The following is a 56,719-nucleotide window of genomic DNA, read 5'->3' on the forward strand; positions in this document are numbered from 1 at the left end:
ATGGCCAGGGACTTCCCGGGGCCGTGCACGACGTAGAGCGTGAGCAGTTCGAGCGTGCCGCGTTCGTGTTCGACGAGCAGCGACCGGGCAGGGCAACACTGTTTCTCACTCACGACCGGGCCAGCGGCAACCGCACCGTGAACTCCGTGCGGCCCGGCTCCGAAGAAACCGCGACCGTGCCGCCGTGCGCCGTCACCAGGGACTGGACCACCGACAGCCCCAGCCCGGTGCCGCCGTTGCCGCGGGTGCGGGAGTCGTCGACGCGGAAGAACCGGTCGAAGATCCGCTCCTGATCGGCGACCGCGATCCCCGGTCCCGCGTCGGTCACCCGCACGACGGCTTCGGCATCCGAGGCCGCCACCGAGACGTGCACCGCGGTCCCCGGCGGGGTGTGCACAGCGGCGTTGGCCAGCAGGTTGTCGAGCACCTGCCGCAACCGCACCGGGTCCGCGTGGACGAAAGCCGCATCGAAAGAAGTCGTCAGCGGATGGTCGGGACGCCCGGCGGCGAACGCGTCCGCCGCGTCGCCGGCCAGCTCGGCCAGGTCGACGCGCTCCGGCCGCAACGGCGTCTCGGCGGCCCGCGCGTCGAGCCGGGCCAGCAGGAGAAGATCGTCGACCAGCACGCTCATCCGCGCCGTCTCGGAGCGGATCTTGGCCAGGTGCGCTTCCCGCTCCGCCGGCTCGTTCGCCGCCGCGTAACGGAAAAGGTCGGCGTAGCCCCGGATCGACGTCAACGGCGTCCGCAGCTCGTGCGACGCGTCCGCGACGAACCGGCGCAGCCGCTCGTTCGCCTCCGTCTTCGCCGCCAGTGACGTGTCGATGTGCGCGAGCATCACGTTGAACGCCGTCCGCAGCTCCTCGACTTCGGCGCCGCCGCCGGTCCCCGCCGCGCGCACCGGCAGGGCGGGGTTCGCGGCGAGGTCGTGGGACGCGATGTCGTGCGCGGTGCCTGCCATGTCGGCCAGCGGGCGCAGGCCGCGGCTCAGCACCAGCCGCCCGACAACCACCAGCACGGCCAGCGCGAACGCGAACGCGCCGACCTCGACCCAGATCAGCTGCTGGACCGTGCCGTCGAGGTCCTTCTGCGGCGCGGCGGACAGCAGCACCGACCCGTTGTCGACCGGGCACGCCCGCACCCGGTACGGGCCGTCGTCGTGCAGGTAGATGTTCCGCGTGACGTCGCCGCCGGCCGCGTCGGCGGCGATCTTCGCCAGCTGCTGGGCGTCACCGGGCAGCTGGCCGCCGGGCTGCGGCGTCGCGACGCCGTCGCGCACCTTGTACAGCGCCGAGTACCACGAGTACACCGACTGCGGCGAGCCGTGCGTCTCACGCAGCTGCGGCAGCTGCGTGTTCTGGCTCTTGGACAGCTGCTCGTCGAGCCGCCGGTCGAGGTAGCCGTGCATGATCCCGACCATCGTGACGCCGACGGCCGCGAACACGACCAGCGCGAGCGCGCCGAGGCCGAGCGTGATCCGGGTGCCCAGCCGCGTGCGCTGCCAGGCCTCGTACCACCGGCGGAAGAAGCGCTTCACCGGTTGACCTGGCGCACGACGTACCCGACGCCGCGCACGGTGTGGATCAGCGGTTCGCCGTCGCCCGTGTCGACCTTGCGCCGCAGGTGCGAGATGACGAGTTCGACCACATTGGACCGGCCACCGAAGTCGTACTCCCAGACGTGGTCGAGGATCTGCGCCTTCGTCAGCACCGTCGGCGAACGGCGCATGAGGTAGCGCAGCAGCTCGTACTCGGTCGGGGTCAGCTCGGCGGGCGGCTGCTCGCCACGGCGGACCTCGCGGGTGTCCTCGTCCAGCGTCAGGTCGCCGACGCTCAGTACGGCACCGCGCGCCGCCGCCTGGTGCGCGACGCCGGTGCTGCGCCGCAGCACCGCCCGCAGCCGCGCCATCAGCTCCTCGACGGAAAACGGTTTCACGAGGTAGTCGTCACCCCCGCGGGTGAGCCCGGCGATCCGGTCGGCCGTCGCGTCCTTGGCCGTGAGGAACACCACGGGCACCGTGCTGCCGTTTTCCCGGAGGCGGTCGAGCACGGTGAAGCCGTCGAGATCGGGCAGCATCAGGTCGAGCACGACGATGTCCGGCCCGAACTCCGCGGCCTCGGCGAGCGCGGCCTTGCCGGACCCGGCCGTGACCGCGTGCCAACCCTCGTACCGGGCGACGGTGGCGACGAGGTCGGCGATGTGCGGCTCGTCGTCGACGACGAGCAGGCGCACGGGCTCGGAGGGCTGCACCACCCCATCTTCTCCCGGCGCCCGCGCGACCGGCGACCGGTGGCGCGGGCCGACAGGAATCCGACAGCCCGCACCCAGACTCGCCACAGGCTGCGCGGCGAGGCTGACCTTCGTGAACCGAACCCGAGGGGGATCCGTGTGACCAGCATGACGCAGACCGCCGAGGCCACGCGCCCGGCGATCCGCCCCCGGATCGCCGCGAAATCCGGCCTCTTCCTCTTCCTGGGCGCCAACGTGGCCGCCGTCACGCTGCTCTTCGCCGAAGCCGGCCTGTCCCAGAACGTGCTGATCAGCATCGGCAGGCTCGCCGGGATGTTCGGCGCCCTGGCGATGGCCTGCCAGCTGCTGCTCGTGGCCCGGCTGCCCTGGCTGGACCGGCGGATCGGGATGGACCGGCTCACCACCTGGCACCGCTGGACCGGCTTCACGATCCTCTGGACCCTGCTGGCGCACCTGGTGTTCATCGCGTTCGGGTACGCGGAGGTCTCGAACAAGGGCGTCGTCGACGAACTGGTCGAAATGGCCAACACGCTCGAAGGCATCCTGCGGGCGCTGGTCGCGTTCGCCGTCATCCTCATCGTGGGCGCGGCTTCGGCGAAGTTCGCGCGCAAGCGGCTGGCGTACGAGACGTGGCACTTCATCCACCTCTACACCTACGCCGCGGTCGTGCTGGCGTTCGCCCACCAGATCGCGCTCGGCACGTCGTTCGCCAGCGCCCCGACGGCCAAGGCCTACTGGTGGACGCTCTGGCTGGGCGCCGGCGCCGCCGTGCTCGCCGGGCGCGTCGTGCTCCCGATGTGGCGGAACCTGCGCCACCGGCTGCGCGTCACCGCGGTCGTTTCCGAGGCGCCGGACGTGGTTTCGGTGTACATGACGGGCCGGAACCTCGACAAGATGCCCGCGCGGGCGGGCCAGTTCTTCCTGTGGCGGTTCCTCACGAAGGACCGCTGGTACCAGGCCAACCCGTTCTCGCTGTCCGCCGCGCCCGACGGCCGCACGCTGCGCCTGACCGCGAAGGCACTCGGCGACTCCAGCGCGTCGCTGCGCAGCCTGCGGATCGGGACGCGCGTGTTCGCCGAAGGCCCGTACGGCGCGTTCACGACGATCCACCAGCAGCGGCCCAACGCGCTGCTCGTGGCGGGCGGTGTCGGCATCACGCCGATCCGGGCGCTGCTGGAGGACATCGACGGCCACGTCGTCGTCCTCTACCGGGTGCGCACGCAGGCCGACGCGGTCTTGCTGCCCGAGCTCAACGGGCTCGCGAAGGCCCGCGGCGCGGTGGTGAGCGTCCTCACCGGATCGGACCAGGCGGTCGGCCCGCGCGGGGCGATGCTCGGCCCGGCGAACCTGCACATGATGGTGCCGGACGTGCACGAGCGGGATGTGTTCGTCTGCGGTCCGCCGGGGATGACGTCGGCCGTGCTGCGCAGCCTGCGCGAGCTGCGCGTGCCGAAAGCCCAGGTCCACGCCGAACGCTTCAGCCTCGCGGCCTAAGGGGACGTTGTGAAGAGGACCATTTTCGTCGTCGCGCTTTCGATCGCGGGGTTCATCGCGGTCTGGCGGTTCGAGCCGGGACCGGTGCACAACACCGCCGTCGCCCAGGCGCCGCCGCCGAGCATCGTCGCACCGTCCACATCGGCCGCTCCGCCGGCTTCGCCGTCACCGTCCACCACGTCCACACCGGACAGTACTAACGCGACAGTCACGACCCAGGGGTCCGTGGAGTCCAGCAACTACGGCACCGTGCAGGTCCAGGTGACCTTCACCGGCGCCCGGCTGGCCGCGATCACGCTGCTGCAGGCCCCGGACGGCGGCCGGGCGCTCACCGCGTTGCCACGCCTGCAGGAAGAAGCCATGAAAGCGCAGAGCGCCGACATCGACACGATCACCGGCGCGACCGAGACGAGCGAGTCGTACAAGACGTCGCTGCAGGCGGCCATCGACGCCCGGGGCAACAGATGACCACGCGCGTCGAGCAGGTGATGGGCCTGCCGATCTCCCTCGACCTGAGGGATGAAGGCGATTTCGCCGAGATCGTCGACGAGGTCTTCGCCTGGTTCCGCGACGTCGACGCCCGGTTCAGCCCGTTCAAGGAGGACAGCGAGGTCAGCCGCTACGACCGCGGCGAGCTGACGGCGGCCGAGCTGACCGACGACCTGCTGGAGGTCCTGGAGCTCTGCGCGTACTACGAGCAGCTCTCCGGCGGCGCGTTCCGCGCGCGGCTGCCCGGCCGCGGGCTCGACCCGTGCGCGGTGGTCAAGGGCTGGGCGGTGCAGCGCGCCGCCGACATGCTCAAGGCCGAGGGCGCGACGACGTTCTGCCTCAACGCCGGCGGCGACGTCGTCACCGCGGGCGAGCCGCAACCGGGACGGCCGTGGCGGGTCGGCGTGCGCCACCCCGAGCAGCCGCTCGCCGTCTGCGCGGTGCTGGAGTCGCGCAACGGCGCCATCGCGACGTCGGCGGCCTACGAGCGCGGCTCCCACATCGTCGACGGCCGGTCGGGGACGCCGGCGACCGGGCTGATGAGCGTCACGGTCGTGGCCGGCGACCTGGTCACCGCCGACGCGCTGGCCACCGCGGCCTTCGCGATGGGCTCCGAGGGCATCTCGTGGGCGGCCGACCGGCCGGACTGCGAGATCCTCATCGTCGACGACAGCCGCCGCGTGCACCGGACCGCGGGCCTGGCGCTGGCTTCGTAAATCGGTTCGCCCTCGTCCGGGCGGTCGGCCAGACTCGACGGCACCCGATCCCGAGGAGTGCCATGCCGTCGTCCGTCCTGCACGTGTCCGTCGACTGCGCCGACCCGTACGCGCTCTGCCAGTTTTGGAGCCAGGTCACCGGGAAGCCGGTCCCCGACGAGGACCAGCCCGGGGACGACGAGTGCGGCATCGAACTCGAGGGCGGCATCGACATGCTGTTCCTCCGCGTCCCCGAGCCGAAGACCGTGAAGAACCGCATGCACGTCTGCCTGCGGCCGGACGTCCCGCGCGACGAAGAGGTCGAGCGCATCCTGGGCCTGGGCGCCACGCTGGTGAACGACCTCCGCAAGCCGGACGGCAAGGGCTGGGCCGTGCTCGCCGACCCGGAGGGCAACGAGTTCTGCGTGCTGCGCAGCGCGGCCGAGCGGGCAGCGACGTCGTGACGGACTCGTTCGCCGTCAACAAGGCCAACTGGGACGAACGCGCGGTGCTGCACGCGGCGTCGCCGGACTACAGTTTCGCGGCCCTCGCGGCGGACCCGGCACACCTGAGCGGCGTCGTGCGGTTCGACCGGCCGCGCTTGGGCGACATCGCCGGGCTGCGCGCGGTCCACCTGCAGTGCCACATCGGGACGGACACCGTTTCCCTTTCCCGGCTGGGCGCTTCGATGACCGGCCTCGACTTCTCGGGCCCGGCGCTGACGGCAGCGCGGCGGCTCGCGTCCGCCACGGGCGCCGACATCGACTTCCACAAGGCGAACGTCTACGACGCCGTCGAAGTGCTCGGTGCCGGGCGGTTCGACCTGGTCTACACCGGGATCGGCGCGTTGTGCTGGCTGCCTTCGGTCGCACGCTGGGCGTCGGTGGTCGCCGGCCTGCTGCGGCCCGGTGGCCGGCTGTTCATCCGCGAAGGCCACCCGATGCTGTGGGCGCTCGACGAGACCGCGGACCCGGCGTGGCCGCGCTACTCGTACTTCGAGCACGCCGAACCGCTGGTGTCCGACGAGCCCGAAACGTACGTCGCGGTCGACCGGCCGCTGGAGAACAGCATCAGCCATTCGTGGAACCACTCCCTCGGCGAGACCATCACCGCGCTGCTGGACAACGGCCTGGCGCTGACCGGGTTCACCGAGCACGACAGCGTCCCGTGGAACGCGATCCCCGGGCAGATGACGCAAGACGAGGCCGCGGACGAGTGGCGGATGACGGACACGCCGTCGCGGGTGGCCGCGAGCTACACGCTCCAGGCGGTCAAGGGCGGCTGAATAGGGTGACGGCATGGCACGTCCCCTGATCGCCGTCGCCACGCTGGGCGGCACCATCTCGATGGCCCCCGTTTCCGGCGAGGGCGGCGCCGTCCCCCGGCTCGGCGCTTCGGAACTGCTCGGTGGCCTCGGCGAGCTCCCGATGGACGTGCTGGCCGAGACCCTGGCCGGGATCGGCAGCGCGTCGCTGGACTTCGCGACGCTGCTGCGGTGCCGCGAGTGGGGGGTGCGGCAGGACGCCGACGGGTTCGTCGTCGTGCAGGGCACGGACACCCTTGAGGAGACGGCGTACTTCCTCGAGCTGTGCTGGCCGTCGGAGATCCCGGTGGTGGTCACCGGGGCGATGCGCAACGCGGGCCTGCTCAGTCCGGACGGGCCGGCGAACCTGCGCACCGCGCTGACCGTGGCGGCCGATCCGCGCAGCCGCGGGCGGGGCGTGCTGGTGACGCTGAACGACGACGTCCACGCGGCGCGCTGGGTGCGAAAGGCGCATTCGAGCCACCTGGAAGCGTTTTCGTCGGCGCCCGCGGGTCCGCTCGGCATGGTCGTCGAGCGGGCGGTGCACTGGTTCCACCCGTCGCCGCCACGGCTTCCCACCCTGGCCGGTGGTGATTTCGCCGGGCTGGTGCCGGTGGTCGAAGCCGGTCTGGACGACTCGGGCGCGGTGCTTTCGTACGCGGCTTCGCAGCCGGGAGTGCGCGGCGTGGTGGTGGCAGCGACGGGCGCGGGCCACGTCTCGTCGGGTACGGCCGACGTGGTGGCGCGACTGGTGTCGTCGTTGCCGGTGGTGGTCGCTTCGCGGACCGGCGCGGGCCCGACGCTGCGATCGACGTACGGTTTCCACGGCTCGGAGTCGAGCCTCATCGCGATGGGCGCGACGATGGCCGGTTGGCTGGACGCGCGCAAGTCGCGGATCCTGCTGCACACGCTGCTCGCGGCCGGCGCGGACCGGCAGACGATCGAGCGCGAGTTCCGGGCACGTGGCGACCTGGACTAGGCAGCCCGCGAGCGAGCTGGCAGCAGCGGGCGCCTGGTTCAGTCCAGGACCGGGCCGCCCAGCGGGTCGAGGTGGTACGTACGCATCTCGCGCTCGGCGTCACGGTAGACGTGGATCGAGATCGCCGGGTCCGGACCGTCGTTGCGCACCTCGTGCACGTACCCCGGGCCGAACACCCGCGACTGCCCCGCCGAGAGCGCGTGCAGCTCGGTGACCGCGCGGCCGCCCGGCGCACGGCGGGCCACCGCCTCCGTCAGGTGGCCGCTGACCAGCGTGAACGCGCCGCTGGCGAACGCGTGGTCGTGCAGATCGGTGCGCTGGCCGGGCAGCCAGCTCATCAGCCAGACCTCCTGCTGCTCGTCCTTCTCGACGAGCGCCGCGAAACGCTCGTCGGGGTCGTAGCGCAGCAGGTGCTTCCAGCGGTCGCGGTCGGCGGCGACCTCCAGCGCGACGCGCACGGGGTGGCGCAGCGCGGGGTTCTCGGGACGCAGCAGGGTGTTGTCCGGAACGGCGAACATGAGGGTCCTCACGGAAGAGAAAAGGGAGTGTCGAACTGGGCCGGGGCGGGGTTCACCGACAACAGCGACACGCGCACATGACGGCGCGAAGGCCGTGGCGGCCCCGCAGCTCAGTCATCTCGCACGCGAACATGGCGACCAGAGTTCCGTACGGCCCCGGCCCGGTCAAGCCGCTCCCACCATCCGGGCGGTAGGTCACACCGCGTTTCGTCAGGACCACTCGTGCTTCTGCGAGCGACCCAGCAGTTCGGCGCCGGCCTGCCGCGGGTCGACACCCTCGTGGCACACGCGGTGCATCGCGTCGGTGATCGGCATGTCGACACCGACGCTCGCGGCCAGCGCCCGGATCGACGAGCACGACATCACACCCTCGGCGACCTGCCCGCCACCCGCCGCCTGCGCCTGTTCGAGGGTCTCGCCGCGGCCGAGGCGCTCGCCGAACGTCCGGTTGCGCGAAAGCGGCGACGAGCACGTCGCGACCAGGTCGCCGACGCCGGCGAGCCCGGCGAACGTCAGCGGGTCGGCGCCCAGTTTCGCCCCGAGGCGCGCCATTTCGGCCAGGCCGCGGGTGATGAGCGTCGCCATCGTGTTGGTGCCGAGGCCGAGGCCCGCGGCCATCCCGGTGCTGAGCGCGATGACGTTCTTGCACGCGCCGCCGAGCTCGCAACCGACGACGTCGGTGTTCGTGTACGGGCGGAAGTAAGAGTTGGCGCAGGCGCGCTGGATCGCGACGGCGCGTTCGTGGTCGGCGCAGGCCAGCACCGACGCGGACGGCTGCCCGGCGGCGATCTCCTTGGCCAGGTTCGGCCCGGTCACGACCACGACCTCGCCGGCGTCGATTCCGACGATTTCGCCGATCACCTCGCTCATCCGCTTGAGCGTGCCGAGTTCGACGCCCTTGGCCAGGCTGACGAGGATCGCTTCGGGCGGCAGCAGGGGCCGCCACTCCGAGAGGTTCGCCCGCAGGCTCTGGCTGGGCACGGCCAGCACGACGGCCTGGGCGCCGTCGAGGGCCTTCGCCGGGTCGCTGGTGGCGGTGATGTTCTCCGGCAGTCCGACGCCGGGCAGGTAGGCGCTGTTGACGTGCCGCTCGCGGATGTCGTCGGCGACCTGCTCGCGGCGCGCCCACATGGTGACGTCGCGCCCGGCGTCGCCGAGCACCTTCGCGAAGGCGGTGCCCCACGAGCCGGCCCCGAGCACGGTGACCCGCTGGACGTCGGCGCGCATCAGGCGGGGTCCCCCGGCTTCGCCGACGGCGGTTCCTCATGCCGGATCTCGCCGAGCAGGCGGGTCACCTCGTCCATCATGACCTTGGTGACCTCCCGCAGCTTCGACGCGCTGCGCGTGTTGCCGCCGCGGTAGGCGGAGAGGTCGATCGGGTCGCCCACGCTGTGGGTGATGGTCTTGCGCGGGAAGGGCGTGAACTTCTTGGTGTAGCCGTCGAAGATCTGGTTGGTGCCCCAGCGCGCGATGGGGATGACGGGGACGTCGTTCTGGATCGCGAGCCGCGCGGCGCCGGTGAAGGAGTCCTTCGGCCAGCCGGCCGGGTCCTTGGTGATGGTGCCCTCGGGGTAGATCACGACGATCTTGCCCTCCTGCAGGGCCTGGTGCGCGGCCTTGAGGCTGTCCCCGGCGGCGGCCGACCCGCGCGAGACGGGGATCTGCCCGGAGCCGACGAAGACCTTCCCGAAGACGGGGACGCGAGTCAGGCTTTCCTTGCCGAGAAACCGCGGCACCCGCTTCGCCCGGTGCACGAACACGGCGTCGACGACCGGATCGAGGTGCGAGATGTGGTTCAGCACGAGCAGCGCGGGCCCCTGCCGCGGAACCTTCTCGTCCCCGACGTAGACCCGCCGCGCGATGCCGGTGAGCGGGTAGAACACAGCGGCGGCCAACCCCACCCAGAAGCCGCCCTTCTCACGCCGGGCCACGATCTCCTCCTCCACGTGTCACGTCCGCCCCAGATCCTGCCGCGCCGGGGTGAGGGCAGTCCAGGGAGGGTGCCTTCGACGAGGTCGGGGCACTGATCGGCGGGGTTGTGGCGGGAGTCCGAAGGTCATGAACGAGTCGTTCATAACGTCGGACGCCGGGGTCTCGGCAAAGGTCTTGAATGAGTCATTCAGGACCTCCCAAGACCTGAATGACTCATTCAGGACGCCACCGCGTCCGCCGATGCCGCCGGATGACCGCCGAGCCAGACCCGGCCACCGACTTCGCCGGCCCCCTGACGTCGGACGAGGTGAACGAGTCGTTCACCTCGTCGGCACGGCGGCGTCGACGAGTGGCCGGCGAAACTCGAGCGGCCGCGGGGTCGACCGAGCAGCCCACCCACCCACAGCCCACCCACCCACAGCCCACCCACCCACAGCCCACCCACCCACAGCCCACCCACCCAAAGGGGGCCACCTCCCTGGGGCAACCCCCGTCTCGAACGTATCGCCGCCCACCGACAACACCCGCCCCGAAAGCCCCTCACCCCCGGACTTGTCCACAACACCCGTCGCCTGTGGACAACCTGCCCCTCCCGCCGACACCCACCCGCCGTTTCGGGTAAAGATGGACACGTGGACGTGGACCTGGTCGTGCCGATGAAACACCCCCGCGACGGCAAGTCGCGGCTGCGTGGTGCCGTCGAGGCCGACCTGCACCCCGGTCTCGTCCTCGCGCTCGCCGCCGACACCCTCGCCGCCGTGACCTCCGGCGCCCACGTCCGGCGGGTCCTGCTCGTCGCTGCCGATCCCGCGGCCGTCGCCGAACTCGCCCAGCTCGGCGTGGAGATCGTCGCGGAACCCGCCGAGCGCACCCTCAACGCCGCCTTCCGCCACGGCGCGGAACTCCTCCGGCGAGACGATCCGGGCTCCGTCGTCGGCGCCCTCCAAGCCGACCTCCCCGCCCTGCGCGCCGGCGACCTGGCCGACGCCCTCGCCGAAGCCGCGGGGAACCGGGCCTTCGTCGCCGATCGGCAGGGCACCGGCACCACCCTCCTGCTGTCCGCCCCCGGCGCCGCCCTCGACCCGCACTTCGGCCCGGGCTCGGCGCGCGAACACACCGCCTCCGGAGCGGTTCCGCTCCGAGGAGCCCTCCCGAGCCTGCGCAGCGACGTCGACACCCCGGAAGACCTCGCCCACGTGCGCGCGCTGGGTGTCGGGAAACACACCGCGGAGCTGTTCACCTGACCTTCACCGCGGCCTGCGCAATTCGGCCGGGCTTAGTGAAGAATGGGTGCCGTGAGCACAGACGACGGCGGCACACCCGCACCGCGGAGGCGACGGAACCCGGCGAGCGAATCTTCGGAGCCGGCGAAGAAGACCACCGCCCGGACCCCCGCGGCCAAACCGGCCGCCGGCAAGAAGGTCCCGTCGAAGTCGACCGCACGTGACACCGCCGCCCGTGCCAACGCCGGGAAGCCCAGGCCCCGCAAGACCACCGCCGCCGCGGCCACGCCCCGGCGCCGCGCCAGCGAGCGCCCCGGCGAGGAGTTCCGCGCCGGCCCGTCCGCGCCGCCCGCGGTCACCGCCGCCCCGACCGCCACCGAGACGCTGCCGGACGACCGCTACTTCAACCGCGAGCTTTCGTGGCAGGACTTCAACGCCCGTGTGCTCGCGCTGGCCGAGGACGAGTCGCAGCCGCTGCTCGAACGCACGAAGTTCCTCGCCATCTTCGCGTCCAATCTGGACGAGTTCTACATGGTCCGCGTCGCCGGCCTGAAGCGCCGCGACGAGACCGGCCTGCTGGTGCGCAGCGCGGACGGGCTCACCCCGCGCGAGCAGCTCGACTACATCGCCAAGCGCAACCAGGACCTGGTCGAGCGGCAGACCGGCGCGTTCGAGAAGCACCTGCGCCCGCAGCTGGCCGAGCACGACATCCTGATCGTCGGCTGGGCCGACCTCTCCGGCGCCGACCAGCTCCGGCTGTCCAGCTACTTCTCCGAGCAGATCTTCCCGGTGCTGACGCCGCTGGCCGTCGATCCGGCGCACCCGTTCCCGTACATTTCGGGCCTTTCGCTCAACCTCGCGGTCACGGTCCGCGACCCGGAGGGCGGCACCGAGCGCTTCGCCCGGGTGAAGGTGCCGAGCAACGTGCCGCGCCTGATGCGCGTCGAGCCCGAGCGGACCAGCCGGACGGCGACGTTCCTGCCCCTCGAAGAGCTCATCGCCGCACACCTCGGCGAGCTGTTCACCGGGATGGACGTCACCGAGCACCACGTCTTCCGCGTCACCCGCAACGCCGACTTCGAGGTCGACGAAGACCGCGACGAAGACCTCCTGCAGGCCCTCGAGCGCGAGCTGGCGCAGCGCCGGTTCGGACCGCCGGTGCGCCTCGAGGTCGCGCAGGACATGAGCGAGCACATGCTCGAGCTGCTGCTGCGCGAGCTGGACGTCGACCCGGCCGACGTCGTCGAGGTGCCCGGCCTGCTCGACCTGACTTGTCTGCACCAGCTGTCCGGAGTGGACCACAAGGAGCTGAAGGACCGGCCGTTCGTGCCGGCGACGCACCCCGCGTTCGGCGAGCGCGAGACGCCGAAGAGCGTCTTCGCGACCCTTCGCGAGGGTGACGTCCTCGTGCACCACCCGTACGACTCGTTCTCCACGAGCGTGCAGCGGTTCATCGAGCAGGCGGCGGCGGACTCGAAGGTCCTCGCGATCAAGCAGACGCTGTACCGGACGTCGGGCGACTCCCCGATCGTCGACGCGCTGATCGACGCCGCGGAGGCGGGCAAGCAGGTCGTCGCGCTGGTCGAGATCAAGGCGCGGTTCGACGAGCAGGCGAACATCACCTGGGCGCGGACGCTGGAGCGCGCGGGCGTGCACGTCGTGTACGGCCTGGTCGGGCTGAAGACGCACTGCAAGGTGTCGATGATCGTGCGCCAGGAGGGCTCGACCATCCGCCGCTACTGCCACATCGGCACCGGCAACTACAACCCGAAGACCGCGCGGCTCTACGAGGACATCGGCCTGTTCACCGCCGACCCGAGCATCGGCGCGGACGTCACCGACCTGTTCAACGTGCTCACCGGCTACTCCCGCCAGGACACCTACCGGACGATCCTCACGTCGCCACACGGCATCCGCCGCGGCATCGTGCGCGCGATCGGCGAGGAGATCGAGCTGGCGCGGGCCGGGCAGCACGCCGGCATCCGGATCAAGTGCAACTCGCTGGTCGACGAGCAGATCATCGACGCGCTCTACCACGCGTCGCAGGCCGGGGTGCCGGTCGAGATCGTGGTGCGCGGGATCTGCACGCTGAAGCCGGGCGTCGAAGGGCTTTCCGAAAACATCCACGTCCGGTCGATCCTGGGCCGGTTCCTGGAGCACTCGCGGGTCTTCCACTTCCGCGCCGGCGGCACGCACTGGATCGGCAGCGCGGACATGATGCACCGGAACCTGGACCGGCGGATCGAAGCGCTGGTGCGCGTCAAGGACCCGAAGCTGACCGCGCAGCTCGACAACATCTTCGACTCGGCGCTCGACCCGGCGACGCGGTGCTGGGTGCTGACCGCGAGCGGCGAGTGGTCGCCGTTCCCGGCCGACGGTTCGCGGGTGCGCGATCACCAGCTGGAGCTGGCGAAGCTGCACGGGGCCGCCGGATGACCCAGGAGGTACGGGCGGCCGGCGCGGTGCTGTGGCGCGGCGCCGGCAAGGCGACCGAAGTCGCCCTGGTCCACCGCCCGCGGTACGACGACTGGTCGTTGCCGAAGGGAAAGCTCGACCCCGGCGAGACGATCGCCGAAGCCGCCGTGCGGGAAGTGAAGGAAGAGACGGGGTTCGACGCGGTCCTGGGCCGCTACTTGGCCAGGACGGCGTACCCGGTGCCCGCGCGCACCGGCTCCGGCACGGTCCCGAAGACGGTCGACTACTTCAGCGCCGAAGCCGTTTCCGGTGAGTTCGCCGCGAACGACGAGGTCGACGAGCTGCGCTGGCTCGGCCCGACGGCGGCGGAGAAACTGCTGACGCGCCCGGAGGACGTGCGGGTGCTGCGCGCTTTCTGCGAGGTGCCGGTCGGCCTGACGACGCTGGTGCTGGTGCGGCACGCGAAAGCGGGCAAGCGCGACGAGTGGACCGGCGACGACGACCTCCGGCCGTTGTCGGAGGCGGGACAGCGCCAGGCGTCGGCGTTGCGGCGGGTGCTGGCGCTGTACGGGCCGGACCGGGTGCTGTCGGCGCCGCGGCTGCGGTGCGTGCAGACGGTGCACGGGGTCGCCGACGACGCCGGGATCGAGGTGCGGCACGAACCCCTGCTGTCGGAAGAGGGGTATTGGCCGGACCCGGTGCTGGGTGTCGCGCGGCTGCTGGCGGTCGCGGGCGACGGCGGGACGCCGGTGGTGTGCAGCCAGGGCGGGGTGATCCCGGACCTGGTCAGCGCGTTGGCCGACCGCGACGGCGTGGAGCTTCCGGCCGCGCGCGGAGGCGTGGTGCCGAGCAAGAAGGGCTCGTTCTGGGTCCTGTCGTTCCGCGCGCCCACGGCGGCGGAAGGCCCGGTCCTGCTGGCGGCCGACTACCACCCGAGCGCCTTGCCGACGCCCTCCCCCAGCCACCGCTGAGCCGGTTGTCCACACGCAGGCCATGATGTGGACAACGAAGCTCCGGCCGCGGTCTCTCCCGGCTTTCCGTCGGACACCCCCGATACGCTGGACAAGGGCACGCCCCCCAGGGAGGGCGGGGGCTGCCCTGGGGAGTGTGGGGCGGCTCCAGAGCGGGGCCCGGCGCAGGCGGAGTGGCGCGGCCGGGCTCGCAAGGTTGGCGACAGCAACGTCTTGAAAGCCTCATTCACGTCGTCGGACGACAGGGTCCCGGCAAAGTCGGGTGGCCAGGCCGGATCGGCGGTCGCTCCGGGGAGGCGGCGTGTCTTGAATGAGTCATTCAGGACCTCCGAAGACCTGAATGACTCATTCAAGACGTTTGGTGGGCCGGCGGCGAGCGTGCGACTGGACTTTGCCGGAGCCCTGTCGTCGGACAAGGTGAATGAGTCATTCACAACATCTCGGCCGCCCGACCAAGCGCGTCGCCCGGAGACGCGACCGGCTCAGCCCGAACCCCCGAAAGCGCCCGTCGAGGCCGGGAGCGGCGAGGCACGCCGTCGCCACAAGACAGCGCCGTGACAGTCGATCTTGGTGTACTGGATCCGGGTCCCGCTGGGCTGCGCCGGGCTAGGGGTACGGCGCATCCCGGGACGGGGGCCCGACTGTCGGCACCGTCGCCAGCAGTGCCCGGATCTGCGGGATGCGGGGGTCGCCGAGGCGCTGGCAGACGGTCAGCGCCTCGGCCCAATGCTCCCGCGCCTCCTCGCCCCGGCCGGTGCGGAGCTTGAGGCGGCCGAGGGTGATCCGGACGTCGATGGTGCCGTAGTCGGCGTTCAGCTCCTTCAGCTCGGCGAGCGCTTCCAGGCCTGCCTTCTCCGCTTCGTCCTGCCGCCCGGCGCCTTCGAGTGCTTCGGCGACGTTTCCCAGCGCCAGCGCCGCGTGGTAGCGGTCGCCCAGGTCGGCGAAGGCCTGGTGCGCGGCCTGCGCGGCTTCGGCGGCGTTGTCGTAGTTGCGCAAGCCGATGCGGCTGGCGCTGACGTTGAGGAGGGCGTGCGGCACGAACGTCCGCTGGCCGTGGTCGCGCGCGAGACGAACCGCCTGGAGGGCGTAGCGCTCGGCTTCGGCGTACTCGGCACGGACGTAGTACGCGCCGGAGAGGTTGGACAGGATCGCCACCGCCAGCGCGGTTCCGTCGCCGGCCTCGGACGCCGCGCGCGCTTCCTCCAGGGCTTCGAGGGCCTTGTCGGGCTGGAGGGTGCGCAGGTAGGCCGAGCCGAGGTTGTTGGCGCTGTACTGCAGGCCGGTGTTGTCGCCCGCGCCGCGGGTGGCGTCGACGGCCGTCCGGGCGGTCGTGATCCAGTCGTCGCGGTCGTGGCGTTCGGCGAAGAACCCGCGCAGCAGCCACGCGAGCTTCCAGGCGTGGGCGGTGAAGCCGTTTTCGGCGGCGACGCCGACGAGCGCGGTGAGGGCCGCGCGTTCGGTCGTGTACCAGGCGATCGTCTGTTCGTGCTGGGTGAACCGGATGGCGGGCACCGGCGCGGGGCCGAGCGTGATGTCGTCGGTGAGCAGGTCGGGGCGGACGAGCTTGGTCGCCTCGGCGACGCTCGCGAGGTACCAGTCGAGAAGCCCGCGCCGCGCGGCCGCGCGTTCGGCCGCCGTCGTCTCGGTTTCGACGAGCTCGGCGGCGTAGACGCGCAGGAGGTCGTGGAACTGGTAGCGGTCGGTGCCGGGCTGGTTGAGCAGGTGCGCGGCGGCGAGCTGGTCGGCGAGTTCGCGGGCCTCGCGCAGGTCCGCCCCGGCCAGCGCGGCGGCCGAGGACAGGCTGAAGCCGTGGCCGGGGTGCAGGCCGAGCAGCCGGAAGAACCGCGCGGCGGCCGGGCGCAACGCCTTGTACGACCACGAGAACGCGGCCCGCAGGTCGGTGCCGGCGTCCTGCGGGTCGCGCAGGGTGTCGAGCCGCAGCCGCTGGTCGCGCAGTTCTTCGACGATCCCCGCGAGCGAGACGCCGGAAAACCGCGACGCGCGTTCCCCGGCCAGCGCCAGCGCGAGCGGAAGCCGGCCGCAGAGCTGGACGAGCTCGGCGACGGCGGCGGGTTCGGCGGCGAGGCGCTGCGGCCCGACGCTGCCGGCGAGCAGCGCGGTGGCGTCCTGGTCGTCGAAGGAGCGCAAGGCGATCCGGCGGGCGCCGTCGCGCGCGACGATGCCGCGCAGCTGGTTGCGGCTGGTCACGACGACGAGGTTGCCGGGGCCGGGCAGCAGCGGACGGACCTGGTCGGCGTCGCGCGCGTTGTCGAGCAGCATGAGCGTGCGGCTGCCGGCCAGCCGGCTGCGCAGGAGCGCCGAGCGTTCCTCCACTGTGGAAGGCAGCGTCTCGGGCGGCTCGCCGAGGGCGCGGAGGAAGCCGGCCAGCGCGGCGTCCGGGGTGACGGGCGTGCCCACGGAGTGGCCGCGCAGGTCCAGGAACAGCTGGCCGCCGGGGAAGCGGTCGCGGACGCGGTGCGACCAGTGCACGGCCAGCGACGTCTTCCCGACGCCCGCGGTCCCTTCGATGACGACGATGCCGGACGCGCCGCCGGGCGGCAGGCGGTCGAGTTCGGCGAGTTCGGGGCCGCGGCCGGTGAACCCGGCGACGTCGAAGGGCAGCTGCCGCGGCACAATGTGCACAGCCGGCCCGGTGTCGGCGGTGAGCAGTTCGGCGTGCAGGCGGCGCAGGTCCTCGCCCGGCTCGACGCCCAGCTCGTCGGCGAGCAACGCGCGCAGCCCGGCGTAACGGGCCAGCGCTTCGGCGCGGCGGCCGGAGCGGGCCAGGACGCGCACCAGCCGTTCCCACAACGATTCCCGCAGCGGGTGCTGCGCGACGAGGTCGGTGAGCTCGGCGACGAGCCGGGCATCGGGGACGAGCCCGGCGTCGAGGTCGATGCGCTGTTCGACGGCGAAGAGGTACCGCTCGGTCAGCAGCGGGCCCCATTCCGCGGCCAGCGCGGGGGAACCGATGCCTTCGAGGGGCGCGCCGCCCCAGGCGGCGAGCGCGGCGGTGAGCAGGCCCCGGCGACGGGCGGGGTCCGTCGCGGCGGCGGCCTGGTCGAGGGTGCGGAGGAAGCGCAGCGCGTCCACCCGGGACGGGTCGACGACCAGCCGGTACCCGTCCGGTTCGGTGACGACGGTTTCTTCGCCGCACAGCCGGCGCAGGCGCATGACGTAGGTCTGCAGGCTGCCCCGGATGTGCGCCGGCGGCTCTTCGCCCCAGACCCCGCGCGCGAGCGCGTCGATCGACACCAGGCGCCCCGCGGACAAGGCCAGTGTCGCGAGCAGCGCGCGCTGCCGGGAACTGGTCAGCACGACCGGCGAGCCGCCGACGAGCGCCTGGAACGGGCCGAGCAGCCGGATGTCGATGGTGGTCGCCCCCAGGGTTCGCGCGCGCCGCCGGGCACCCGCCGGACGCGGACCCCGAGGAGGGCAGCGTGGCATCACTCGGCCGGGCGCTCAAGCAACTTTGCGAAATTGGGCGGAACCGGTCCCGGGGTGGTCGGGTGCTCCGAGCGGGTGGTGCACGGGTCCCGTTCGGACGGCCGATCTTGGCAGTGGGTAACGCAGGTGTACCCGAACGGTCGGCTCACGTTCCGGCACAGTCGGTTCGCGTACCCGGAGGGTCGGCTCGCGTGTATGCCGGTACGCGAGTACGACCCGGCTCTCGAGTGCCGCGGTCCCGGGCGTCCGCGCCGGATCGCTTCTCCCCCACCGGGTCCGGAAACGCGGCAGGACCCCGCGCACATCCGCGCGGGGCCCTGCCGGAAAAGCCACTGGCCCAGCGGAGGTCACCCCCCAGGGGACCCCCGAATTTCACGTTACCGCAGGGGTCCGACAGTTTCGGGCGGTCAGCTCTTCTTCGCCGCCGTGGTCCGCCGGGCAGGTGCTTTGGCGGCCGTGGTCTTCCGGGCTGTCGTGGTCTTCGCGGCCGTTGTGGTCTTCGCGGCCGTCGTCTTCCGAGCCGTCGTCGACTTCGCGGCGGCCGGCTTGGCCGCCGTCGTCTTCGCCGCGGCCGTCTTCGGGGCCGCCGTCGTCTTCGGGGCCGCCTTGGCGCGCGTCGTCGTCTTCGGGGCCGCCTTCGCCGCCGTCGCGCGCGTCGTCGTCGCCGGCTTGGCCGCCGTCGCGCGGGTTCGCGTGGCCGTCGCGCGGGCAGTCGCCGGCTTCGCCGCTGCCGCGCGAGGCGTGGTCGCCCGCGTTGTCGTGGATGCGCGCGTGCCCGCGGTGGCGCGCTTGACCGGCGCCGCCTTGGCCAGCTTCTTCGCGCCGGAAATGACGTCCTTGAAGGTGGTCCCGGCGCGGAAGGCGGGCACGTTGGTCTTCTTGACCCGCACGGCCTCACCGGTGCGCGGGTTCCGAGCCGTGCGCGCCGCGCGAGCGCGCTTCTCGAACACCCCGAAGCCGGTGATGTTGACCTTTTCGCCCTTGTTGACCGTCCGGATGATGATGTCGACCAGACCGTCGACCGCCTCGGAAGCGGCCTTCTTGTCGCCCAGGCGCTCCGTCAGCGCCTCGATCAGCTGGGCCTTGTTGGCCATTCCAGTCCTCCAAGAAGGAAGTACTCGTCCACGGCCGCGTCGGGCCGACTAGCGACACGGTATTACCAAGACAGCACAAATTCCAGACGGGACGCGGAATCCTTCCCTTGCCGGGGGACGGGTTCCGCCTCGCGAAACGACCTCGAAAGGGCCGCCGGAGGTCCGTCTGGTGTCGTGTCGACAGCCGGCCGAAAAGGGCGGAATCCCTTGGAAGACAAGGAATCCCGCCCCGAAGCCGAGCTAGCCCACGGCGACCGGCGTCGTCGTCGGCTTCCAGGACGGGCGGGCCGCCTCGAAGCCGTCGATCTCACCGGCATGGCGCAACGTCAGAGCGATGTCGTCGAGGCCTTCGAGCAGCCGCCAGCGGACGTAGTCGTCGATCTGGAAGGGCGCGGTGAAGTCCTTGGCCCGCACGGTCTTGGTCTCGAGGTCGACCGTGACCTCGGTGCCGGGCTCGTTTTCGAGCAGCTTCCAGAGCAGTTCGACGTCGTGCTGCTCGCACTGCGCGGCCACCAGGCCGCCCTTGCCGGAGTTGCCGCGGAAGATGTCCGCGAACCGGGCGGAGATGACGGCCCGGAAGCCGTAGTCCTTCAGCGCCCAGACGGCGTGCTCGCGGGACGAGCCGGTGCCGAAGTCCGGGCCCGCGACGAGCACGCTGCCGCTCTTGAACGGCTCGGTGTTGAGGATGAAGTCCTGGTCACCGCGCCAGGCGGCGAACAGGCCGTCCTCGAAGCCGGTCCGGGTCACCCGCTTGAGGTAGACCGCCGGGATGATCTGGTCGGTGTCCACGTTGGACCGGCGCAGCGGGACGCCGACGCCGGTGTGCTGGGTGAACGGTTCCATGGCTGTAGCTCCTCGGGTGGGTCAGCGGGCGGCGGTCAGCAGGTCTTCCGGCGACGACAGCGTGCCCCGCACGGCCGTGGCGGCGGCCACGAGCGGCGAGACCAGGTGCGTCCGGCCGCCCTTGCCCTGCCGGCCCTCGAAGTTGCGGTTCGACGTCGACGCGCTGCGCTCGCCCGGCTTCAGCTGGTCCGGGTTCATGCCCAGGCACATCGAGCAGCCGGCCTGGCGCCACTCCGCGCCCGCGGCGGTGAAGACCTCGTCGAGGCCCTCCTCCTCGGCGGCCTTGCGGACGCGCATGGAGCCGGGAACCACCAGCATGCGGACCGAGTCCGCGACCTTCCGGCCGCGCAGCACCTCGGCCGCGGCCCGCAGGTCCTCGATCCGGCCGTTGGTGCAGGAGCCGAGGAAGACGGTGTCGACCGAGATCTCCCGCAGCGGCGTCCCGGGCTTCAGGTCCATATAGGACAGGGCCTTTTCAGCGGCGATGCGGTCGTTCTCGTCCGGGATCTGCTCCGGGTCGGGCACGTCGGCGCCCAGCGGGAGGCCCTGGCCGGGGTTGGTGCCCCAGGTCACGAACGGCGTCAGCTCGCTCGCGTCGAGGTGCACCTCGGCGTCGAACTCGGCGCCGTCGTCGGTGCGCAGCTGCCGCCAGTTTTCGACCGCCGTGTCCCAGTCGGCGCCGCTCGGCGCGTGCGGGCGGCCCTTCAGGTACGCGAAGGTCGTCTCGTCCGGGGCGATCATCCCGGCGCGGGCGCCGGCCTCGATCGACATGTTGCAGACGGTCATCCGGGCTTCCATCGAAAGCGCTTCGATGGCCTTGCCGCGGTACTCGAGGATGTAGCCCTGGCCGCCGCCGGTGCCGATCTTGGCGATCACCGCCAGGATGATGTCCTTCGCCGTGACGCCGGGGCGCAGCTCTCCGTCGACCGTGATCGCCATCGTCTTGAACGGCTGCAGCGGGAGCGTCTGCGTCGCCATGACGTGCTCGACCTCGGACGTGCCGATGCCGAAGGCGATGCCGCCGAACGCGCCGTGCGTCGAGGTGTGACTGTCGCCGCAGACCACGGTCATCCCGGGCTGGGTCAGGCCGAGCTGCGGGCCGATGACGTGCACGATGCCCTGCTCGGCGTCCCCCATCGGGTGCAGCCGGACACCGAACTCCTTGCAGTTGCGGCGAAGGGTGTCGACCTGGGTGCGCGAGACCGGATCGGCGATGGGGAGCTCGATGTCGACGGTCGGGACGTTGTGGTCCTCGGTCGCGATGGTCAGGTCGGGGCGGCGCAGCGGCCGCCCGGCCAGGCGGAGGCCGTCGAAGGCCTGCGGGCTGGTCACTTCGTGCAGGAGGTGGAGATCGATGTAGAGGAGGTCCGGTTCGGCGCCTTCGCCTCGGCGCACGAGGTGGCTTTCCCACACCTTCTCCGCCAGTGTGCGGGCCTTGCCGGTCGGGCTGGTCATCTCCGGCTCCTTCCACGTCTGTTGTGGTGGTGGAACTCGGGCGCACACCTGCGGAACTGGTGCGAGCCGCGAAGGGAGGGCGCAGCTCGAGTTCGGGTTTCCCAGATACTGGACTTCCCAAAGTGCGGGACGCTAGTATCGGGTCGTGGGACAGCATAGCGGTATCGGAGTACTGGACAAAGCAGTGGCCGTTCTGCAGGCGGTCGCGGACGACCCCTGCGGCCTCGCGGAACTGTGCACGCGGACGGGCCTGCCCCGGGCCACCGCGCACCGCCTCGCGGTCGGCCTCGAGGTGCACCGGCTGCTGCGCCGGGGTCCCGACGGCCGCTGGCGTCCCGGTACGGCGCTGGCCGAGCTGGCCGGCGGTTCGACGGACCCGCTGCTCGACGCGGCGGGCGTGGTGCTGCCGAAGCTGCGGGACGTCACCGGGGAAAGCGTGCAGCTCTACCGCCGCGACGGCGTGCAGCGCGTGTGCGTCGCGACGGCGGAGCCGCCGAGCGGCCTGCGCGACACGGTCCCGGTGGGCTCGCGGCTGCCGATGACGGCCGGCTCGGGCGCGAAGGTGCTGGCGGCGTGGGCGGATCCGCACACGCAGCGCACGATCCTGGCGGACGCGGTCTTCGGCGAGCGGACGCTGCTGGAGGTGCGCCGCCGCGGCTGGGCGCAGAGCGTGGCCGAGCGCGAGCCGGGCGTGGCCAGCATTTCGGCGCCGGTCCGCGATTCGGCGGGCACGGTCGTGGCGGCGGTGTCGGTGTCGGGCCCGATCGAGCGCATCGGCCGCAAGCCGGGCGCCCGCTGGGCGGCGGACCTGCTCGCGGCGGCGGACGCGTTGCAGGAACGCCTGTAACTCGCGCCCCATGAGTCACAGGCGTTTCGCGGTGCGGACGGGAAACTCAGGCCTGGCCGGTTTCGAAGCGCGCCACCTTGCCGTCGCGGACGGTGAACCGCCACCGCGTCCGCATGGCGCCCCACGTCGAGTTCGAGTAGTTCGCGACGAACTTCCTCCCTTCGTCCTCCGCGGTCTCCACCTCGAGGTGACCTCGGCTGGAGAAGATCTCCTTCTCGGTCCATTCCGTCAGATCGCGGTCCGTGCCGTCGTCGGACATCGTCGCGTCCGGGGTGAGCGCGGCCTGGAACGCTGTGCGGTCGCCCGCGTTCAGTGCGTCGATGAACGCGCGCACCGCCGGGTCGCCGATCGAATCCGTCATGCGGTCATCGTGCACCGTTCGGGGGAACCTCGCGAAAACCGCGTATTCGGTGACGGCGGTCACGTCTCCTTCAGGACAGCACCACGGAGGGGGAACGACCATGCCGACCATCTTGAACAGAAGGGCAATGGCGATGCTGCGGGCCGTCGGCGCGGGGCGGGCCGAGCTGACCTGCAGCTGCGAGCCGGACCTGCGGGTCGACGGGTTGCCGTGCTGCGACCAGTCGACGGCGCACGAGCTGGCGCGGGCCGGGCTGATCCGGCCGGCGCGGGGACCGGTCGTGGCCGTCGGGCAGTGGACGCGGGCGGAGCTGACCGACGACGGCAGGACGGCGCTCGGCGGGACGCTCGCCGCGGCCTGAGGCAACCGCCGGGCCACCTCGCGCGTGTATCCGCGGAGCGTGAGGGGAAGCCATGAAGATCGCCACGGGACTGCTCGGCGCCTGCCTGCTGCTGACCGCGTGTTCGGAGCCGCGCCAGGCCGCGCCGCCGACCGTGACGGTGACGGCCCCGCCCACGCTCGCCCCGGCCCCGGCCCCGGCCGTCGACCCGGCGACGCTCGGCTGGCTGGACGGCTTCTGCTCCGCCATCCACGACTACCGGAAGCGCACCGGCGAAGAAGCGACACCGGGGACGTCCGAGCCGCGCTCGGTCGCGGATGCGCAGAAGGCGCTGAGCGAGCAACTGGGCGGCATCGCGGAACGCACGGGCGAGGTCGTCGACCGGCTGACGGCACTCCCGCCGGCCCCGGTGCCGCTGGCCGAGAAGGTCCGGAAGGCGTTCGCCGGGAAGTTCACGACGGCCCGCGACCGCGCCCGCGACGCGAAGACGGCGCTGGACCACGCGAAGCCGGGCGACGTGGCCTCGCAGGACCCGGCGGCGAAGGCGCTGACGCAGGCCCAGCAGGACGTCGACGGCATGTACGACCCGATCGCACCGCTGGTGGAATCCCGGGAGCTGGTGGCCGCGGCGGCGGTCGCACCGGGGTGCAAGGCCTGATCGCGTCGCCTCAGCGCCGGGTGAGGGGCGCCTGCAGCGGCAGTGACCGCGACGAGTCGCCCACCTGCACCGTGAACCCGCCCTTCACCGGCCGCCACGCGTGGCCGGCCGTGTCCCACAGCGAAAAGTCGCGCGCGTCCAGCTTGATCGTCACCCGGCGGGCCTGGCCCGGCGCCAGCTCCACCCGCGAGAACCCCTTCAGCTGCCGCGGCGGCTCGCCCGCGGCCGCCGGGAAGCCCAGGTACAGCTGCGCCACCTCGGCGCCCGCCCGCTTGCCCGTGTTCCGGACCGTGAACGTCGCCGTCCCGCCGTCGCCGGTGTTCCGCACCGACAGCCCGGAGAACGCGAACGTCGTGTACGACAGGCCGTGCCCGAACGGGAACAGCGGCGTCTTGCCCTGCGCGTCGAACCACCGGTAGCCGACCTGCAGCCCTTCCGAGTACTCGGCGACGCCACCCACGCCCGGGAACTGCGCCACCGTGTTCGCCGGGGTGTCGGCGTCCGCCGCGGGGAACGTGATCGGCAGCTTCGCCGACGGGTTGACGTCCCCGAACAGCACGCCCGCCACCGCGGCGCCGTCCTGCTGGCCCGGGTACCAGGCCTGCAGGATCGCCGGCACCGACGACGCCCACGGCATGAGCACCGGGCCGCCGCTCTTCACCACGACGACGGTGTGCGGGTTCGCCGCGGCGACCGCCGTCACCAGGGCGTCCTGGTTGCCGTCGAGGGCGAGACTCGGCCGGTCCTTGCCCTCGGCCTCGTTGTCGCCGACCATCACGACGCTCACGTCGGCGGTCCGCGCCAGCTCGGCGGCGCGCGCCGGGTCGCTGCCGTCGTCGAGGGTCACCGCGGCTCCCGGAACCCGCTGCCGCAGCCCGGGCAACGGGTCCACTGTGGACGTCGGGATGACGGCGGAGCTGCCCCCGCCGCCGGTCTTGGCCTTGGTCGCGAACGGCCCGATCAGCGCGATCGACTTCACCGCCCGGTCGTCGAGCGGGAGCTGGGCGTGCTCGTTGCGCAGTAGCACCATGCCGCGTTCGGCGAACTCCTTCGCGGCGGCGTCGTGCTGCGCGGTCGGCAGCGGGGTGAGCACCGGCTGGTGGTCGAACTGCCCGAACGCGAACATCGTGCGGAACCGCGGCAGCAGCAGCTCGCCGACGCGCTGTTCGCTCACCTGCCCGGCGAGGACCGCCTGCTTCATCTTCTCGCCGTACCAGGTGCCGTCGATCATCTCGAGGTTCATGCCCGCGTTCGCCGACCCGACGGTGCTGTGCGCGGCGCCCCAGTCGGACTGGACGAACCCCTTGAACCCCCAGTCGTCGCGCAGCTTGTCCTGCAGCAGCGCCGGGTTCTCGCACGTGAACACGCCGTTGATCTTCGGGTAGGCGCACATCACCGAGCCGGCGTGGCCTTCGGTGACCGCCTGCTCGAAGTGCGGCAGGTAGAGCTCGTTGAGGGTGCGCTCGTCGATGTGCTCGTCGATGCTCTGGCGCTGGGTTTCCTGGTTGTTCGCCGCGTAGTGCTTGACCTCGGCGATGGTGCCGTTCTCCTGGATGCCGCGGATGTCGGCGGCGCCCATGTCGCCGACCAGCACCGGGTCCTCGCCCATCCCCTCGAACGTCCGGCCGTTGCGCGGGACGCGGGCGATGTTGATGTCGGGACCTTCGGACACGTTGTGCGCGAGCGCGCGGGTTTCGTCGCCGATCAGGCGGCCGTAGCGGCGCGCGAGGCCCGTGTCGAAGGTCGACGCAAGCGCCATCGTGGCCGGCAGCGCGGTCGCCGGCTTCTGCGGTTTGTCGTCGGCCGGGCCCATGCCGGCCGGGCCGTTGGCGATCCGGAAGCCGGGCACGCCGAGGCGCGGGATCGGCGGCACGAACCGCTGGTGCTCGGCGTCGGGCTGCAGGTGCAGCTGGGAGATCTTCTCGTCGAGGGTCATCGCGGCGACGAGCTCCGCGGCGCGGCGGTCGGGCGACTGGCGGGCGTCGCGCCAGGGCTGTGCGTCCGCGGTGGCGGTCGCGGGGGCCGTGAGCGACAGTCCCAAAACCGCGGCAAGAACGAGCCGGCCGTTGCGCATCGAGTCTCCCTCGTCACCGAACGGGATCAACGGCGGACAAGCTAACGCATACGTGACCAGTAAACATAGACTCGATAGTCGTTCACGTACTTGAACATTTCCGGGGCTCAACCGTTTTCGCGGCTCAAGCGTGGAAGGGATACGCAGGAGAGGGGGCGGATCATGCTCAAGAAAGCACTGATCGGAGTAATGGCCGCGGGGGCGGCGACACTGACGGTATCGGTCCCGGCGAACGCCGCCGAAGTCGTCTGGGGACTGACCCAGGAGGTCGAGCCGGGCGGCCCGATCCGCGCGGAAACGCCCGCGGCGAGCGGCGGCTGCAATCCGAGTTCGCCGGTGACGTCGAAGGGCTTCGCGGCGCCGCTGGAGTGGACCGAGGGCGGCAATTTCGGCAAACACCGCGGCCGGACCACGGCGATCGAGACGCCGGGCAAGTACACCGCGACGTTCACGTGCTCGGACGGCCGGACGGGGACTAAAACCTTCACGATCCTGGGCACCCCGCCGCCGTCCTCGACGGCCAAGCCGCCGGCCACCAGGCCTTCGACGCCGAAGCCCACCAAGCCGGCGAAACCGCAGGTCGCGGTCAAGCCGGCGGGCGCACCGCAGACGGGGGACGGCTCGCTGAGCTGACCCTCCACAAAGGACACCTCGGGTCGGCCGGTCCCCAGGCCGCCGTCCCGGGGCCGCCCACCCCCAGAGGGCGGATTCCGGCCCGGCGACGCTCGCGCCGCCGGGCCGGTCTATGCGGCGGGCCGGAGCCGAGTTGTCCACACCGTTTGCCAGTTGTGGACGAACGACCCCTCCGAGAGCAACGATCGCCCGGGTCGTCCGTGGGGGCCGATAGACTGGAGCAGGGCACGCCCCCCAGGGAAGGGCGGGGGCCCGGCAAAGTCTTTTGGCCTGGATACAGGGCGAGCACGACCCTCGTTGATCATGTGATTGTCTAGGTCCCATGATCGTGTGAGAGAGCCGTGCCCGCTGCGCAATCGCGCCTGATCCCTGTCGTACGTGATCGCCTGACCCCGGTCATCGACTCCGACACCGATCCATGCTGGGCCGCTGACCTGCGCATACAGCTCGCCGGCAGACCCGACCCCGAGATCGCCGGGGCGTACGACATTCGATCGGGTCGATCCTGGCGCTCGCCGCCGCAGCCGTAGTAGCAGGAGCCCAGTCCTTCACCGCGATCGGCGAATGGGCCGCCGACGCACCACAGTCCGTGCTGGCCGCACTAGGCACCCGTTTCGATCCCCGCCAAGCCCGATATGCAGCACCCGATGAGGCGACCGTGCGACGGATGGCCGGCCGGGTCGACGGCGACATCCTCGACGACGTGATCAGCAGCTGGCTCGCCGAGCACGACACCAGCACCACCGACCGGCCGAGACCGCGCCGGCAGCGATCGCCGTGAACGGCCAAATCCCTGCGCGGCACCTTCGCTCGCACCGGAGGCGCCGGAGTGCACCTGCTCGCCGCGATCACCCACGAAACGGCAACCGTGCTCGCTCAACGCCAAGTCCCGGCCGGAAGCAGCGAAATCAGCTGGTTCCAACCACTGCTGGACACGATCGACCTGACCGGACGGGTGGTCACCGCCGACGCCCTGCACACCACCGCCGAACATGCCCGCTACCTGCACCAACGCGGCGCGGACTACGTGTTCACCGTCAAAGAGAACCAACACCGCCTCCACGGCCTGCTCGACACCCTGCCCTGGCACGAGATCCCCACCCACCACACCAGCGGCAGCGGGCACGGCCGCAGCGAACGCCGCACCATCCAGCTCGCACCCCTGGGCGAGTTCCTCGGCTACCCGACCATCGACTTCCCCCACGCCACGCACGCGTTCCTCATCGAGCGGTACATCACCCACCACAGCAGCCAGAAACGCTCCGCCCACGCCGCGCTCGGGCTGACCAGCCTCACCGGCCGCTACGCCCACCCCGCCCACATCGGAGGCTACGTTCGCGGCCACTGGCACATCGAAACAAGCTCCACTGGGTCCGCGACGTTACCTATCAAGAAGACCAATCCCGGGCCCGTACCGGCACCGCACCCTGCGTCATGGCCAGCCTGCGCAACCTCGCCACCAGCGCACACCGACAAGCCGGGCACACCAACATCGCCCAAGCGCTCCGCCACGCCGCCCGCAACGCCACCCGAGCCCTCACCCTGCTCGGAATACCCACCTGAACAGCACAAAAGACTGTGCCGGAACCCTGCCAGGGAAGGGCGGGGGCCCGGCAAAGTCGGGTGGCCAGGCCGGATCGGGATTGCTCGGGCGTCGACGTGTCTTGAATGAGTCATTCAGGACCTCCGAAGACCTGAATGACTCATTCAAGACGTTGGGTGGGGCCGGCGGCGAGCGTGCGACCGGGACCTTGCCGGAACCCTGCCAGGGAAGGGCGGGGGCCCGTCCGGGCTTCGGCGGGCCGCGGCGGCCATCACCGGCCCAGCACCGGCGAGCCGCAGCGGGTCTCAGCGAGCCGCGGCCAGCCTCAACGCCCGGTAAACGAACTGCTGGTCCCCCAGCCGATGCCGCAGATCACGCTCCAGCCCCGCGATCGGATACAGGTTCTGCGGCGCCCGCGAGTCCTTGTAAGCCACCGAAGCGAACCGCCCCAGCACTGACTGCGTGAGGTTCGCCAGCTCGGCCACCTCCGCACGTCCGAGGTGCGGTGCCGCCTCCACGCGGACCACCCCCGACCACGGCGGGCCCCCGACCGACGGCAAGCGCAGGTACCAGGAATGCCGGACCCACGTCGTGCCCATCAGGAACACCGGCGTGCGCTGGTGCGGGCCCAGCCGGCCGACCATCGCGTTGAGGTCGCCCGGCAGGTAGGTCGTCTGGTGGCTCTTGATGAACCCCACCGCGCGGGGCAGGTGCGTGCGGCCGCTCAACGGCCCGTCCACCACGAGCAGGTCGCTGCCCACGTGACCCGCGATCGCCCGGCGCGCCTCGGCGGACGTGTCCAGCTCGGCCTCGGCCAGCTGCTCCTGCAACGCCGACGACAGCACCACCGCCAGCGGCTTGTCCTCCTTGGCCGTCGCGCGGAACGCCCGGTAGACCCCCGCGGAAGTCGGGATGTCGCCCGCTTCCGAGGCCACCGTGAACACCCCGCGCCGGACGTCGGTCGCGACGACGTGCGCCCGCCCGTCGCAGCAGCACACCACCCCCGCCGCGTACGACGCGCAGAGCCCGATGGACGCCGAGTTCATCCCGGCCTGGTCGTCGATCCAGACGCGGGCGTCGATCCGGCGGACGCCGTCGACGAACAAGATGGCCTCGGGCGGCGACACCGGCGTCGGGTCGATCGGCGCCCATTCTTCCGTCGGCACCTCGACCTCGAGCTCGACCTCGGCCCCGGACCGCGCCAGTTCCTCGGCCTCCATCGAACTGCCGTAGCCCGGGTCCCACGAGTCGATGCTGAAGTTCATCCCGGCCACGGCCGTCATGCGCCCTCCCTGCTGATGTGCGAGCCGGTGCCGTCGCGGGTGACCAGGAACCGCACCGGCACGCGCTCGGCGAGCGCCGGCACGTGCGTGATCACCCCGACCATCCGGGAGCCGGTGGCCGACAGGTTCTCCAAAGTGGACGCCACGACGTCGAGGGTGGCCTCGTCCAGGGTGCCGAAACCCTCGTCGAGGAAGATCGACTCGAGCTTGGTCGCGCCCTCTGCCGCCATCGCGCCCAGCTGCGAAGACAGGGCGAGGGCCAGCGAGAGCGACGCCTGGAACGTCTCCCCGCCGGACAGCGTCTTGACCGGGCGGCGGGCGTCGGCCTCGTTGTGGTCCACCACCAGGAAGTCGCCCTTGTCGTGGGTCAGCTCGAACTGGCCGCCGGACAGCTCCAGCAGCGACGCGGACGCCTCGGCGACGAGCGTGTCGAGCGCCCCGGCGATCAGCCAGCGCGGGAACTTGTCCGAGCGCAGGAGATCCGCGAGCAGCCGCGCGACCTGCGCTTCGGAGTCCGCAGCCGCGATGTCGCCCTGTAGGCCCGCGACGCGCGCCACGCGCCGCTTCATCTCCGTGTGGTCGCCCTCGGCCCGCGCCCGGGCCGCGGCGACGGCCACCGGGACGCGGTCGCGCACCGGTCCCTCCGGCAGGGAAATCCCGAGCGCGGTGACGTCGTCGACGACCGCGCGTTCGGCCACGCGCAACGCTTCGGCGGTTTCGCCCTCGGCGGTCGTGGCGGCGGCCAGCCGGTCGCGGTGCCGGTTCGCCTGCCCGGCCGCCCAGTCCGTGAGCGCGGTCCAGGCGCCGAGGAGGCTCTCGCCGTCGATCGGCGGGGCTCCGAGGCTCACCAGCGGGTCGCGCGCCCGGGACAGCCGCTGCCGTTCGGCGTCGACCTGTTCGGCGATGCGCGCCTGGGCTTCCGCGGCTCGTTTCGCGGCCGCGCGGGCGGTCCGCAGGTCCGCGTCGGCCGTCTTCGCGGCTTTCTCGAGTTCCGCCACTTTCACCAATTGCGAAACGACGACTTCGGCCGACGGCGCGCCGGTGAGCGTCTCGATCAGTTCGCCGTGCCGGCGCCGCGTGCTCGCCCACTCGGTGCTCGCCGACTGTTCGGCGAGCGCCGCCTCCGAAGCCCGCTTCCGCCGCTGTTCGGCGTCCCGCTCGGCGGAGGCGAGGTCGTCCGCCGCGACGACGGCTTCCTTGCCCACGGCTTCGGCGGCCGCTTCGAGCGCGGCCAGCGCCGTCCGCCGGTCTTCGAGCGTGGCCGCCGCCCAGGCGGTCAGCCGCTGCCAGCCCGCCGGGACGTCGTCGCCGTCGATCGCCGGCGCGCCCAGCTCCACCAGCGGATCCCGGGCCGCTCGCAACGCCTCCCGTGCCGCCGCGAACGACTTTTCGACGACGTCGGCGTCGTTCTGCGCCGCCGCGCGTTCGGCGCGAGCCGCGGCCAGTTCCGTGTCCGCGGCGCGCGCCGCCTCGGCAACGCGCGAACGGCCCTCGATCGTCGCCGACAGCCATTCGCCCCGCGCGCGGACAGCGGCGACGAGATCGGCGTAGTCCTGCTCGGAAAAAGAGGCCTCGACCCGGCGCCGCAGTACCGGCGACTCCGGCGGACCGTCGACGTCGGCGAGCACCACGCGCAGTTCTTCCGCCTGCGCGGCCGCGGCGACGGCCGAGTCGGCGTCGCGGTCGACGGCCCGCTCCAGCTGGCGCAGCGCGGACTCGGCGGCGGCGCGGCCGGCTTCGGCGCGCTCGACGCGTTCCCGCGCCTCGGCCAGGTGGGCGTGCCCGCCCGCGTCCGGCAGCGTCGTGACTACCTGCTCGCACACCGGGCACGCGTGCCCGACGGCGAGCCCAGCTCGCAGCACCAGGGCCTGCCCGGTGCGTTCGGCCTCGCTCAGCGCGGTCTTCGCGGCGACGAGTTCTGCGTCGGCGCTCGCGAAGGAAGTACGCGCGGTTTCGAGATCCTTCCGGCGAGCGGCCTGCTCGGGCGCGGCCTTCCGCTGCGCCTCACACACCGCGTAGAGCGTGCGGGCGTCGGACCGGGCCGAAGCCAGTGGAGCGACGTCCGGCTGCGCGCCCAGCGCCTTACGCGCTTCGGCATCCGCTGCCTCGGCCGCACGCAGGCGCGTGTCGGCGTCGGCGGTGCGTTTCGCCACGCGCGCCGAATCCGCCGACAGGTCCCCGAGATCCGCGGGCGGCCGCAGCCCGGCCAGCCGGTCACGGGCCTGCCGGGCCCGCGCGGCTTCGGCGGCGGCGTCCTCGGCGGCGCGCGCCGTGGTGTCCCTGTTCTTCCGGGCCGCGTCGACGACGGACACCGCTTCGGCCACCGCCGCGGTCGCCGCCTCTTTCTCCTGCGACGCCGTCTTCGCGGCCTCCTCCAGACGCGGGAGGGCCTTCTCGGCCTCGGCAAGCTCAGCGCGCGCGACCTGGATCCGTTCCAGCTCACCGCGGGCGGGAGCGGCGGCGAGCGCGGCACGGGCCGCTTCGTCCGCCGTTTCGGCCGTCTCCAGCCCGGTGCTGGCCGTCGTGGCCGCGTCCGCCGCGGTGCGGCGCCGGGTTTCGAGGTCTTCGACGCCGTCCGGGCGTTCCAGCGCGTCGAGAACACCCAGCTCCCGCGTCAGCGACGCGACCAGCTGCCGCGCTTCGTCGTGCGAGCGGGTGGCGTCGGACAAACCCGGCAGGGCCGCACTGACCCGCGCGTCGAGGTCCGCGAGTGCCGCCATCCGCGCGGAAAGCTCTTCGACGGCTTCTTCGGTCGCGTCGGCGTAGCTGCCGAGCTGTTCGGCGAGGACGGCGGCGCGCTGCTTCTGCTGCTCCGCCGTGACACCGGCGCGGCGGCCGATCCGTTCGTAGACCTCCAGGCCCAGCAGCTTGATCAGGATCTTCTGCCGGTCGGCGGCCTTGGCGTGCAGGAACTCCGCGAAGTCGCCCTGGGGCAGCGCCACGCAGGTGCAGAAGTGCTTGAACGTCAACCCGAGCAGGCGTTCGACGGCCGGGGTGACCTCGGAGTCCGCGGCGACCGGGTCGGCGTCGTCCTCGGGACCGCCGAGCGTCGTCGGGTCGGCGAGCCGTTCCAGGCGGACGTTCTTCACGCTGACCGTGGGTTTCTTCCCGCCGCTGCGCCGGACTTCCCGCACGACGTGGTAGCGCGCGCCGCCGGCGTCGAACACCAGCCGCACGGTGGCCCGGTTCGCCGTCGGGGCGAGCGCGGGGGCGACGAGCCCTTCGTGGTCCCAGCGCGCGACAGAGCCGTAGAGGGCGAAGGTGAGCGCGTCGATCACGGTGCTCTTGCCGGCACCGGTCGGCCCGACGAGCGCGAAGTAGTCCGTGTCCTCGAAGCTGACTTCGGTCTTGTCGCGGAACGACGCGAAGCCGGTCATCTCCAGCAGTACAGGCCGCATGTCACACCCCGCTCGTCTCTTCGTCGTGCAGCCGCGAGAAGAGCGACTGGACGCGCTTGTCCTCGACAGTCCGCTCCTCGCAGTACGACGCGAACAGCTCCCCCGGCGAACGGTCCGCGATCGCGCGGTCGCCGCCCGCCGTCGTCACCGGGGCGGCGAACTCCGGGTCGATGCGGATTTCCAGGGCGTTCGGCAGGGCTTCCTGGATCTCCTCGCGCAGCCCGGCCCTGGTCGCCTCGCGGACGTAGACGCGGAGGTAGTCCTCGCCGAACTCCTGCGCGCGGCCGACGAGCTCCGCCACCGTGCCGTGGACGGTCCGCAGCCGTCGTCCCGCCGTCATCGGGATTTCGGTGATCTTCGCGGGCGTCGTCGGCGTCACCTCGACGGCCAGGACCACGCTCTTGTTGTCCTGCTCGCCGAAGTCCACGGCGAACGGCGAGCCGCTGTAGTGCACCGGGCAGGCGGCGGGCAGCGACTGGCGCCGGTGCAGGTGGCCGAGGGCGACGTAGTGCGGATCGGCGCCGAACGCCGTCGCGGGCACGTGGTACTCGAAGATGGACTGCGCCGCGCGCTCGCCGCCGCCCATGGTCCCGCCGGTCACCGTCAGGTGCGCCATGACGAGGTTCACCGCGCCGGCGGAGAACCCGGACTTGAGGTGTTCCAGGATGTCGCGCACGCGCTGGTCGTACTCGCCGATGTTGTCCGCCGGGGTCCCGGCGAGCAGCTCGGCGGCGCGGACCGCGTAGCGCTGGGAAAGGAAGGGCAGCACGGCGACGTTGACGCGCTCGCCGGTCGACCGGGCGTCGAACGACACGACCCCGCCGTCCGCGACCGGCCGCGGGTTCCCGGTGAGGTGGATGCCCGCTTTCCGCAGGAGCGGCCGGTACGCCTCGAACGTCGCCGCGTGGTCGTGGTTCCCGGCGATCGCGATCACCTCGGCGCCGGTGTCGCGCAACGCCATCAGCGCCTGGACCACGAGTTCCTGCGCGGCCGCCGACGGCGCCGACGTCTCGTAGAGGTCGCCCGCGACGAGGATCGCGTCGAAGGCCTCGTCCCGCGCGACCCGGACGATCTCGCCGAGCACGGCCCGCTGCTCGTCCAGGCGGTTGCGGCCCTTGAGCGTCTTGCCGACGTGCCAGTCGGAGGTGTGCAGGAACTTCACGCGGCGTCCTTCCGTTCTTCCGTTCGGACAGGGTCGGTCAGAACGGCGGCGGGTCGTCGCCGAACGGGTCGCCGCTGCCCCCCGGCAGACCGGCGAAAGGATCGGACTTCCTCGACGCCACCGTGGTCGTCGGCACCTTCCCGGCCTCGGAAAGCCGCGTGGCCCAGGCCGGGAACGGGAAGCCGACGGCGATCGGCACCGGGATCTCCGGCTGGCTCACGAACATCGTGCCCGGCGTGGCGAGCGTCGCGCGGACCCGCTGGCTGGCCGGGAGGAAGCCGTACTCGGGGCGCGAGGCCTCCGCGGCGTCGAGGCGCCCGACGATCCGCACCGAGCTGTTGCTGACGATGCGGCGCTCGACTTCGCTGGCCGTCTGCTGCGCGCCGATGAGGATGACGCCGAGGGAACGGCCGCGCTCGGCGATGTCCAGCAGCACCTCCTTGATGGGGCTGCTGCCTTCGCGCGGGGCGTACTTGTTCAGCTCGTCCAGCATCGTGAACAGGAGTCCGCCGGGGCCGGCCGCTTCCTTGCGCGCGGTCTCCGCGGCGAGCGTGACACCGACGACGAACCGCTGCGCGCGCTCGACGAGGTTGTGGATGTCCACGACGGTCACCTGCTGGTTTTCCGTCGACAGCTGACGTGCGGGGTGGTCGGTGAGGTCGCCGCGGATGAGGCCGTTGAGCGCGCGCTGGCTCGAGCGCAGGCGGCGGATGAACGCGTTGACCGTGCCGGCACCGGTGACCGCGCCCGCCCAGCTCGCGCGGGTTTCCTCGTCGGTGACGCGCTCGCAGATGACGTCGACGAGTTCGGCGTAGGTGCGGCAGAGAACGCCGTCGACGTTGGCGGCACCGTCTTTGCCCGCGGGGGCGCTGTCCAGGCGCAACCGGTTCGCGACCTGGTGGATGACCATCGTGTACTGGTTGCGCTCGTCCTCGGCGTCGGCGAAGACGTAGGGCAGCAGGTCCTTGGCGCAGAACTCCGCGATGGTCCACCAGAACGCCCCGACGCCGGACGTGCGCCCGGTGACGTAAGGCTTCCCCGCGGTGTCCGACGGCGTCGGCGGGGCGAAGAAGCCGGTCGACGCGAAGGGCTCCGCGGGCAGGCCGAGCTTGGCGTACTCGGCCTTGAGCTTCTCGTCGAGGTGGATGTTCGGGGTGTCGAGGAACAGCAGGTCCTCGCCCTTGACCGAGAACACCAGGGCCTTGGCGTTGTGGGCGTTGGGCAGGGCGCCGCCGCGGAAGATCGAGTGCAGCAGGAACAACGCGAACGACGTCTTGGTGGCGACGCCGGAGACGCCGCTGATGCTGACGTGCGCGCCGCGGGTGCCGTCGAGGAAGTCCATGTTGAGGTAGACGGGTTCGCCGTCCCGCCCCAGGCCGACCGCCACCTGGCGGGTCATGTTGTCGAAGTACAGCGCCTGCGCGCGATCCTCCCCCACGGCCCGCTGGACGACGGCCCCCGGCCGCGGCGGCACGTAGCACTCGGGCTCGACGCGGGTGGTCGCGATCTCGGCGATCTCCTGCACCTGCGCGGGCAGGACGCCGTCGGAGATCAGGAAGACGTCGCTGCCGAAGCTGGCGCCCTCGTGCCGCGCGCTCACCTGCGTCACGACCCCGAAGGACGTGACTTCGCCCAGGCCGGGGAGTTCCCGCCGGGTGACGACGACGTCGTCGAGCTGCAGGTAGGCCTCGGGATCGATGGCCACGTGGAACTGCAGCGGCGTCGAATCCTCGGTCCCGGCCACCCGGCCGACCACGGTCGTGAGCGTGTCCTGGTCCACGGTTCTCCCTGTCCGCCCGGCGCTTCCTCCGGCCGCAGACTAGCTCGCCGGACCGACAGTCCCGCGCCCAACACGGCGTAGTGGTGGTGGCGTACCGGAGTCGTCACCAGCGGTCGCGGGCTGGGCCGAACGAGTGAGTTCACCCTACGGGGAAGATCCTTTTCGCCTCAGCGTCTTCCCGCGGTCTTCCCGCGCGAGCGCCACCGGTTGCGCCGCAACGGACCTCGCCGCGCCCCGGAGAGGTCGCTCCGGGGCGCCGGGGCGTTACTGCGTTGGCCCCACGGCGAAGCGGCGCCGCCGGCCCCGCCGGACGCCCCGGCATCCCCGGCGGCGGGTCCGCCGGCGGGCCCGGGAACCCCCGCCGCTGTGCGGGATCGGGCCCGGAGTGGCACCGGCCACACGCCGGGAGGCGCTCGCCCGGCGTGTCGCGAAAAAAGTCTTCCGAGGGGGCCCGGGTCCTATATGGACGACCACTGTGGACGGCCCTGCCATAGGGTTTTGCCTGCTCAGGGCCATGGTCGACGTTCGGCTTCCATTCCTGGACGCCTCTCACGAAGGTCCTTCGAGAGGCGGAACCAGCGCCCTCGCAAGGAAATATTTCGACTTCCGGTTGGATTTTGTGCGGTATTGGTAATACCGTGTGCAGTGTCGGCCGAGATGGGCCGTGACTAGTTCCACTATGGAGGACTGGAATGACGAACAAGGCCCAGCTGATCGAGGCGCTGTCGGAGCGTCTGGGCGACAAGAAGGTGGCTTCGCAGGCCGTTGACGGTCTGGTGGACATCATCATCCGGACGGTCAACAAGGGCGAAAAGGTCAACATCACCGGCTTCGGGGTGTTCGAGAAGCGCGCTCGCGCGGCCCGCACCGCCCGGAACCCGCGCACCGGTGAGGCCGTGAAGGTCAAGAAGACCAACGTGCCCGCCTTCCGCGCCGGCACGACGTTCAAGGACGTCATCTCCGGCTCGAAGAAGCTGGCCAAGGCCGCTCCGGTCAAGCGCGCGACCGCCGCCGCCACGACCCGCGCGACGGCCACGAAGGCCGCCGCGGCTCCGGCCAAGGCGACGACGACCCGCACCACCCGCGCAGCGGCGGCCAAGCCGGCCACCACGCGTCCGACGACCACGCGGACCCGCGCCACCGCGGCGAAGCCGGCCGCCAAGGCCACCACCACCCGCGCGGCCGCCACCAAGGCGGCTCCGAAGGCCGCTGCCAAGGCCACCACGGCGAAGGCGACGACCACGCGGGCGAAGGCTGCCGCCAAGCCGGCTGCCACCAAGACCGCCGCGGCGAAGAAGACCACCGCCGCCAAGGCCCCGGCCAAGCGCACGTCGGCTGCCAAGAAGAAGTAACTCCGCTTCATCCGGAAGGGCCCCGCACCAGCTTGGTGCGGGGCCCTTCGGCGTTCCCGGGCCGGCTTGAAAACAGCGTTCAACGGGTTTCGCGCCGGAGTGCCCCGCGGGGCCCGGAGAACGCGGAACCGGTGCCGGCCACACGCTCACCACACCACCGCGGCAGGGCTCCGGCAAAGCCGCGGGTCGCACGCTCGCCGCCGGCTTCATCAAACGCCCGAGCAACCCCGGCTCGGCCTGGCCGCCCGACTCTGCCGGAGACGCTGACACCGCCGCGGGATCAGCGGAAGAATTCACGATCGGCGCCCGCGGGAGAATCGGGCACGGCGCGGACCGGCCGGCGATACAGACCACCGGGCTGGGTGGGCTGAGCCGGAGCCCCAGGAACGCCGTCACGCACTCAAGCCCGCCCGGGTGCGCCTGCGGCGCGGCCGAGGCCCCACGGCCGTCTGTGTCGCCCTCAGACCTCCCCGGAATCGAGCCGCAGGTTTCCGGAATTGCCCACCGCCGAAACGATCAGCGCCCCGACGGTTGCCCTTCCGCCCCGGCGGGTAGCCGCAAGTGAGGAATTGCCCGAAGACCCGGCGAGGAGTTGTGATGGCGGCGAACGAGAAGCAGGAAGACCCCGACGCGGAGCTGGCCCGCTCCCGGCAGCACATCGAGGAGGCCAAGGAGGCCGCCGCGAAAGCTGACCTCGCGGATCCCGCCGAGGGAACACCCGGCGACGCGGTGGAGACGGATCCGCCCTACCACCACGGCGAGCAGGGTGCGCCGTCCGAAACGTAGTCCGGGAAAGGAGAATCGCCGCGCCGGACCTCCACAGTGGAACCGGCGCGGTGCGTCCTATCAGGACTGCGGAATCGCGGGAAGCCCCCGGGAAATTGCCGTACCGATCCCCGGGTGGATACACTCCACCCAAGAACGTCGGTCATTGTGCAACTTGTCACACGTCACGTTCCCCGGACGCACATCCAGCTTGAGGAGCATTCCCGTGGCCCAGAAAGTCCTCGTCGAGATCCTGGACGACATCGACGGCTCCACCGCCGCTCAGACCGTTCAGTTCGGCCTCGACGGAGTCACCTACGAAATCGACCTTTCGGACGCCAACGCCTCCGCCCTGCGCGACGAGCTCGCCCGCTACATCGCGGCCGGCCGGCGCATCGGTGGCCGCAAGGTCCGCGTCGCGACGGGCCAGTCGACCACGACGAGCACGACCGACCGCGAGCGCAACCAGCAGATCCGCGCCTGGGCGAACGCGAACGGCTACGAGGTCTCCGAGCGCGGGCGCCTGTCGTCCGAGGTGATCGCGGCCTTCGAGCAGGCCCAGGTGGCCGAGGCCGAAGCCCCGGCGACGGCGCCGCGCAAGCGCGCCCCGCGCAAGAAGGTCGCCGCCGCCCGGAAGTGACGGCGGTGGCGGGCAGATCACTGGGGAGAGATCGAGGCGCGCGGCCCGTCGGCGGCGAGGACGAACCGTCCTCGCCGCCGATGGAGGCCATTTCCGTCCGGTCAAGCGGGTTTCGGTCCCGCGAACCGTGAATCACCGGGGCGCTGCGCTCCGCCGGGCCGATCCGGTATCGAGCCCCATGACCTCGACGGGTTCCGTCACGCGAAGCCGACCAGCCACTTCTGCGCGTCGGCGGTGTTGCACTGCCACAGCTGCATGGCCGGCCCCGGGACCGCCTGGTTCCCCGGCACGTCGATGCAGAAGTTGCTGTCCCGGAACCCCACTCTCGACATCAGCGTGACGAGGTCGGGCAGCGATATGCGCGAAACCTCGACGTCGCCCCGCCGAGCGCGGTGCGCGAGGCATGCCGTACGCGTCGACCGCTTACCCGACTCTCGCCTTCCGATCGCTCAACCCCGGTGACCACGACGGGGTGCTCGCGAGAACGATGCCCCCGGCACCGACGACCGTGCGGCGCCGCCGAGTTCCCGTGGGAACGCCGAAGGGCCCCGCACCAGCATGGTGCGGGGCCCTTCCGGTCAAGCTGTGGAACTACTTCTTCTTGGCGGCCGACGTGCGCTTGGCCGGGGCCTTGGCAGCGGCCGGCTTCTTCGCCGCGGCGGCCTTGGTGGCGGCCGGCTTGGCGGCGACAGCCTTGGCGCGGGTGGTGGTCGCCTTCGCGGCGGTGGCCTTGGCCGCGGCGGGCTTCGCCGCGGTCTTCGGGGCCGCCTTGGTGGCAGCCGCCCGCGTGGTGGTGGCCTTGGCGGCCGGCTTCGCCGCGGTGGCACGGGTCCGCGTGGTGGTCGCCCGCGTGGTGGCCGGCTTGGCGGCAGCGGCCCGCGTGGTGCGAGTGGTGGCGGCCTTGGCCGGAGCGGCGGCGGCGGCCTTGGTGGCGGTCGCACGGGTCGCGGTGGCAGCGGTGGCGCGCTTGACCGGGGTCGCCTTCGGCAGCTTCTTCGAGCCGGAGATGACGTCCTTGAACGTGGTCCCGGCGCGGAACGCGGGCACGTTGGTCTTCTTGACCTTCACGGCCTCACCGGTGCGCGGGTTCCGGGCGGTGCGCGCGGCACGGGCCCGCTTCTCGAACACCCCGAAGCCGGTGATGTTGACCTTTTCGCCCTTGTTGACCGTACGGATGATGATGTCCACCAAGCCGTCAACGGCCTGCGCAGCCACCTTCTTGTCGTCGCCCAGACGCTCCGACAGCGCCTCGATCAGCTGGGCCTTGTTCGTCATTCCAGTCCTCCATAGTGGAACCAACAGTCAGGCCCATCTCGGCCGACGTCACACAGAGTATTACCAAGAGGCGCGAAAATCCAAACAGGGGTGGCCGAGAACTCCGTTGTGTCGCCGAAGAAGTCTCGTCCCCGCGGACCTGCCCGTGGAGCGCGGACTCCATCGGGTCGGACGCTGACCTGCGAATTCGTCGAAATGCCGCGCCTGATGTCCATATAGGACAAGGGCATCCGAGCCTCCCAGTCGCTCAATTGTTCGACCTGAAATCGTGAGAAACCCAAGCGAGTCAACGAGTAGCCCGCTCCCCACGCCCGGTCTTCCCGTGGCAGCCGGGTTCCGGTGCGGCACTCGATCTCGTGCGGTCCCGGCGTCGCGCAGTCCCGTCGCGTTGGCCGCAGACGGGGGACTTCCCTTCGATCACAACGAGGTAACGGGAGTTGGTCAGGCTTCAAGCTCGCCGGGCTCGATCGGCGGTCAACCGGCTTGCCGTGGGGGCATCAAGCAGAGCCGGCGCGCCCGCACCACCCGGCAGCCGTCCGAAATGGACTTCGTCGACCCGGCCGGTACCGATGCCGACCGCCCGTCGACCGGTCTCGGTGTCCGCATAGGACACTCCGGCGACCGGCCGGATCGGCGCCCGGTTGGCGAATACCGGTTCGAGCGGCGCGCCGGACAATTCTCCGTGGCGACTTCACGGCGGCTTCCCTATTCGATAGCGGCGAGGAGATAACTCCCCAAACCGAGCGGTATGGATATACTCCGCGGAGGAGCACCACATTCGTGCGCTCGGTCACAGCCACTGTTACTGGTATATACCGCTTCAAGGAGCAGGAAATGGCCCAGAAGGTCCTCGTCGAGATGCTCGACGACATCGACGGTACCCCCGCCGCCCACACCGTCCCGTTCTCGCTCGACGGTGTCATGTACGAAATCGACCTCTCCGACGAAAACGCCGCCGCCCTGCGCGATGAGCTCGCCCGGTACATCGCCGCCGCTCGCCGCACCGGCGGCCGCAAGGTCCGCGTCGCGACGGGCCAGTCGACGACGACCAGCACGAGCGACCGCGAGCGCAACCAGCAGATCCGCGCCTGGGCGAACGCGAACGGCTACGAGGTCTCCGAGCGCGGCCGCCTCTCCTCCGAGGTGATCTCCGCTTACGAATCGGCTCAGGCCGCGGAGGCAGCGGCTCCCACGCCGGCTCCGCGCAAGCGCACCCCGCGCAAGAAGGTCGCCGCCGCCAAGAAGTAGCCGTGGCGACGGCAGATCACTGGGGAGAGATCACCGCGGTCATCCCGTCGGCGACGAGGACGCCTCACCTTCGTCGCCGACGGTCACCGCGCTCGAACGCCGGAAGGATCAACGGGCGCACCAAAAAGCCCGCCTGACCTGGGTCAGACGGGCTTGGGTGCTACTGCTGGTACCCCCGATGGGATTCGAACCCACGCTACCGGCGTGAGAGGCCGGCGTCCTAGGCCGCTAGACGACGGGGGCTTAGGATCTTTCCCTGGTTTCCCAGAGGCTTTTCTGTTTTTCTTGCTGGAGAGAACTTACCAGAGGCGATTTCTCGCTCCGCAAGGGGGTGACTCTCCGCAGCTGGGGTACCAGGACTCGAACCTAGACTAACTGGACCAGAACCAGTCGTGCTGCCAATTACACCATACCCCAGTGAGGTACCGTCCCGGCTTGCCGGTTCAGCACCGCACGAGGAGAAATACTAGAGCACGCCGTTCCGGACGGTGAACGCGGGGGTGCCACTCCCCCGCTGGGCGGGGACGCCGATCGTCGCGTACTCCGAAACCAGCAGCTCAGGCAGCTCGGTCAGGGCCGCCACCCGGTGGACGCCCTCGGGCGCGCGCTCGCCGATGTCGTCGCGGTCGAGCCAGACCGCGCCCAGGCCGGCGTCGCGGGCGCCGATCGCGTCGGTGTCCAGTTTGTCGCCGACGTGGACGGCCTGGGCGGGTGCGCAGCCCAGGCCGAGGCAGACCGTGTGGAACATCACCGGATCGGGTTTCGCCACCCCGAGCTCGCCGGCGATGGCGACGTGGTCGAAAAACGGCGCCAACCCCAGGTCGGCGATTTTCTTCCGCTGGTGGACGCCCGAAGCGTTGGTCACGGCGGCCAGCAGCAAACCGGCGGCGCGCAGCCACTCCAGACAGTCGAGGACGTCGCCGAACAACTGCCACGAGTGGTCGAGCAGCTCTCTTCGACGCCGTTCGAACGAACTCACCTGCTCGTCGTCGGCGAGGATGCCGATCTCGGCCAGAAAGCAGTCGGTGCGCCGCTGGTGCATCGTCGTGTAGTCGAGCTCGCCGGCGACGACGAGCGCGACGTGCTCTTCGGTGATCAAGTCCCACAACGGCCACAGGTCGCCCCGGCCGGTCAGGATGTGGAGGCTGCGGCGGATCGCGGCGGTGCAGTCGATCAGGGTGTCATCGATGTCCAAGCACACCAGGCGCAGCTCCGGCGGCGCCCAGGGCTCGGGCGCCGCCGCGGCGGGGGCGGTTCGCGACGGGGTCCGGGGTGCCAAGGCGAAATCCACCCAGTGAGGCTAGGACAACCGCCGCGTTCGCGATGCTGCCAAAGAGGTGATTGCCGATCGCCTGTTCCGGCGCACCGGCTCTACTCCCAGTTGGCGAACCGTCTTCTTTCGGTTATCCGACCAATGCGCGGCGAAGACGTCCCAGTGAGACGTCGCGGCCGAGCAGTTCCATCGACTCGTACAACGGCGGGGAAACGGTCCGTCCGGTCACGGCGACGCGAACCGGCGCGAAAGCCTTGCGGGGCTTGAGACCCAGACCGTCCACAAGGGCGTCCTTGAGCGCCTGCTCGATGGCCTCGGTCTCCCACGACGGCAGCGCTTCGAGCGCGGTGACCGCCGCGGCGAGCACCGGCTGCGCGGCTTCGCCGAGGTTCTTCGCCGCGGCGTCCTCCTCGGGCGCGAAGGCGTCCTCCGCGACAAAGAGGAAACGCACCATCGCGATCGCGTCCGAAAGGACCGTGACGCGTTCCTGCACCAGCGGCGCGATCGCGTTCAACCGGGCCAGCTGTTCCTCGCTCGGCGATTCCGGAAGGACACCCGCGGTGACCAAATAGGGCGTGACGCGCTTCACGAACTCGGCCGCGGGCAGGGCCCGCACGTGGGTGCCGTTGATCGCTTCGGCCTTCTTGAGGTCGAAGCGCGCCGGGTTGGCGCTGACCTTGGTGACGTCGAAGGCGGCGACCATTTCCTCGACGCTGAAGACGTCGCGGTCGTCGGCGATCGACCAGCCGAGCAGGGCCAGGTAGTTGAGCAGGCCCTCGCGGATGAAGCCGCGGTCGCGGTAGTTGAAGAGGTTCGACGAAGGGTCGCGTTTGGACAGTTTCTTGTTGCCCTCGCCCATGACGTACGGCAGGTGGCCGAACCGCGGCGTGAACTCGGCGACGCCGACCCGCTCCAGCGCCGCGTAGAGCGCCAGCTGGCGGGGCGTCGACGGCAGCAGGTCCTCGCCGCGCAGGACGTGCGTGATCTTCATCAGCGCGTCGTCGACCGGGTTGGTCAGCGTGTACAGCGGCTCACCGTTGGCGCGCACCAGCACCGGGTCCGGGATCGTGCCCGCCGGGAAGCTGATGTCGCCGCGGACCAGGTCGGTCCACGCGAGGTCGATCGCGGGCATGCGCAGGCGCAGCACCGGCGCGCGGCCCTCGGCGCGGTACGCCGCACGCTGCTCGTCGGTGAGGTCGCGGTCGAAGTTGTCGTAGCCCAGCTTCGGGTCCAGGCCGGCCGCCTTGCGCCGCGCCTCGACCTCCTCGTTGGTGGAGAACGCCTCGTACAGCTCCCCCGCTTCGAGGAGCTTCGCGGCGACGTCGGCGTAGATCGCGCGTCGCTCGCTCTGGCGGTACGGTCCGTACTCGCCGCCGGCCTCGGGGCCCTCGTCCCAGTCGATGCCGAGCCAGCGCAGCCCGTCGAGCAGCTGCTCGTAGGACTCCTGCGAGTCACGCGCGGCGTCGGTGTCTTCGATCCGGAACACCAGTTGCCCCTGGTTGTGCCGGGCGAAGGCCCAGTTGAACAGCGCCGTGCGGATCAGCCCGACGTGCGGGGTGCCGGTCGGCGAAGGACAGAAGCGCGCGCGTACCACCGATGTGTCACTCATAGCCCGATCAGCGTATCCGTCGCCACATCGCTTGACGCCGGGGACCGGCCGGGTGCATCCTCAGTTTATTCAACAAGCGATGAATAGATGGGGAGATGGTCGAGATGACCGAGCGCACGGGCTGCGTCGTCATCGGTGGCGGGCCGGCCGGGATGGTCACGGGACTCCTGCTGGCACGGGCCGGCGTCGAGGTCACGGTGCTGGAGAAGCACGCGGACTTCCTGCGCGACTTCCGCGGGGACACGGTCCACCCGTCGACGCTCACGCTGCTCGACGAGCTGGGCCTCGGCGAGAAGTTCCACGCGCTGCCGCACAGCGAGCTGACCGCGGCGGGATTCCCCCAGGACAACGGCGAGATGATGAAGCTGGCCGACTTCACCCGGTTGAAGGTCGCCCACCCGTACATCGCGATGGTGCCGCAGTGGGACTTCCTGGACCTGCTCGCCGAAAGCGCCCGCAAAGAACCGACGTTCGTCCAGCGGATGGAGACCGAGTGCACCGGCCTGGTCCGGGAGCACGGCCGGGTCGCCGGCGTCACCTACCGCACGACGGCCGGCGAGACCGGTGAGATCCGCGCCGACCTGGTGATCGCCGCCGACGGCCGCTGGTCGCTGGCCCGCCGCGAAGCCGGCCTGGTACCGCGGGAGTACGACTGCCCGTTCGACGTCTGGTGGTTCCGGCTCTCGCGGCAGGAAGGGGACGCGGACGGCATGCTCATGCCGAGGATGCGCGACCGCCGCTTCGCGGTGCCGCTCCCCCGGCCCGACTTCTTCCAAGTCGCCTACCTCGGCCCGAAGGGCGACGACCTCCGCAAGCAGGGCATCGAGGCGTTCCGCCACAACGTCGCGCAGATCTGCCCGGAGTTCACCGGCCGGGTGCACGAACTCGAGACGATGGACGACGTCAAGTTCCTCGACGTGCGGCTCAACATGCTGCGCAAGTGGCACGTCGACGGGCTGCTCTGCATCGGCGACGCGGCGCACGCGATGTCGCCCATCGGCGGGGTCGGGATCAACCTCGCGGTGCAGGACGCGGTCGCGACGGCGACGCTGCTGGCCGAGCCGCTGCGCCGGGGCCGCCCGTCGCGGGCGGACCTGGCGAAGGTGCGCACACGGCGGCTGGCGCCGACGCTGCTGGTGCAGGGTCTGCAGCGGCTGCTGCACCGGACCGTGATGCGCGCGGTGATGGCGGGCAAGCGCAATGGCCCGCCGGCGCCGATGATCAAGCTGTTCGCCCGGTTCCCGCGGCTGTCGTACGTCCCGGCCCGGCTGCTGGGCCTGGGCCTGCGGCCGGAGCACGCCCCGGCGTTCGCCCGCCGCCCCATGGAGCCGGTCCAGCGCTGAAAGCCGTGAAGGCCACCTTCAGGAACTACAAGTTCCTCAAGGTGGCCTTCACGAACTCGGGGTCAGACGTTTTCGACCGGGTTGGTCAGGGTGCCGATGCCTTCGATGGTGATCGAGACGCTCTGGCCGCCCTCGATCGGGCCGACGCCCTCGGGCGTGCCGGTCAGGATGACATCGCCGGGCAGGAGCGTCATGACGCCGGAGACGAACTCGACCAGCTCGGGGATCTTGTGGACGAGGTCGGACGTGCGGCCGTCCTGCTTGAGCTCGCCGTCCACCTCGGCCTTCAGCGCCAGGTCGGACGCGTCCAGCGACGTCTCGATCCACGGCCCGAGCGGGCAGAAGGTGTCGAAGCCCTTGGCGCGGCCCCACTGGCCGTCGGACTTCTGGAGGTCGCGGGCGCTGACGTCGTTCGCGACCGTGTAGCCGAGGATCGCGCTCGCGGCGCGGGCGGCGGGCACGTTCTTGACCGGCTGCCCGATGACGATGGCCAGCTCACCCTCGAAGTCGACGCGGCCGACGCCGGACGGGCGGCGGATGGCCGCGTTCGGCCCGACGACGGTGGTGGACGGCTTGAGGAACAGCATGGGGGCGCTGGGCACCTCGTTGCCGAACTCGGCCGCGTGCTTGGCGTAGTTGCGGCCGACGGCGATCACCTTGGACGGCAGGATCGGCGCGAGCAGCCGGACGTCGGCCAGCGGCCACCGCTTGCCGGTGAAGTTGGGCTGGCCGAACGGGTGCTCGGCGATCTCCAGGACCTGGGCGTCGTCACCGTCCCCTTCGACCGAAGCGAACGCGACTCCACCGGGATGAGCAATACGGGCTAGGCGCACGCAGCCAGTCTACGTGCGCCCCGCCGGTTACTCAGGCCACGGTGGTGCTCTTGTGCACGAGCGCGTCGCACAGGGCCAGCCAGCTGGCCTCGACGATGTTCCCGTGCACCCCGACCGTGGTCCACTCGCGCTCGCCGTCGGTGCTCTCGACCAGCACGCGCGTCACCGCGTCGGTGCCCGGGTGGCCCTGGAGGATGCGGACCTTGTAGTCGGCGAGATCCACACTGTCCAACCAGGACAGGTGCGGCGACAGCGCCTTCCGCAGCGCGGCGTCGAGCGCGTGCACCGGCCCGATGCCCTCGGCGGTGGCGATGACGCGCTGGCCGCCGACGTGCACCTTGACCGTCGCCTCGGAGACGACCTCGGCGTCGGCCCGGTGGTCGAGGACCACGCGGTAGGACTCGAGCTCGAACGGCGCCTCGGCGGGGACGTCGGCCTCCTGGCGGAGCAGCAGCTCCAAGGAAGCGTCGGCCGCTTCGAACGACCAGCCTTCCGCTTCGAGCCGCTTGACCTTCGTGATGGCGCTCGTCAGCGCTTCGGGCCGGCCGGCAAGGTCGACCCCGAGCTCACGTCCCTTGAGCTCGAGGCTGGCCCTGCCGGCCATCTCGGTGACCAGTACCCGCATGTCGTTGCCGACAGAAGCTGGATCGATGTGGTTGTACAACAACGGATCCACCTTGATCGCGCTCGCGTGCAGTCCCGCCTTGTGGGCGAAAGCCGACGCCCCTACGTAAGCCTGGTGGGTGTAGGGGGCGAGGTTGGCGATTTCGGCAAGGGCATGGGAGACCCGGGTGAGCTCGGCGGCACCTCCGGTCGGGAGGACCTCCATCCCGAGCTTGGTCACCAGGTTTCCCGTCACGGCGAAGAGGTCGGCGTTGCCGGCCCGCTCCCCGTAACCGTTGGCGGTGCACTGGACGTGCGTCGCGCCGGCCTGCACCGCGGCGACGGAGTTCGCCACGGCGCAGGAAGTGTCGTCCTGACAGTGGATCCCGAGGCGGAATCCCGTCTTTTCCTTGATGGTCTTGACGGTCTCGGCGAGGCCGAGCGGCAGCTGGCCGCCGTTGGTGTCGCAAAGCACGAGGACGTCGGCGCCCGCGTGCGCGGCGGCGTCGAGGACCCGGAGCGAAGTCTCGGGCGAATACGCGTAGCCGTCGAAGAAGTGCTCGGCGTCGAGGAAGACCCTTCGCCCTTCTTTCGTCAGGAAAGCGACGGTGTCGCGGACCATGGCGCAGGCTTCGTCGACGTCGACGCGCAGGGCGCGTTCGATGTGCCGCAGATCGGACTTCGCGACGAGGGTGATGACCGGGGCTTCGCTGTCGAGCAACGCGCGGACCTGCGGATCGACGTCGGCGGTGGTGCCGGCCTTGCGAGTCGCCCCGAAGGCGACGAGCGCCGCGTGCCCGAGCTTCAGTTCGCCTTTCGCGGCACGGGCGAAGAACTCCGTGTCCTTGGGGAGCGCGCCCGGCCAGCCACCTTCGATGAACCCGACCCCGAGCTCGTCCAGCAGCCGCGCGACGGCCAGCTTGTCCTGGACGGAGTAGGAGATGCCCTCGCGCTGCGCACCGTCGCGCAGGGTCGTGTCGTAGAGGTGGAAGGCGTCGCCGAGGGGGGTATCGGCGGGCTCCTGGCGGGTCACGGTGGTCTCCTAGCGTTTCGAGGCAACAAAAAAACCTCCCGCATGGGTGCGAGAGGTTGCGCGCCGGGGGCTCTTGTGGAGCTATCGTCCGGCGCGCTCGATGATAATGATCGCGAAGCTGGTCACGGTCGCATCATGCCACAGGGTTTCGGCGGAAGTCCACAACCTGGGTCAAGCTCCCACCATCCGGGAACACTCCGACATTCGCCGAAAGCCGTGAAGGCCCCCTTGCCGGCTCAAGATGCCGGTAAGGGGGCCTTCACGGAGTACGGGAAAGCGTGTCAGCTGCGCACGTTGGACGACACGAGCGCGGCCAGCCTGTCGCCGACCGCCGTCGTCGCGCCCGGCGAAGCCTGGTCCCGCGTGGCCAGATCGAAAGCGACCGACGCCTCGATGCGCCGCGCCGCTTCCTTCTGGCCCAGGTGGTCCAGCAGCAGCGCCACCGACAGCACCGCGGCCGTCGGGTCGGCCAGGCCCTGGCCCGCGATGTCCGGCGCCGAACCGTGGACCGGCTCGAACATGCTCGGGTTGCGACGGGTCATGTCCAGGTTGCCGCTGGCCGCGAGGCCGATGCCGCCGGTGACCGCCGCCGCGAGGTCGGTGAGGATGTCGCCGAACAGGTTGTCCGTCACGATCACGTCGAACCGGGACGGGTCGGTCACCAGGTGGATGGTCGCCGCGTCCACGTGCGAATACGCGACAGTCACCTCCGGGTGCTCCAGCGAGACCTCTTCGACGATCCGCGACCACAGCGAGCCGGCGAACGACAGCACGTTGGTCTTGTGCACCAGCGTCAGGTGCTTGCGCGGACGGGCCTCGGCACGGCTGAACGCGTCCGCGACCACGCGCCGGACGCCGTACGCCGTGTTGGTGCTGACCTCCGTCGCGATCTCGTGCTCGGTGTCCTTGCGGATCAGGCCGCCCGTGCCCGCGTACGGGCCTTCGGTCCCTTCGCGCACGACGACCATGTCGACGTCGCCCGCGTCGGCCAGCGGTCCCCGGACACCCGGGTACAGCCGCGCCGGGCGCAGGTTGACGTGGTGGTCCATTTCGAACCGCAGGCGCAACAGCAGGCCGCGCTCGAGGATGCCGCTCGGCACCGACGGGTCGCCGACCGCGCCCAGCAGGATCGCGTCGTGCTGACGGAGTTCGCCCAGCACCGACTCCGGGAGCAGCTCACCGGTCGAGTGCCACCGGGCGGCGCCGAGGTCGTAGTTCGTGATCTCCGCCGTCGGTGCTACTTCGCCGAGCACCTTCAACGCCTCGGAGACCACCTCGGGCCCGATCCCGTCTCCTGGGATCACCGCGAGCCGCATCCACACACCTCCGTCGACCGGGCCACCAGCGCACCGATGGCCCACCGCAACAAAACGCCAGCAGCCGGAAGGTTACCGGCCGTAGACAAACGGCCGTAGCCGCACCACCCTTATGCCGCATCCTCCCGCAGGGTGAGACACCCGATCGGGTGAACAAGGACGGGGCGCCCCCGGCGGAAACCCGCCGGGAACGCCCCGGTTCCTGCACCTATCGATCTTGACCGGGCCTAACGGTGACCAGCCCCGATCGGCTGACGGTCATTGCCCGGCCGGGCGCCCTGTGCGGCGTCCACCTTGACCACGTTCGCGCGGTTGCCCGCGGCGTTGTGGTGCTCGATGGCGAGCAGCCCGAGCGCCTTGTCGGCCGCGGCCGACGCCGCGTTCCGGTTCACGACCAGCGCCGTTCCCGGCTTCGCCACGTAGCCCAGCGCGGCGTCGCCGCCGCCCTGCACCGAGTAGCCCGGGGCGAGCGCGTCGAACGAAAGCGGCGTGCCGACGTAGTCGATCAGCCCGTTCGTCGTGCCCGGCGCGACGTAGAAACCGCTCACACCCACCGTGTAGGAGATGCGGTGGCTGTCGGCGTTCGCGTCGATGCCCAGCGCCGCCAGCGAAACCGGCAGCGTCAGCACGTTCGTGTCGAACACGTTCGTGTCGACGTCGCCGAGCTGGCCGTTGACGGCCTGGACGTCGACCTGCGGGAAGCCCGCGGTCAGCGCGACCGTGACGGCCAGCAGCACGTCCGTGGACGTCGCCTTGGTCACGTAGGTCTCGAAGTCCGGCGTCCCGTCCCCGGTGGTGTCGATATCGACGAACGGCGAGGTGTTGCTGCCGATGTTCGCCCAGTCGCCCCACGTGGACAGGCCGAACGCGAGGATCGCGTTCTCCGGCTCACCCTGTTCCTTCGCCAGCGGCGCGGTGGAAGCCGCCCCGATGTAGCGGAGGTCGCCGCCCTTGGCCGTCTTGTTCACCGTGCAGTCGGTGACCACGTCCGCGTCGCACTCGGGCAGCTGCGGGGACTCCGCCTGCAGCTCGAGCACGCTGATCAGCGAGCGGTACCGCTGCGCGCCGGAGCCCTGGTCGACACCCTTGCCGCCGAGGTTCAGCACGGCCTGGGTGGCGTCCGGGGCGAACTTCACCGACTGCGGCGTCGAAATGGTCGAAACCGGCTTGGGCGCCGCGTAGACCGAAACCCGCAGCGGCACCTTGGCCCCGCTGACCGGGGTGAAGGCGACGCGGCCGGAGGCGTCGGCGACGAACTGCCGCGCCAGGCCGGCCTGGGTGGCCTGCATGGTCGGGTCCATGACCTTGCGCAGCGCCTTCGGGTCGGTGATCTTCAGCGTCACCTTGACCTTGGCGGTGCCGCGCGGGGTCAGCTTCACCGACTGCTTGTCCACTGTGTACTCGACACCCGGCAGCGCGTTGACCGCCTGGTAGCCCACGGTGTACTCGGCGGCCGTGACGCCCTTGTTGACCAGCTTGATCGTCTTCGACAGCGTCACCGGCCCGGGAGCCTCGACCGTGCCGAAGCTGACGCTCACCGCGCCCGGGTCGTCCTGGACGTAGGCGAGCACCTGGTTGTCCAGCGCCGCCTTGGCGTCGATCCGGCCGCTGCCGACGCGCTGCGGCGCGTAGGTGTGGCCGGCGCCGTCGCCGACGTCGTGGCCGGCGGTGTCGATGACCGAGGCCTTGACCTCCTCGACCGACCAGTCCGGGTGGGACTGGCGGACCAGCGCGGTGATGCCGGCGGTGTGCGGGGCCGCCATCGACGTGCCCGAGAGCACGGTCCGGCCGTTGCCGCTGCCGCGGAACGCCGAGGTGATCGTGTCACCCGGCGCGGCGACGTCCGGCTTGAGCGCCGGGCCGCGGGTGCCGCGCGAGGTGAACGAGCTCGGGGTGTCCACGATGGTCTTGTCGTAGGTCTGGATCGAGGCGCGCCCGGCGCCGTAGAGCCGGATCTGCAGCGTGCCCGCCGTCAGCGCCGCGCGCAGCGTCTTCGTCGCGGAGCCGGTGAACTGGAACATCGGGATCGCCGCGTTGCCCGCGATGCCCGCGCTGAAGTGCTCCAAAGTGGACGAGAGCAGCGCGCCCTTCGCCCCGGCCGCCTGGGCGTTGTTCGCCCGGGCCGCCGAGCCGCAGGCGCGGGTCGAGTCGTTGTCGTCCCACTCCAGCCAGACGAACTTGCCGGCGGCCTTCGCCTTGTCCTCGGCCGAGTACGGGGCACAGCCCGCGTTGTTCGCCGCGGACAACGCGACGACCGGCGCGGTCAGGTTCAGCGTGTCGTAGCCGGTGTAGTTCTGGCTGTACTGCCCGGTCTTCTGGCCCTTGGCCGCGGTCGGCGCGGTCGCCTCGGCGGCGTCGCGCAGGATGCCCGCGTCCCGTGTGCTGGCCACGGTCAGCGCCTCCGGGGTGTTGCCCGGGGAGCCGGCGATGTCGTTGATGTCGCCGCCGTTGCCCGCGGAGATCACCGGCAGCACGTTGTTCGCGGCGAGCTTGCGCACGAACAGCGAGTCCGGGTCGTCCGGCGCACCGAAGTCGGAGCCCAGCGACAGGTTGACGATGTCGAGGTGGTCGGTGAAGTCGCCGTCGCCGTCCGGGTCGAGCGCCCAGTCCAGCGCCTGCGAGGTGACGTTCGTCGAGCCCGTGCAGCCGAACACCTTGATGGCGTAGAGGAGCGACTTCGGCGCCGTGCCCGGGCCGATCTGCATCTCGTCGACCTTCTTGGCCGTGAGCTTCTTGTAGTCGCCCTTGAAGGTCTTGCCGTCGGCGGTGACGCCGAAGCCGCCGATGGTGCCGGCCACGTGCGTGCCGTGCTCACCGCAGGCGAGGGGGTTCGGGTCCGGGGCCGGGGTCGTCTTGCCCGGCGTCGCGGCGTCGTAGTCGTCACCGACGAGGTCGGTGCCGCCGACGACCTTGGCGCTCGGGAAGAGCGGGGTCGGCTTGCTGCGGTCGACGCCGTTGTACGCGGCCTGCGTGCCGGGGCCGCCGAAGTCGGCGTGGGTGTAGTCGATGCCGTCGTCGATCACGCCGACGCGGACGCCGTCGCCGAACTTGCCGGTCTGCTGCCACGCCGCGAGCGTGTTGGTCAGCTGCTCGGCGCTGGCGTTGGTGCGGGTCTTCGGCACGACCGTGCGCACCGAAACGACGTCCGCGCGCTTGGCGACCTCACGCAGCTTCGCGGCGTCCGCCGTGACGACCACGCCGGGGACGGCGTTGGCGGTCTGGGTGACGACCTGCGGCTTGGCGTCGGCGGACCGCAGCTGGCCGAGGACCGATTCGACCGCGGCCGCGGTGTCGGCCTTGGCGGCTTTGGCGGCTCGCTTGGCCTGCTCCTTGCCCTGCGGCTGCGCGGCGGTGAACGCGTCGACGGCGGGCTTCTTGCCCAGCTCGACGAACGCGGTGACGCGGCCCTGCGCGGCGCCCAGCCGCGGCGAGAGCTTGCCCTGCAGCTTGGCGTCGTCGATCTTCGCCGGCGCCACTCCGTCTGCGAGAGGTGCGTCGGCTGCGCTCGCGACGGGCGCGCCCAGCGCGGCCGCCAGCACGACGGCGAAGAACGCCGTCGTGACGCGAGCGGGTAAGCGGGATCTGCTCATGAGTCGGCCCCTTACTCGAGGTCTGGACCCGAACCTGCCTGCCGCTCCTGACACCCCCGACGGTGAAGCGCGGCACGCGTCGTGCCCTCGACGACGCGTGGTTCGACCTCGCGGAGAGAACCTAATGCCCCAAAACACCTACTTACGTAGGCAAAGGACTCCGTTATCCAGATGTGATTGCGCACAAAGGCCCCCTCACCAGGAACGGCGAGGGGGCCTTTGTGGTGCTTCGCGTCAGTTGAAGTCGACAGCGCGGATCGTGTGCGCTCCGACCGAAGCGCCGATCGGATCGAGCAGGTGAGCGTCGATGTGGCGGTCGACGCGCAGGAGCATCACCGCGTCGGAACCGTCGGTCGTCTGGCTGATCTGCGCGGCCTCGATGTTGATGCCGGCCTCGCCGAGCAGCGTCCCCACGCGGCCCATCACGCCCGGGCGGTCGCCGTACTCGACCAGCAGGACCGTGCCCTCGGCGCGCAGGTCGAAGCCGCGTCCGTTGACCTCGACCAGCTTCTCGACCTCGTCCTTGCCGGTGACCGAACCGGACACGGTCAGCACCGCGCCGTCCGCGTGCACCGCCCGCACCGTGACCAGGCTGCGGAACTTCGGGCTCTCCGACTCGGTCTCCAGCTCGACCTGCACGCCCAGCTTCTCCGCCAGCTGCGGCGCGTTGACGAACGTGACCTGGTCCTCGACCACACCGGTGAACACGCCGCGCAGCGCCGCCAGCTGCAGCACGCCGGTGTCCTCGTTGGAGATCTCGCCCTTGACCTGCACGGTCACCGAAGCCGGCGCCGTCGGGTTCAGGGCGGTGAGCAGCTGGCCGAGCTTCTGCGTCAGCGTCAGGTACGGGCGGACGTGCTCGCCCACCGCGCCGCCGCCGGAGACGTTCACCGCGTCCGGCACGAAGTCGCCGCGCAGCGCCAGCAGCACGGACCTCGCGACGTCGGTGCCCGCGCGGTCCTGCGCCTCGGCCGTCGACGCGCCCAGGTGCGGCGTCACGACGACGTTGTCCAGCTCGAACAGCGGGCTGGCCGTGGTCGGCTCGGTGACGAAGACGTCGATGCCGGCGCCGCCGACGTGACCCGAGCGCAGCGCGTCGGCCAAGTCCTCCTCCACGATCAGCCCGCCGCGGGCGGCGTTCACGATGATGACGCCCGGCTTGGTCTTCTTCAGCGCCTCGGCGTCGATGAGGCCCTTGGTCTCCGGGGTCTTCGGCAGGTGGATGGAGATGGCGTCGGCGCGCGACAGGAGCTCGTCGAGCGTCACGAGCTCGATGCCGAGCTGGCCCGCGCGCGCGGCCGAGACGTAGGGGTCGTAGGCGATGATGTGCGTGTCGAACGCGGCGAGGCGCTGGGCGAACAGCTGGCCGATCTTGCCGAGGCCGACCACGCCGACGGTCTTGCCCTGCAGTTCCACACCCGAGAACGAGCTGCGCTTCCACTCGCCGCCGCGGAGGCTCTGGCTGGCCGCCGGAACCCGGCGCGCGACCGACAGCAGCAGGGCGACGGCGTGCTCGGCGGCGGAGACGATGTTCGACGTCGGCGCGTTGACGACCAGGACACCGCGCTCGGTGGCGGCGGGCACCTCGACGTTGTCCAGGCCGACGCCGGCGCGGGCGACGACCTTCAGCTGCGTCGTGGCGCCGAAGACCTCGGCGTCGACCTTGGTGGCGGAGCGGACCAGCAGCGCGTCGGCGCTCTTCACCGCCTCGAGCAGCGCGGACCGGTCCGTGCCGTCGACGTGCCGGACCTCCACCTCGTCACCGAAAACACTCAGCACGGAGGGGGCGAGCTTCTCCGCGATGAGGACGACGGGTTTATTGGGCTTGCTCACGATGCGGCTCCCACTATCTGGTCATTTCCAGGACGCTCTGTGTCGACAGACGGTCTCAGCACGCCGTTGTGCCCCGGTCGAGCCGGAGTTTAACCCGCTGGGCCACCCCCTGGCTTCCCACGGTGTTAACTCACCCGTAATCCTTCGAAAACAAGAGCCAGGAGGCGGTGCATGCCCCCCGGGCCGGGCAGGTGCCCGCCCGCCCAGGATGCCGCGTGCAGCAACAGAAGGAGCTCGTCGGTGGTGACGTCCTCGCGTAGGGCGCCTTCTTCTTTCGCGCGTTCCACCAGATGGGAACCGGCCACGCGCATCGCGTGGCACGACGCGTACAAACGGGATGATTCGTCGTTGAGCGCGTCGGCGGTGAGCTCGACCAGGCCGCGGAACGTGCCGGTCGCGTCGCCGAGCCCGGCCAGCCACGTCTGCAGCGCGGCCAGCGGCTCGGGATCGGTGATCAGTTCGCGCGCCCGGTCGGCCTGAGCGTCGAACCGGGCGCGCAGCAGCGTCTCGAGCAGAGCCTCCCGGGTCGGGAAGTGCCGGTACAGCGTGCCGATGCCGACCCCGGCGCGGCGCGCGATGTCTTCCAACGACGCCTCGACGCCGTGTTCGGCGAAGGCGCGCTGCGCTTCTTCGAGGAGGCGCTCGTAGTTGCGGCGGGCGTCCGCGCGCATCGGCTTGACTTCGGTCATCGCCCTTCCGACCCTACCGGGTAGCCAATCGGAGGCTACCTCCGTATATTAACCGGAGGCAGCCTCACATTACTGGAGGGAACGAGGATGACCCTGGTCGAAGACACGCGTGCCCGACTCGGTGCCATTGGCGCCTGGTTGCCGAGCGCGCCCCTGCAACCACCCCCGGATGTCGAGCGCGCGGCCACCGGCCGGCTCGCCGAAGCCGGCTACCGCTCGGTGTGGAGCGGCGAAGGACCCGGCACCCGCGAGGTGTTCGCCCACTTCGGCGACCTGCTCGCTTCGGTGCCGGACGTCGTGCTCGGCACCGGCATCGCCAACACCTGGCTGCGGCGCGGGGTGACCACCGAAAAGGGCGGCGCCACCCTCGCCAGGGCCCACCCCGGCCGGTTCGTGCTCGGCATCGGCATCGGGCACGCGTTCCAAGCCGAGAAGCTCGGCGAAGAGTACCGGCCGATCGACCGGATGCGCGCCTACCTGTCCGAAATGGACGCGTCGGCGGCCGAAAACCCCTCCCCCGTCGGGTTTCCGCGCGTGCTGGCCGCCGTCGGGCCTCGGATGCTGGAGCTGTCGCGTGATCACGCGGACGGCGCGCACCCCTTCGCCCAGCCCGTGTTGCACACGCCGTACGCCCGCGAAATCCTGGGGCCGGACAAGCTGCTGATCCCGCAGCAGACCGTGCTGCTCGGCAGCCGGGAGGACGCCCGCGAGAGCGTGCGGCGGCGGGTGGCGCAGTCGCGCGAATACTCCGTCACGGTCTACCTCGCGGGCTGGAAACGGCTCGGCTACACCGATGCCGACATCGCGGGCCCCAGTGACCGGTTCGTCGACGACCTCGTTCTCTGGGGCGACGCCGGAACCATCGCGAAGCGCCTGGACGAACTCCTCGACGCGGGCGCGGACCACGTGCTGCTGACACCGTCCGCGGCAACCTTCGAGTCCACTGTGGACCTGCTGCTGGAGCTGGCACCGGCGGTGGTCCGATGAGCGTCGGGATCTGGCGGTTCTTCGACGGCGACCCGATTTCCGTGGTGCGTGAGACGGCCGCCGAGATCGAGGAGCTGGGCTTCGACGCGATCTGGTTCGGCGAATACGCCGGACGGGAGGCGTTCACGCAGGCGGCCTTGCTCCTCGCGGCGACGTCGAAGCTGACGATCGCCACCGGGGTCGCGCGCTTCGACCAGCGTTCCCCGCTGGCGGCGGAAGGTGCCATCCGCGCGTTGGGCGAGGCTTACCCGGGCCGGTTCATCGCCGGGCTGGGCGGACACCGGCCGGGCGCGCGGCCACTGACGGCGTTGCGCGAATACCTCGACGGGATGGACTCGGCCGACTTGCCGGGATTGCCCCAGCCGGCACCGCGGCCGCGCCGGGTGCTCGCGGCACTGGGCCCGAAGCTGCTGGACCTGGCGGCCGAACGCGCCGACGGTGCCCACCCGTACTTCGTCCCACCCGAACACACCGCGATGGCGCGGGAGCGGCTCGGGCCGGGCAAGTACCTGGCGGTCGAGCAGGCGGTGGTCCTGGACGCGTCGCCTTCGGCCGCCCGGGAGCACGCGGACCTGTACGTCCGGCAGGCCCCGCACCACCAGGCGAACCTGCGCCGGCTCGGCTTCACGGAGGAGGACCTGGCCGACGGCGGCAGCGACCGCCTGGTCGACGCCATCGTCGCGACCGGCGAGCAGGCGGCGGCGGACCGCATCCAGGCCCACCTCGACGCGGGCGCCGACCACGTCTGCGTCCAAGTCCTGGCCCGAACCCCGGCTTCCTACCGCCGGTTGGCCGACGTGCTCCGAGGGGCATCACTCGTGTCCTGACGGGCATCACACTTGATGCCTCTTCGATCACGCGGGGGTAGGGTGACGGGACGTGGTGAGGGCCGCGTCCCGTCCGCGGAAAGGGCCGAGCCCACCCCTGCACCACCGCATCACCAGCTCCGCACCTTCTTTCCTGCCCGGTGCCGGCGGACCACGGGCGACGAGGGAAGGAGGCACCATGGGCACGCTGCCCGCGAAACCCAGCCTGGACCAGCTCCGCAAGCGCGCGAAGGATCTCGCACGCGCCGAAGGCGTCAAACTCTCCGAAGCGCAGTTCCGGATCGCCCGCGACCACGGCTTCCCGAGCTGGCCGAAACTC

At 71.2% G+C, this 56,719-nt stretch carries 46 protein-coding genes, 2 tRNA genes and 1 pseudogene (1 of these 49 cut by a window edge); 22 read left to right on the forward strand and 27 right to left on the reverse strand.

The window, feature by feature from the left end; genetic code table 11:
- Positions 1 to 109: 109 nt before the first annotated feature.
- Both AB0M59_RS13515 and AB0M59_RS13520 read right to left on the reverse strand, forming a co-directional pair.
- Positions 110 to 1,534, reverse strand: coding sequence for a HAMP domain-containing sensor histidine kinase (locus AB0M59_RS13515; RefSeq protein ID WP_364613589.1), 1,425 nt, complete (start codon positions 1,532 to 1,534; stop codon positions 110 to 112).
- A complete protein-coding gene (locus AB0M59_RS13520; RefSeq protein WP_364614202.1) occupies positions 1,531 to 2,247 on the reverse strand; it encodes a response regulator transcription factor in 717 nt (238 codons plus the stop codon). The genes AB0M59_RS13515 and AB0M59_RS13520 overlap by 4 nt, the downstream gene beginning before the upstream one ends.
- A 147-nt stretch (positions 2,248 to 2,394) precedes the next feature.
- Here AB0M59_RS13520 and AB0M59_RS13525 point away from each other — a divergent pair, with 147 nt between their 5' ends.
- From AB0M59_RS13525 to AB0M59_RS13550, 6 genes are all read left to right on the forward strand, one after another.
- Positions 2,395 to 3,741, forward strand: a complete 1,347-nt coding sequence (locus tag AB0M59_RS13525; protein WP_364614205.1) for a ferredoxin reductase family protein — start codon at positions 2,395 to 2,397, stop codon at positions 3,739 to 3,741.
- 9 nt (positions 3,742 to 3,750) lie between these two features.
- Positions 3,751 to 4,209, forward strand: a complete 459-nt coding sequence (locus AB0M59_RS13530) for an FMN-binding protein (RefSeq protein ID WP_364613591.1) — start codon at positions 3,751 to 3,753, stop codon at positions 4,207 to 4,209.
- On the forward strand, positions 4,206 to 4,946 hold the full coding sequence (locus AB0M59_RS13535) for an FAD:protein FMN transferase (RefSeq protein WP_364613594.1): 741 nt from the start codon (positions 4,206 to 4,208) through the stop codon (positions 4,944 to 4,946). The genes AB0M59_RS13530 and AB0M59_RS13535 overlap by 4 nt, the downstream gene beginning before the upstream one ends.
- 62 nt (positions 4,947 to 5,008) lie before the next feature.
- Positions 5,009 to 5,389, forward strand: a complete 381-nt coding sequence (locus AB0M59_RS13540; RefSeq protein ID WP_364613597.1) for a VOC family protein — start codon at positions 5,009 to 5,011, stop codon at positions 5,387 to 5,389.
- On the forward strand, positions 5,386 to 6,210 hold the full coding sequence (locus AB0M59_RS13545) for a class I SAM-dependent methyltransferase (RefSeq protein ID WP_364613600.1): 825 nt from the start codon (positions 5,386 to 5,388) through the stop codon (positions 6,208 to 6,210). Before AB0M59_RS13540 ends, AB0M59_RS13545 begins: the two co-directional genes overlap by 4 nt.
- Positions 6,211 to 6,223: 13 nt before the next feature.
- Positions 6,224 to 7,207: an asparaginase gene (locus AB0M59_RS13550; RefSeq protein WP_364613603.1), complete on the forward strand. Its 984-nt coding sequence runs from the start codon at positions 6,224 to 6,226 to the stop codon at positions 7,205 to 7,207.
- 38 nt (positions 7,208 to 7,245) lie between these two features.
- Here the strand turns inward: AB0M59_RS13550 and AB0M59_RS13555 are convergent, their stop codons facing one another.
- From AB0M59_RS13555 to AB0M59_RS13565, 3 genes are all read right to left on the reverse strand, one after another.
- A complete protein-coding gene (locus tag AB0M59_RS13555) occupies positions 7,246 to 7,725 on the reverse strand; it encodes a cysteine dioxygenase family protein (RefSeq protein WP_364613606.1) in 480 nt (159 codons plus the stop codon).
- Positions 7,726 to 7,935: 210 nt separating this feature from the next.
- The gene (locus AB0M59_RS13560; RefSeq protein ID WP_364613609.1) at positions 7,936 to 8,952 is read right to left on the reverse strand and encodes an NAD(P)H-dependent glycerol-3-phosphate dehydrogenase; all 1,017 of its coding nucleotides are present in this window, start codon (positions 8,950 to 8,952) and stop codon (positions 7,936 to 7,938) included.
- Positions 8,952 to 9,671 carry a lysophospholipid acyltransferase family protein gene (locus AB0M59_RS13565; protein ID WP_364613612.1) on the reverse strand — a complete coding sequence of 240 codons (720 nt, stop codon included), beginning with the start codon at positions 9,669 to 9,671 and terminating at the stop codon, positions 8,952 to 8,954. Before AB0M59_RS13565 ends, AB0M59_RS13560 begins: the two co-directional genes overlap by 1 nt.
- A gap of 618 nt (positions 9,672 to 10,289) precedes the next feature.
- On the opposite strand from AB0M59_RS13565, the gene cofC reads away from it, so the two are divergent.
- Genes cofC through AB0M59_RS13580 form a run of 3 tightly spaced genes read left to right on the forward strand, consistent with a single transcriptional unit; the run spans position 10,290 to position 14,266 of the window.
- Positions 10,290 to 10,901: a 2-phospho-L-lactate guanylyltransferase gene (gene cofC, locus AB0M59_RS13570; protein ID WP_364613615.1), complete on the forward strand. Its 612-nt coding sequence runs from the start codon at positions 10,290 to 10,292 to the stop codon at positions 10,899 to 10,901.
- 42 nt (positions 10,902 to 10,943) lie between these two features.
- The gene (locus AB0M59_RS13575) at positions 10,944 to 13,316 is read left to right on the forward strand and encodes an RNA degradosome polyphosphate kinase (RefSeq protein WP_364613618.1); all 2,373 of its coding nucleotides are present in this window, start codon (positions 10,944 to 10,946) and stop codon (positions 13,314 to 13,316) included.
- On the forward strand, positions 13,313 to 14,266 hold the full coding sequence (locus AB0M59_RS13580; RefSeq protein WP_364613621.1) for an NUDIX hydrolase: 954 nt from the start codon (positions 13,313 to 13,315) through the stop codon (positions 14,264 to 14,266). Before AB0M59_RS13575 ends, AB0M59_RS13580 begins: the two co-directional genes overlap by 4 nt.
- 606 nt (positions 14,267 to 14,872) lie before the next feature.
- Here the strand turns inward: AB0M59_RS13580 and AB0M59_RS13585 are convergent.
- From AB0M59_RS13585 to leuC, 4 genes are all read right to left on the reverse strand, one after another.
- A complete protein-coding gene (locus tag AB0M59_RS13585; RefSeq protein WP_364613624.1) occupies positions 14,873 to 17,713 on the reverse strand; it encodes a BTAD domain-containing putative transcriptional regulator in 2,841 nt (946 codons plus the stop codon).
- A 407-nt stretch (positions 17,714 to 18,120) separates the two neighbouring features.
- Positions 18,121 to 18,807 (reverse strand): HU family DNA-binding protein, encoded by a 687-nt coding sequence (locus tag AB0M59_RS13590; protein ID WP_364613627.1) that lies wholly within the window; start codon positions 18,805 to 18,807, stop codon positions 18,121 to 18,123.
- Between the two features lie 240 nt (positions 18,808 to 19,047).
- Positions 19,048 to 19,650 carry a 3-isopropylmalate dehydratase small subunit gene (gene leuD / locus AB0M59_RS13595; protein WP_364613630.1) on the reverse strand — a complete coding sequence of 201 codons (603 nt, stop codon included), beginning with the start codon at positions 19,648 to 19,650 and terminating at the stop codon, positions 19,048 to 19,050.
- A 21-nt stretch (positions 19,651 to 19,671) separates the two neighbouring features.
- Complete coding sequence (leuC, locus tag AB0M59_RS13600) at positions 19,672 to 21,105, reverse strand: 3-isopropylmalate dehydratase large subunit (protein ID WP_364613633.1); 1,434 nt, start codon at positions 21,103 to 21,105, stop codon at positions 19,672 to 19,674.
- A gap of 145 nt (positions 21,106 to 21,250) precedes the next feature.
- Here leuC and AB0M59_RS13605 point away from each other — a divergent pair, with 145 nt between their 5' ends.
- Positions 21,251 to 21,952: an IclR family transcriptional regulator gene (locus AB0M59_RS13605; RefSeq protein ID WP_051183801.1), complete on the forward strand. Its 702-nt coding sequence runs from the start codon at positions 21,251 to 21,253 to the stop codon at positions 21,950 to 21,952.
- A gap of 46 nt (positions 21,953 to 21,998) precedes the next feature.
- Here AB0M59_RS13605 and AB0M59_RS13610 read toward each other — a convergent pair whose 3' ends face one another.
- On the reverse strand, positions 21,999 to 22,313 hold the full coding sequence (locus AB0M59_RS13610; RefSeq protein ID WP_364613636.1) for a nuclear transport factor 2 family protein: 315 nt from the start codon (positions 22,311 to 22,313) through the stop codon (positions 21,999 to 22,001).
- 100 nt (positions 22,314 to 22,413) lie between these two features.
- On the opposite strand from AB0M59_RS13610, the gene AB0M59_RS13615 reads away from it, so the two are divergent.
- Positions 22,414 to 22,674, forward strand: a complete 261-nt coding sequence (locus AB0M59_RS13615; RefSeq protein ID WP_364613640.1) for a hypothetical protein — start codon at positions 22,414 to 22,416, stop codon at positions 22,672 to 22,674.
- A 52-nt stretch (positions 22,675 to 22,726) separates the two neighbouring features.
- Entirely contained in the window at positions 22,727 to 23,311 is a 585-nt protein-coding gene (locus AB0M59_RS13620) for a hypothetical protein (RefSeq protein WP_364613643.1), read from the forward strand.
- A gap of 10 nt (positions 23,312 to 23,321) precedes the next feature.
- On the opposite strand, the gene AB0M59_RS13625 is transcribed toward AB0M59_RS13620, so the two are convergent.
- Positions 23,322 to 25,385: a glycoside hydrolase family 3 C-terminal domain-containing protein gene (locus AB0M59_RS13625; protein WP_364613646.1), complete on the reverse strand. Its 2,064-nt coding sequence runs from the start codon at positions 25,383 to 25,385 to the stop codon at positions 23,322 to 23,324.
- Between the two features lie 162 nt (positions 25,386 to 25,547).
- Between AB0M59_RS13625 and AB0M59_RS13630 the strand changes: the two genes are divergently transcribed.
- Positions 25,548 to 26,018, forward strand: coding sequence for a hypothetical protein (locus tag AB0M59_RS13630; RefSeq protein WP_364613649.1), 471 nt, complete (start codon positions 25,548 to 25,550; stop codon positions 26,016 to 26,018).
- Positions 26,019 to 26,511: 493 nt separating this feature from the next.
- Positions 26,512 to 27,581, forward strand: a pseudogene (locus tag AB0M59_RS13635) (ISAs1 family transposase).
- 285 nt (positions 27,582 to 27,866) lie between these two features.
- Here AB0M59_RS13635 and AB0M59_RS13640 read toward each other — a convergent pair.
- From AB0M59_RS13640 to AB0M59_RS13655, 4 genes are read right to left on the reverse strand one after another with little or no spacing between them, the layout of a single operon-like run.
- Positions 27,867 to 28,844 (reverse strand): hypothetical protein, encoded by a 978-nt coding sequence (locus AB0M59_RS13640; protein ID WP_364613652.1) that lies wholly within the window; start codon positions 28,842 to 28,844, stop codon positions 27,867 to 27,869.
- Positions 28,841 to 32,242: an SMC family ATPase gene (locus AB0M59_RS13645; protein ID WP_364613655.1), complete on the reverse strand. Its 3,402-nt coding sequence runs from the start codon at positions 32,240 to 32,242 to the stop codon at positions 28,841 to 28,843. The genes AB0M59_RS13640 and AB0M59_RS13645 overlap by 4 nt, the downstream gene beginning before the upstream one ends.
- Before the next feature lies 1 nt (position 32,243).
- On the reverse strand, positions 32,244 to 33,404 hold the full coding sequence (locus tag AB0M59_RS13650) for an exonuclease SbcCD subunit D (protein WP_364613658.1): 1,161 nt from the start codon (positions 33,402 to 33,404) through the stop codon (positions 32,244 to 32,246).
- A 37-nt stretch (positions 33,405 to 33,441) separates the two neighbouring features.
- Complete coding sequence (locus AB0M59_RS13655) at positions 33,442 to 35,184, reverse strand: ATP-binding protein (protein WP_364613661.1); 1,743 nt, start codon at positions 35,182 to 35,184, stop codon at positions 33,442 to 33,444.
- Positions 35,185 to 35,876: 692 nt separating this feature from the next.
- On the opposite strand from AB0M59_RS13655, the gene AB0M59_RS13660 reads away from it, so the two are divergent.
- The 3 genes from AB0M59_RS13660 to AB0M59_RS13670 all read left to right on the forward strand — a co-directional run bounded on the left by AB0M59_RS13660 (position 35,877) and on the right by AB0M59_RS13670 (position 37,941).
- Positions 35,877 to 36,536 carry an HU family DNA-binding protein gene (locus AB0M59_RS13660; RefSeq protein ID WP_364613664.1) on the forward strand — a complete coding sequence of 220 codons (660 nt, stop codon included), beginning with the start codon at positions 35,877 to 35,879 and terminating at the stop codon, positions 36,534 to 36,536.
- A gap of 597 nt (positions 36,537 to 37,133) precedes the next feature.
- On the forward strand, positions 37,134 to 37,322 hold the full coding sequence (locus AB0M59_RS13665; RefSeq protein WP_364613667.1) for a hypothetical protein: 189 nt from the start codon (positions 37,134 to 37,136) through the stop codon (positions 37,320 to 37,322).
- Positions 37,323 to 37,527: 205 nt separating this feature from the next.
- Positions 37,528 to 37,941 (forward strand): Lsr2 family protein, encoded by a 414-nt coding sequence (locus tag AB0M59_RS13670; RefSeq protein WP_364613670.1) that lies wholly within the window; start codon positions 37,528 to 37,530, stop codon positions 37,939 to 37,941.
- Positions 37,942 to 38,138: 197 nt separating this feature from the next.
- Here AB0M59_RS13670 and AB0M59_RS13675 read toward each other — a convergent pair whose 3' ends face one another.
- Positions 38,139 to 38,273 carry an RICIN domain-containing protein gene (locus tag AB0M59_RS13675; protein WP_364613673.1) on the reverse strand — a complete coding sequence of 45 codons (135 nt, stop codon included), beginning with the start codon at positions 38,271 to 38,273 and terminating at the stop codon, positions 38,139 to 38,141.
- A gap of 259 nt (positions 38,274 to 38,532) precedes the next feature.
- The gene (locus tag AB0M59_RS13680) at positions 38,533 to 39,216 is read right to left on the reverse strand and encodes an HU family DNA-binding protein (RefSeq protein ID WP_364613676.1); all 684 of its coding nucleotides are present in this window, start codon (positions 39,214 to 39,216) and stop codon (positions 38,533 to 38,535) included.
- 834 nt (positions 39,217 to 40,050) lie between these two features.
- Between AB0M59_RS13680 and AB0M59_RS13685 the strand changes: the two genes are divergently transcribed.
- Positions 40,051 to 40,464 (forward strand): Lsr2 family protein, encoded by a 414-nt coding sequence (locus AB0M59_RS13685; RefSeq protein ID WP_364613679.1) that lies wholly within the window; start codon positions 40,051 to 40,053, stop codon positions 40,462 to 40,464.
- 167 nt (positions 40,465 to 40,631) lie between these two features.
- Here the strand turns inward: AB0M59_RS13685 and AB0M59_RS13690 are convergent.
- From AB0M59_RS13690 to gltX, 4 genes are all read right to left on the reverse strand, one after another.
- Positions 40,632 to 40,707, reverse strand: a tRNA-Glu gene (locus AB0M59_RS13690).
- Between the two features lie 102 nt (positions 40,708 to 40,809).
- Positions 40,810 to 40,881: transfer RNA gene (locus AB0M59_RS13695), tRNA-Gln, on the reverse strand.
- Positions 40,882 to 40,930: 49 nt separating this feature from the next.
- A complete protein-coding gene (locus AB0M59_RS13700; protein WP_364614208.1) occupies positions 40,931 to 41,665 on the reverse strand; it encodes an HAD family hydrolase in 735 nt (244 codons plus the stop codon).
- A 202-nt stretch (positions 41,666 to 41,867) separates the two neighbouring features.
- Positions 41,868 to 43,346 (reverse strand): glutamate--tRNA ligase, encoded by a 1,479-nt coding sequence (gene gltX, locus AB0M59_RS13705; RefSeq protein ID WP_364613682.1) that lies wholly within the window; start codon positions 43,344 to 43,346, stop codon positions 41,868 to 41,870.
- Positions 43,347 to 43,441: 95 nt separating this feature from the next.
- On the opposite strand from gltX, the gene AB0M59_RS13710 reads away from it, so the two are divergent.
- Positions 43,442 to 44,689, forward strand: a complete 1,248-nt coding sequence (locus AB0M59_RS13710) for an FAD-dependent oxidoreductase (RefSeq protein ID WP_364613685.1) — start codon at positions 43,442 to 43,444, stop codon at positions 44,687 to 44,689.
- Between the two features lie 62 nt (positions 44,690 to 44,751).
- Here AB0M59_RS13710 and AB0M59_RS13715 read toward each other — a convergent pair whose 3' ends face one another.
- From AB0M59_RS13715 to AB0M59_RS13740, 6 genes are all read right to left on the reverse strand, one after another.
- Positions 44,752 to 45,522: a fumarylacetoacetate hydrolase family protein gene (locus AB0M59_RS13715; RefSeq protein ID WP_364613688.1), complete on the reverse strand. Its 771-nt coding sequence runs from the start codon at positions 45,520 to 45,522 to the stop codon at positions 44,752 to 44,754.
- Positions 45,523 to 45,553: 31 nt separating this feature from the next.
- On the reverse strand, positions 45,554 to 47,158 hold the full coding sequence (cimA, locus tag AB0M59_RS13720) for a citramalate synthase (RefSeq protein ID WP_364613691.1): 1,605 nt from the start codon (positions 47,156 to 47,158) through the stop codon (positions 45,554 to 45,556).
- 281 nt (positions 47,159 to 47,439) lie between these two features.
- Entirely contained in the window at positions 47,440 to 48,474 is a 1,035-nt protein-coding gene (locus AB0M59_RS13725; protein ID WP_364613694.1) for a 3-isopropylmalate dehydrogenase, read from the reverse strand.
- Between the two features lie 227 nt (positions 48,475 to 48,701).
- Positions 48,702 to 52,064, reverse strand: a complete 3,363-nt coding sequence (locus AB0M59_RS13730; RefSeq protein WP_364613697.1) for a S8 family serine peptidase — start codon at positions 52,062 to 52,064, stop codon at positions 48,702 to 48,704.
- Positions 52,065 to 52,298: 234 nt separating this feature from the next.
- Complete coding sequence (serA, locus tag AB0M59_RS13735; protein WP_364613699.1) at positions 52,299 to 53,897, reverse strand: phosphoglycerate dehydrogenase; 1,599 nt, start codon at positions 53,895 to 53,897, stop codon at positions 52,299 to 52,301.
- Between the two features lie 125 nt (positions 53,898 to 54,022).
- Positions 54,023 to 54,586, reverse strand: a complete 564-nt coding sequence (locus AB0M59_RS13740; protein ID WP_364613702.1) for a helix-turn-helix domain-containing protein — start codon at positions 54,584 to 54,586, stop codon at positions 54,023 to 54,025.
- A gap of 87 nt (positions 54,587 to 54,673) precedes the next feature.
- On the opposite strand from AB0M59_RS13740, the gene AB0M59_RS13745 reads away from it, so the two are divergent.
- From AB0M59_RS13745 to AB0M59_RS13755, 3 genes are all read left to right on the forward strand, one after another.
- Positions 54,674 to 55,573, forward strand: coding sequence for a TIGR03620 family F420-dependent LLM class oxidoreductase (locus AB0M59_RS13745; RefSeq protein ID WP_364613705.1), 900 nt, complete (start codon positions 54,674 to 54,676; stop codon positions 55,571 to 55,573).
- Positions 55,570 to 56,400 carry a TIGR03620 family F420-dependent LLM class oxidoreductase gene (locus tag AB0M59_RS13750; protein WP_364613708.1) on the forward strand — a complete coding sequence of 277 codons (831 nt, stop codon included), beginning with the start codon at positions 55,570 to 55,572 and terminating at the stop codon, positions 56,398 to 56,400. The genes AB0M59_RS13745 and AB0M59_RS13750 overlap by 4 nt, the downstream gene beginning before the upstream one ends.
- A gap of 178 nt (positions 56,401 to 56,578) precedes the next feature.
- A protein-coding gene (locus AB0M59_RS13755) for an ankyrin repeat domain-containing protein (protein WP_364613711.1) crosses the window boundary here: on the forward strand, positions 56,579 to 56,719 show its 5' portion. 1,188 nt of this gene lie beyond the right edge of the window; only the first 141 of its 1,329 coding nucleotides appear in the window; it begins with the start codon at positions 56,579 to 56,581; the stop codon falls past the right edge of the window.

Origin of the sequence: Amycolatopsis sp. NPDC051371 (assembly GCF_040682155.1) — a bacterium.
Lineage (GTDB): Bacteria > Actinomycetota > Actinomycetes > Mycobacteriales > Pseudonocardiaceae > Amycolatopsis.

What these genes read in the sequence shown, in the direction of transcription:
- AB0M59_RS13685 (WP_364613679.1), top strand. Translation starts at nt 40,051, where the DNA reads ATGGCCCAGAAGGTCCTCGTCGAGATGCTCGACGACATCGACGGTACC.
- AB0M59_RS13725 (WP_364613694.1), bottom strand. Translation starts at nt 48,474, where the DNA reads ATGCGGCTCGCGGTGATCCCAGGAGACGGGATCGGGCCCGAGGTGGTC.
- AB0M59_RS13630 (WP_364613649.1), top strand. Translation starts at nt 25,548, where the DNA reads ATGCTCAAGAAAGCACTGATCGGAGTAATGGCCGCGGGGGCGGCGACA.
- AB0M59_RS13550 (WP_364613603.1), top strand. Translation starts at nt 6,224, where the DNA reads ATGGCACGTCCCCTGATCGCCGTCGCCACGCTGGGCGGCACCATCTCG.
- AB0M59_RS13575 (WP_364613618.1), top strand. Translation starts at nt 10,944, where the DNA reads ATGGGTGCCGTGAGCACAGACGACGGCGGCACACCCGCACCGCGGAGG.
- AB0M59_RS13625 (WP_364613646.1), bottom strand. Translation starts at nt 25,385, where the DNA reads ATGCGCAACGGCCGGCTCGTTCTTGCCGCGGTTTTGGGACTGTCGCTC.
- AB0M59_RS13590 (WP_364613627.1), bottom strand. Translation starts at nt 18,807, where the DNA reads ATGGCCAACAAGGCCCAGCTGATCGAGGCGCTGACGGAGCGCCTGGGC.
- leuC (WP_364613633.1), bottom strand. Translation starts at nt 21,105, where the DNA reads ATGACCAGCCCGACCGGCAAGGCCCGCACACTGGCGGAGAAGGTGTGG.
- AB0M59_RS13610 (WP_364613636.1), bottom strand. Translation starts at nt 22,313, where the DNA reads ATGACGGATTCGATCGGCGACCCGGCGGTGCGCGCGTTCATCGACGCA.
- AB0M59_RS13750 (WP_364613708.1), top strand. Translation starts at nt 55,570, where the DNA reads ATGAGCGTCGGGATCTGGCGGTTCTTCGACGGCGACCCGATTTCCGTG.
- AB0M59_RS13710 (WP_364613685.1), top strand. Translation starts at nt 43,442, where the DNA reads ATGGTCGAGATGACCGAGCGCACGGGCTGCGTCGTCATCGGTGGCGGG.
- AB0M59_RS13745 (WP_364613705.1), top strand. Translation starts at nt 54,674, where the DNA reads ATGACCCTGGTCGAAGACACGCGTGCCCGACTCGGTGCCATTGGCGCC.
- leuD (WP_364613630.1), bottom strand. Translation starts at nt 19,650, where the DNA reads ATGGAACCGTTCACCCAGCACACCGGCGTCGGCGTCCCGCTGCGCCGG.
- AB0M59_RS13525 (WP_364614205.1), top strand. Translation starts at nt 2,395, where the DNA reads ATGACGCAGACCGCCGAGGCCACGCGCCCGGCGATCCGCCCCCGGATC.
- AB0M59_RS13665 (WP_364613667.1), top strand. Translation starts at nt 37,134, where the DNA reads ATGGCGGCGAACGAGAAGCAGGAAGACCCCGACGCGGAGCTGGCCCGC.
- AB0M59_RS13535 (WP_364613594.1), top strand. Translation starts at nt 4,206, where the DNA reads ATGACCACGCGCGTCGAGCAGGTGATGGGCCTGCCGATCTCCCTCGAC.
- AB0M59_RS13740 (WP_364613702.1), bottom strand. Translation starts at nt 54,586, where the DNA reads ATGACCGAAGTCAAGCCGATGCGCGCGGACGCCCGCCGCAACTACGAG.
- AB0M59_RS13620 (WP_364613643.1), top strand. Translation starts at nt 22,727, where the DNA reads ATGAAGATCGCCACGGGACTGCTCGGCGCCTGCCTGCTGCTGACCGCG.
- AB0M59_RS13580 (WP_364613621.1), top strand. Translation starts at nt 13,313, where the DNA reads ATGACCCAGGAGGTACGGGCGGCCGGCGCGGTGCTGTGGCGCGGCGCC.
- gltX (WP_364613682.1), bottom strand. Translation starts at nt 43,346, where the DNA reads ATGAGTGACACATCGGTGGTACGCGCGCGCTTCTGTCCTTCGCCGACC.
- AB0M59_RS13645 (WP_364613655.1), bottom strand. Translation starts at nt 32,242, where the DNA reads ATGCGGCCTGTACTGCTGGAGATGACCGGCTTCGCGTCGTTCCGCGAC.
- AB0M59_RS13615 (WP_364613640.1), top strand. Translation starts at nt 22,414, where the DNA reads ATGCCGACCATCTTGAACAGAAGGGCAATGGCGATGCTGCGGGCCGTC.
- AB0M59_RS13680 (WP_364613676.1), bottom strand. Translation starts at nt 39,216, where the DNA reads ATGACGAACAAGGCCCAGCTGATCGAGGCGCTGTCGGAGCGTCTGGGC.
- AB0M59_RS13640 (WP_364613652.1), bottom strand. Translation starts at nt 28,844, where the DNA reads ATGACGGCCGTGGCCGGGATGAACTTCAGCATCGACTCGTGGGACCCG.
- AB0M59_RS13560 (WP_364613609.1), bottom strand. Translation starts at nt 8,952, where the DNA reads ATGCGCGCCGACGTCCAGCGGGTCACCGTGCTCGGGGCCGGCTCGTGG.
- AB0M59_RS13540 (WP_364613597.1), top strand. Translation starts at nt 5,009, where the DNA reads ATGCCGTCGTCCGTCCTGCACGTGTCCGTCGACTGCGCCGACCCGTAC.
- AB0M59_RS13555 (WP_364613606.1), bottom strand. Translation starts at nt 7,725, where the DNA reads ATGTTCGCCGTTCCGGACAACACCCTGCTGCGTCCCGAGAACCCCGCG.
- AB0M59_RS13675 (WP_364613673.1), bottom strand. Translation starts at nt 38,273, where the DNA reads ATGTCGAGAGTGGGGTTCCGGGACAGCAACTTCTGCATCGACGTGCCG.
- AB0M59_RS13730 (WP_364613697.1), bottom strand. Translation starts at nt 52,064, where the DNA reads ATGAGCAGATCCCGCTTACCCGCTCGCGTCACGACGGCGTTCTTCGCC.
- AB0M59_RS13585 (WP_364613624.1), bottom strand. Translation starts at nt 17,713, where the DNA reads ATGCCACGCTGCCCTCCTCGGGGTCCGCGTCCGGCGGGTGCCCGGCGG.
- AB0M59_RS13660 (WP_364613664.1), top strand. Translation starts at nt 35,877, where the DNA reads ATGACGAACAAGGCCCAGCTGATCGAGGCGCTGTCGGAGCGTCTGGGC.